This is a genomic window from Nostoc sp., from assembly GCF_036917535.1.
Classification (GTDB): Bacteria; Cyanobacteriota; Cyanobacteriia; order Cyanobacteriales; family Nostocaceae; genus Nostoc.
The window spans coordinates 1-50,023 of sequence record NZ_JBALDA010000106.1 but is presented as its reverse complement, the minus strand read 5'-3'; the positions used below and the strand labels follow the sequence as shown (position 1 = coordinate 50,023).

The window sequence follows — 50,023 nt, the reverse complement described above, 5'->3', positions numbered from 1 at the left end:
AAATATCAATAAACCATTTCCCTAAATCTGGGAAGGATTCATAGTTGGAATCAGTCAAACGCTTGATTTGCTTCTCAAGAGTTAACATAGCTTCTTTAGTCAGCCTAACTCCTAGCTCATAAGTTATAGTTACACGGTTCCATCCTAACTCTTGCTCTGCTAACGACCGTCCTCCGTGTCCTAATGCCACAACTGTTTGTGCTATAAATTTACGTTTGTTAGCTCCTTTTAATTGCTCGGCAGTTCCCTTCAACAACTTTTTTAATGAATCCGTTAGTTGTATTGACACCTATGCACACCCAAAAATCGAATCATCATCGAATTTACTACAATTTGGGGAGGGAGAGGCTGCCGTTGGCAGCCTCTCCCTCCCATCGTAATGATTATCATTCTTATTAGATGTATATTTTATTTTTTGGAAGTCCCTAACCCTCTTCTGTCACTTTCCCGGAGGGCGATCTCTAGAAGCCTGATGAGGCAATCAATACAAGCTATACTATTAGAAAAAAATTGGTCTGGGATTTGTTATTAGAAAAGAATCGCGCGATCGCTTGCTATACAAAAGCTCTAGAATTCAGAAATGGCAAATGTTTTCGGAGACTGACAGAAGAGGGCTAACTTGAATTTTAACTTTCCATCCCTCCAGTTTTGGTTTTGAATCCAAAAACTAATCCCAAAATCCCTTGCCATTTCTTTTGTGACAGTTCCGGGTGCGGAATCTGGGTTAAAAGGGTCGAACAAAACGCCATTCTGAAAAGTCAGTTAGAGACAGCAACACCAAAGCAGCGCGTTGCCCTTTATGCCACTAATGGTATTTGGTACGATTCTCTGACTGCTTCCACCGAACTTCGCCGCTTAGATCCAAAACATACTGATTGGGCTGCCATGTTACAAGCTGTTGGTTTAAATAACATTGCTTCAGAACCGATAGTAGACTGCTGCCAATAGCTATTATTACTGTCCAAAGTCCAATCAATGAACCGGACAAGGGACTTAAACTTTTTGTACTCCATAAACTTAGAACTAGGCCTTTCAAGGTGGGTAAAATTTTGCTCAATAAACTCTCTTTAACCTCTTAACTCTGTGTTCTCTGTGCCTCTGTGGTTAAATAAAAGACTTTTAAACCGCAGAGACGCGGAGGGCGCAGAGAGAAAAAAAGAGATTATACCAATTACATTGAAAGGGCTTGTCCTAAAACTAAAATCCTAATTTTTTCAACACTGGCTTTGTGGAAACAACGTGGCGTTCTAAACCCAGTTCTTTTGGACTAACCCCAAGTGCCAAAGCAATCAATTGAGGTAAATGTAACACTGGTAAACCTAGCTTCTGTTCAATCACCTTTTCTACCTCTGGCTGACGCGAATCTAAATTTAAGTGGCACAGAGGACAAGGCGTAACTATACAGTCAGCACCAGATGCTATGGCATCCTGAATATGCATCCCCGCCATCTTGAAAGATTGGGTAGTAGCATAACTAGCAAGGGGCCAACCACAACATTGTGTCCGCCCTCGGTAATAAATTGGTGTTGCACCCACCGCCCGAAACATATTTTCCATCGCTTCCGGTTGGAAGGGGTCGTCATCAGGCATAGATTTTTGAGCGCGGAGGAGATAACAGCCATAAAAAGCCGCACATTTTAATCCAGTTAACTTCCGGGTGACACGTTTAGTAATTTCCTCTAAACCGTAATCTGTTACTAAGGCGTAAAGAAGATGTTTTACATCACTACTGCCGCGATAAGGCGAACAGCCTTCTTTATTTAGCAAGCCATTAACCTGTTCAATGTAGGCAGGGTTAGAAGTCTTACATTCTTTCAGGTGTTCGTTGACATGACCGATAACACCTTGACAAGTGCTGCAATGGGTAAGTAAGGGTAGATTTAATTCTTCTGCTAAAGAAATATTTCTGGCGTTAACTGTATCTTCTAGCAGTTGCGAATCTTCTTTAAATGTGCCTGAGCCACAACAAGCAGCTTTTTTAAGTTCAACTAGTTCAATGCCCAGTACTTGGGTAAGCGCTTGAGTTGATTGGTAAAGTTCCCGACAGGCCCCTTGAGCAACACAACCAGGGAAGTAAGCGTATTTGAGTGTCTGAGGTAGCATAGAAGTATGTTTGGGTTAGAGCGATCGCTCTAAACAATAACTGTTTTATCATTCCTTGTTAGCACCATTTTGATGTTTGACGTTTAGCGACCCTTTAACCTAGAAACTTAAAGGTCGCAGCATCGACACATTCTTATTGCTAGCAAGGCTGTAAATACCGATCGAGACATTGTAAAAAGTTTTAGCAATAATTGGAAAACCAAAGCATTTACACGGGATCGGCGATGGCGTAGTACGCTCACTGCTCAAGTGTTAAGAGAAAACTTACCCGATTTATTTAAAAAATGGCAGAGGTTTTCTAGCAGAAAAACCCTTGGAAGTATGCGGGCGATCGCGCTTGACGATAAGATGTATATGCTCAAAACAATGTTTCCCGTAAAGAGCAGAACCTAGCAACTGGTTAAGGACTTTTTTATTTATGAGCCAAACGGAACTTTTTGATAAGGTCAAAAAAATCGTCGCCGAACAATTGAGTGTCGAAGATGCTACCAAAATCACACCCCAGTCCAAGTTTATGGACGATTTAGGAGCAGATTCCTTGGATACCGTTGAACTGGTGATGGCCTTGGAAGAAGAATTTGATATCGAAATTCCCGACGAAGCTGCCGAGCAGATTTTAACGGTTCAAGATGCAGTAGATTACATCGATAACAAAGTTACCGCCTCAGCTTAACTGAGTATTGGGATTGGAGAGATTTTTCTCTAATATCTAGCTACTCTTCGCCTGACGCTGCTAATGTCACCAATGCTGACGTTAACGACAATCACTTAAAGTCAGCAAATCCGATGCCAGTCGCTCGTAAAGGAAACCTTTAAGATCGCGCTGGCTCACCAGTACCTAGCCGCTAACCTCAAATTTTTTGCCTGCTAGCTTCTTGAAAAGTTCAGATCGCCGGAAGCCGGCGCTCCTACGCCAGTTGCTTCAAGTCGGGAAACCCGCCCAACGCACTGGCTCGACTTTTCGTTTTTTCGCCATTTTTAACTGAATCATGACAGATTATACACGTAAACGCGTTGTTGTAACTGGTGTTGGCGCGATTACACCTATAGGTAACACAGCAACAGAATATTGGAATGGATTATTGAGTGGACGCAATGGCATTGACTACATCACATTATTTGATGCGTCTCGCCATGATTGCCGGATTGCTGGTGAGGTGAAAAACTTCGATCCGCATGATTACTTGGAGCGTAAAGAGGCCAAGCGTATGGATCGATTTTCCCAATTTGGGATTGCGGCAGCAAAACAGGCTCTAGCTAACGCAAAGTTAGAGATCAATGACCTGAATGCAGAACAGGTAGGTGTGATGATCGGTTCTGGCGTTGGTGGGATTAAGGTATTAGAAGACCAGCAAACTATCTACCTCAACCGTGGCCCCGATCGCTGTAGTCCCTTCATGATTCCGATGATGATCGCCAATATGGCCGCAGGATTAACGGCAATTCACACAGGTGCTAAAGGGCCAAACTCCTGTCCTGTAACAGCCTGTGCCGCTGGCTCTAACGCCATTGGAGATGCTTTTCGCTTAATTCAAGGAGGATATGCCCAGGCGATGATTTGCGGGGGAACGGAGTCAGCTGTCACACCATTGTCGGTAGCTGGGTTTGCCGCCTGCAAAGCACTCTCTTTTAGCAATGATGACCCAACTCATGCTTGCCGTCCTTTTGACCGCGATCGCAACGGATTTGTTTTGGGTGAAGGTTCAGGAATTTTAATTTTAGAAGAACTGCAACACGCCATCAGTCGCGGCGCTCACATTTATGCGGAAATGATCGGTTATGGCATGACCTGTGATGCTTACCATATCACCTCCCCCGTACCTGGTGGACTCGGAGCCGCTAGAGCAATTGAACTGGCTCTCAAAGATGCCAGTATAACTCCCGAACAAATTAGCTATATTAACGCCCACGGCACTAGTACCCCAGCTAATGATTCAACTGAAACCTCAGCAATCAAAAAAGCCTTGGGAGAATATGCCTATAAGATAGCAATTAGCTCCACCAAATCGATGACAGGTCATTTATTGGGCGGTTCTGGAGGTATTGAAGCAGTGGCAACAGTACTAGTGATCGCTAATGACCAAATCCCACCGACAATCAATCTGAAAAATCCCGATCCAGAGTGTGACTTAGATTACGTACCTAACTCTAGCCGCGCTCAAAAAGTCGAGGTGGCAATATCCAATTCCTTTGGGTTTGGCGGTCATAATGTCACACTGGCCTTTAAGAAATACGTTTAAAAGAAGTCAGGAGGCAGGAGGCAGAGTTCTTTAATTTTGAATTTTGAATTTTGAATTTTGAATTTTGAATTGATTTCTCCCCCTTGCCCCATGCTCAAAGTATCAGAAATATCATTCCGATATAAAGTAAGCGTTCAGCATGACCCAATTATCAGCTTGATTTATCACCAGAAACTCAGGAGATCCCGCTTGTCCATCGACAAGTGGGAGTGGGATGATGAGGATACTGTGGGGAATCTAAAATAACCCCAGCAAGAGAAGCTACCAAGAGTGCTAACCCGTCGTTAAAAACAAGAGATTATGACTGTTGCAACCCAATCCGCCAAAGAACTTTCCCTCGAAGAACTTTGTATTAACTCGATCCGCTTCTTGGCCGTTGATGCCGTAGAAAAGGCAAAATCGGGACACCCAGGACTGCCGATGGGCGCGGCTCCGATGGCTTTTGTACTCTGGGATCGCTATATGAAGTTTAATCCCAAGAATCCCAAATGGTTTAATCGCGATCGCTTTGTCTTATCTGCTGGTCATGGCTCGATGTTGCAGTACGCCCTGCTTTACTTGACAGGCTACGACAGTGTAAGCATTGAAGATATCAAGCAATTCCGGCAATGGGAATCCAAAACCCCTGGACACCCCGAAAACTTCATGACCCCAGGTGTGGAAGTCACCACTGGCCCCTTGGGTCAAGGAATTGCCAATGGAGTCGGTTTAGCGATCGCCGAAGCGCACCTTGCTGCTAAATTTAACAAACCCGATAGCAAGATTGTTGACCATTACACCTACGTAATTTTAGGTGACGGTTGCAACATGGAAGGAATTTCCGGTGAAGCTTGTTCTTATGCAGGACACTTGGGATTAAGCAAACTCATCGCTCTGTACGACGACAACCACATTTCCATCGACGGTTCCACAGATATAGCATTCACCGAAGATGTTTCCAAGCGCTTTGAAGCTTACGGTTGGCACGTCCAACACGTTGAGGACGGCAACACTGATTTAGAAGGAATTGCTCAAGCAATTGAAGCAGCCAAAGCTGTCACCGATAAGCCTTCTTTCATTAAAGTTACAACCACCATTGGTTATGGTTCTCCTAACAAGGCAAATACAGCTGGTGTTCACGGTGCAGCTTTGGGTGGAGATGAAGTGGCATTGACTCGGAAAAATTTGGGTTGGGAATACGAGCCTTTCGTAGTTCCAGAAGAGGCCCTCAACCATACACGCAAAGCAGTTGAGCGCGGCGCAGGTTACGAAGATGACTGGAACAAAACCTTTGCCGACTACAAAGCTAAGTATGCTCAAGAAGCGGCTGAATTTGAACGTTACCTAAGCGGCAAATTACCGGATGGTTGGGACAAGGTACTACCCACCTACACCCCCGAAGACAAAGGACAGCCTACCCGCAAACACTCAGAAACTTGCCTCAACAAACTGGCGACAGTTTTACCTGAATTGATTGGTGGTTCGGCTGACTTAACTCACTCCAACTTGACTGAAATCAAAGGCAAGGAGGACTTCCAAAAAGGGCACTACGAAAATCCCAACATCCACTTTGGGGTACGGGAACATGGTATGGGCGCAATCTGTAATGGGATAGCGCTACACAGTTCGGGATTAATTCCCTACGGTGCTACCTTCTTAATCTTCACAGACTATATGCGTGCTGCCATCCGCTTATCCGCCCTTTCCCAAGCTGGCGTGATTTGGGTAATGACCCACGATTCCATTGGACAAGGTGAAGATGGTCCCACGCACCAACCCATTGAAACTCTGGCTTCCTTGCGAGCTATTCCTAATTTAACCGTGTTTCGTCCCGCAGACGGTAACGAAACCTCTGGTGCTTATAAAATAGCGATCGAGAAAGCGAAGCAAAATGCTCCGTCTCTGTTGGCATTCACCCGTCAAAACGTCCCCAACTTGGCAGGTACATCGGTTGAAGGCGTGGCGAAGGGTGGATACACTGTGGTAGATAGCGAAGGTACACCTGATATCATCCTGATTGGAACTGGTTCAGAACTGAGTCTCGCCGTCGGCGCAGCCGAAAAACTTAAGGCTGAAGGCAAGAAAGTTCGTGTTGTCTCTCTACCTTCATGGGAACTGTTTGAAGCACAGGATGCGGCTTATAAAGAGTCCGTTCTGCCGAAAGCTGTCACCAAGCGTTTGTCTGTAGAAGCAGGTGGCAGTTTCGGTTGGCATAAGTATATAGGTACTGAAGGCGATGCTGTTAGTATTGATCGCTTTGGTGCTTCGGCTCCAGGCGGTGTTTGTTTAGAGAAGTTTGGCTTTAGCGTTGATAATGTGTTAGCTAAGGCTAAACAATTGTTGGGTTAATAGCAACAGAATATTCTCAAAATTGTGTGGGGTGGGCTGAAAAGCCCGCCTTTTTTTATGTAAAGGGGGCTGAGTGACATTGTTTATAATTCAATACGCTTGGTTAAGCATTTTTTCTTCTCTTTGCGTCCTTTGCGGTAGCCTGCGGTAAGCCGCTTTGCGTCTACGTCAAAAAAATTGATTTTGGTAAAGAGTTTTAACTTTAAGTGAAAGGTTGTTTGAAAAGGGTTGGCTTGAGCCTCAAGTATGACTCAGGTCGCAATCTCAAATCCCAAAATTCCGATTCTCTCATAGCAGTTTCTTGGTAGCCAGGGTAGTGATATCGTGTCCGGTGAAAGACTTATCATTAAGACTGCAAGGGAGCAGGGGAGAAAGAGTTTTCAGGTATTTTGCACAGATGCGGGAATTATAACTAATTAGGCGGACATGATATGAAACACACGCTTGAGGACTTTTCAAACATCCTCTGAACTGTATTGATTTATTATAATTGAAGATAATTAGTTAAATATTGGAAGCAAGTTATGCAAGAAGTTTCTAGCTATCATCAAGAACTTATCAATCGAATATTGCCAATTGTGGAAAATTTATTTAAAGGTAATAGTTTATATGAAATAAAGTTAAATCAACTGGAAATGAGCCAAATGTTAGTTGAACTATTTGGGCAATTTTCACGAGAAGAAATGAGGAAAATTAAAGATGATGATTTGATAGATAGAATAGATAGTATTTTAATTTTCGAGGCAGTTTCAGGTACGTTAAATGATTTAACACTGGAGCAAATCAAAATGTACGATGAAACAGTAAAGCGAAAATAGACTAAGTGACTTATTTATTAGATACAAATATTCTTAGTTATATTTTGAAGAGAAATGCAATTGTAGATCAGAAGTTTCGGGAAGTCCGGCGTCTGAAATAAGATGTGTTTATTAGTTGCATAACTTACTATGAAGTCAAACGAGGTCTTTTAGCTATCAATGCAACTAGACAGTTAGTTGAGTTTAATAAATTTTGTCAAGTATATAAAATTATATTAGTAGATGATTTAGAGATTATTGAACTAGCATGTGAAATATATGTGGACTTACAACGCAGAGGGTTTACTATCCAAGAGCAAGATATATTGATAGCGGCTACAGTGATCGCACGCAGATTAACTCTGGTTTCTAATGACTCTGACTTGCTGCGAGTTGAAGGACTAAGCTTGGATAATTGGCTATCAACAGATTCTTAGAAATAAGAGCTTTGGCAAATAGATTTTAAGCTAACTATTAATGATTATTTACTGAACTATATGACTTATTTTGATACTGCATACACTCTAGAAGAACTTGAAAAATTTATTACTTATCAACCTAATAAAATAAAACTTCAGATTTACGATTGCTACGATGTGGAATATTTACCTGATAGTATTGGCAATTTCACAAGTTTAGAGGAACTAGATATTTGTGATTGTTATTGGCTCAAAAAAATACCTAACACCATAGGAAATCTGACAAATCTTAAGAACCTAAAAATACGAGGTTGTATAAGAGGTCTTTCTATAAATAAACTTCCTGATAGTATTGGACAGCTTAAAGCTTTGACACATTTTACAATTAAAGAAACAGCAATTCAATCATTACCTGATACAATTGGTAATCTTGATAAGCTGGAATATTTAGAAATTTGCATGAATAGTCAATTACATCAATTGCCTGATGCAATCGGGAATTTTAAAAACTTAAAATATCTTTCTCTTGAATATGGTGACTTTACGTCTTTGCCAGAATGTATTGGTGAATTAAAAAGTCTTGAATTCTTAAATATTAGAGGAAATATTTTAAGAGATTTACCAGAAAGCATTGGCAATTTACAAAATCTTCGATATATAGATGCTCGTGACAATATGTTAGAGTCTTTACCAGATAGCATTTGCGATTTGAAATTACTGGAGGATATCAACATAGAGAATAATCCCAAGTGGAATTGGAATTATATCCCAAAACATATCCTAAAACTATTGGAATAGAATCGCCGATACATTGTATAGCTCGTAGTAAGCGATTTATCGCTTATTCTATGTACTAAACTATCCACTACGTGTAAGCCGATTATTAAAATATCTTTATTATGGATAATTCCTATGACCTTTGTATTCATCTCGTTAAAAGTAAAGGTTCCTACAGGGGTAACATTATTTACTAACTTTTTTGGTTAAACTTAAATTCTCTGTGATATACTTATGTAATCAACAATACCCGTAACCTAAAGAATATTGTAGTAAATATCAAAACTTAGTATTATGTCTAGTCAAGAACAAAATTCCAACAAAGGATTGAAGCAAACGCAGGCTAGCCTAACAAACAAGAAGAAAGTACAACCTCCCCCAGACCTCAAAAAACCAAAGAAAACCGAATAAAAAGCATTAAAGTTACTTGTAGAGACTTAAATTCAATTAAGTCTCTGCAATTTTCATCAAAAATAAATCAGCTTATTTATTTTTTGCTTGAGTCTTTGCCTGTTCTAAAGCTATTTCTTTGATTGCCTGATATGAATTAACATTTGAAGTACCTTCAATAGCTTTCACTGCCAAATCTTGAACTTGTTTGAGAGCGGATTCAAGTTGTTTAGAAAGATTTTGAATTCGTGTCTCTTGGTTAGTAATAGTTTGTTCTAAAGATTGCAGTCTTTGTTCATAGAAACGCTTTTGCCCTTCCACTTCCTTAGAATATAAATCTGATTTTACTTTAGCTTGGTAGTGGGCGATACCTTTGCCTTCTTCTGTAGCTTTTTTGATAGCTGCTTCTTTATCTTTCGAAAAAGCCTCTACCTTGGCTTTTAACTCTTCAAATTGTTTCTCTCTCTCAGAAATTGCTTTCTCCCGTTCAGCCCACTGTTTTTCTGTTTCTTGGAGTAATTCTTCCAGTTGCTTATATAGCGCTTTCTGCTCTTGTTCGTATTCATCATTTTGCAGTTGCCGCTGGAGTTCTAAATTATACTTATACTCTGTTGCATCGCGTTGCCGAGTTTTATTCAAGTTTTCATTCCGTTCTTTTATCGTTCGTTGTTGTTCCTCTTGTTCTTTTCCCCAAGTATTTCTTTGCTCTAGTATTTCTTGGAATAACACTTCAGAACGTCGGCTATATTCTTCCTGATAAGCTTTAGTATTATCTTCATAGGTTTGGATAAGAGTATCCAAAATATCATCAGAAATTTCTAAATTATGCAACTGTGTTAATTGTTGGATTTCTTCTTCTAAAATTTGCCTAATTTCTTCCAAATTAGAGGCTTTTGTGGTTAGCTGTTCCGATAAATCATTAGCAGCACTGCCAAAACCTAATTGAATCTTTGCCAAGCTTTCAATTGTATTGCTCATCTTTTGTTGGACACTAGAAAGCTGATTCATAGCTATTTTTTGTTCTAATTTAGGCTGTTCTTTAGTTCCAGACTGGTTTTCTTTGGCAACTTTATCGAGTTCTGATTTCAGTGCTGCTTTTTCTTTTGCCAACTCCTCATACGCCTGAAGAATTTCTACTTTAGTATTCTTATCAGTCGGTTTTTTACCCACCACAACAAACCTCTTTTTCAAGAATTCAAAATGATTAAGATGCTACGAATTCACAATTATTTAGGGTTAGAACTACCAAAAGCCCTCATAGCTAAGTCTTGTGCTTGTTTTAACGCAGTTTGCAATTGAGCAGAAATGCCTTCTATTTGCTCAGACTGTTTCTTAATTGTTTCTTCCAGAGATTGAATTTTTTGTTCATAACTCTGTTTATTCGATTCCCATTCTCTTTCAAATAAATCAGCCTCAACTTTAGCTTTTTGGCTTGTTTCTTTAATTGCTTCTTCTCTAGCCTTCTTAACAGCTTCTTCAAGTTCGCTAGGAAATGTAGTTACTTTTTGTTCATAATCTGCAAAGAGTGGTTGGCGTTCAGCGAATATCTTTTCTCGTTCTACCCAATCTTTCTCTTTCTTTTGAGAATTTTCTTGTATTTCCCTTTGTTGTTGGCGCTTTACCCCTTCGTAGCTGTCTGTATTGAGTTTACGAGTAGTTTCTAACTTATACTGAAATTCTTCTTGTTCTTGCTGGCGATCTTTGGCTAATAAATCATTGTATACTTTGAGTTTTTCTTCATACTCTGCTTGCTCTTTTTGCCATTCTTTCCGCCTAATTGTAATTTCTTTCTCTAGTGCTTCCCTTTTGCTAATAGTATCTTGCTCAAGAATTTTTAATTTTTCTTGATGTTCTTGACTTAAAATGTCTAGAGTATCCGCTACAACTCTAATTTGTTGCAGTTCTTGTAGACGTTGAGTTTCAATTTCTATAGCTCGGTTCAATTCATCTAACTTAGAATTTTCCTGAGCTAGTTTTTCAGATAATCCGTTGATAATACTGCCAAACTCCAATTGTAAATCAGCTAAACCTTTGACAATACTATTAACTGTATATGCAGAAGCTGCTTGCAGAATTTCTTGACTTTTTGCCTTTTCTGCTTCCTCTTGTTTGGTTGCTATTTTAGATTCAAGTTTTTTTCTTTGGATAATAATTTGTTGAAATGCTTGCATTAGTTGTTGTTTGCTGTCTTTGACTCCAACTGTAGTCATCTTTCAACTCCCTTCAATAAGCAATGAATTATTGGGTAGCAAGCCATACCAATGACTACCCTATGCAGACATCAGAGTAGCCTTTAAATCAACATTTTTAACGCAGTGGAAATACCGAAATGATCCACATCTAACACTTAGTGGGTAGGAATTTTCCACATATATGTCCTTCTGTTTTTTAGGTATAGTTTTCCCTTTGAGTTTTAATGGTACTTTTGTACTATGATAAATATACCTAAACTAATCTTCTTTGTCAAGATAATCCTTTATGCAATAATGTCTTTGGATCTTGTAGAGACAGAATCAGAAATTCAAAGTCTTTAATAAAAAACTATTAGAAGCTTGCAGCCACAGTGATTTATGATTTAGGAGACTGCTGTGGTATATGTTACTTTTTGTAAATAAAATCTAAAAGAATTAACCCTAGTAGAAGCGCAGTTACAGTAAGGCGAGATAATAGACTTAATCATCCTAATTGATACAAGCACAGTCCTAGACTTTTGTGATATCAATGTATACCAGTGAATCAACCAAATACTCTGCCAGAACGGACATTGGACAAACCAGCCGTATTCTAGTAGTAGAAGATGAAGAATTAATCCAGGAAATGCTAGCTGTAGCTCTGGAAGAAGAAGGTTATGGGGTGATAACAGCTCGCGATGGGCGGTCTGCTATGGAGTATCTCAAAAGTTTTGAAACCAATTCAGGGGAACTTCCTTTTGATCTGGTCATTCTTGATTTGATGCTGCCGCAAATCAATGGGCTAGATATTTGCCGTTTGCTGCGTCATCAAGGCAACCCAGTACCTATTTTAATGCTCAGTGCTAAGGGTAGTGAAACTGACCGTGTTTTGGGGCTAGAGGTGGGTGCAGATGACTACCTGACCAAACCCTTTAGTATGCGCGAGTTAGTTGCTCGTTGTCGCGCTTTACTCCGCCGCCAACGTCTAAGTAATTTACCACAAATACCTGTATTAAAATTTAAGGATGTCTCCTTGAATCCTCAAGAATGTCGTGTGCTGGTTCGCGGTCAAGAAGTCAGTCTTTCCCCCAAAGAGTTCCGTTTGCTGGAACTGTTTATGAGTTACGCTCGCCGGGTATGGTCACGGGAACAATTGCTCGATCAGGTTTGGGGGCCGGATTTTGTCGGCGATAGTAAAACTGTAGACGTTCACATTCGGTGGTTGCGCGAAAAATTAGAGCAAGACCCCAGTCATCCCGAATATATTGTGACTGTACGAGGTTTTGGCTATAGGTTTGGATAATTAGTTGGGATAGTTGTTAGTTTTTAGTAGTCACCAAGAAACTAACAACTCAAATGCTTTTATTGGGATTTTTTCTGGGTTTAGCGGTAGGCATTGGGTTTTGGGTTTGGCAACAGGTTCAGCTTAACCGCTACCTGGGGCGCTTACTCCGACCGTTAACCTCGCATTCTTACAAGATGGGACTGCTGCTGATTCCTGGGTTGCGGCAGGAAATAGCAATGGTGAAACAGCAGCAACAAGATTTGCAGCAGTCATTGCAAACTTACCAAGACCTGCTAGATTTTGCACCAGTGGGATATTTACAGGTGGATGAGGAAAATCAACTGCTGTGGTGTAATCGACAGGCACAGGAAATTTTGTATCTGCAAAGGTGGCAACCAGAACAGGTACGCTTGTTATTGGAGTTAGTCAGGTCTTATGAACTCGACCATTTAATTGAGCAAACTCGTGATTTGCAAAAACCACAAACGGGAGAATGGATATTTCATCCATCTTGTGATAATGCAGCAGAGATGGCAACAATCAAGTCTCTAGCTTTGCGGGCTTCTAGCTTGCCTTTAGCTAATGGACAAGTGGGAGTCTTTTTAGAAAATCGTCAACCCCTATTAGATATAAATCAAGCACGCGATCGCTCTTTTTCCGATCTAGCACACGAACTCAGAACGCCGCTAACTTCGATTCGCTTAGTTGTAGAAACTTTACAAAACCGCTTAGAACCGCCTTTAAATCGCTGGGTTAACCGCCTCATGCAAGAAGTTGACCGGCTGATTAACTTGGTGCAAAGCTGGTTAGAACTTACCCAAATGGAAGCAAACCCAAATATGCAATTGCAAGCCAAAGCTGTAGAATTGCGATCGCTGATTATATCTGTTTGGGAAACACTAGAACCCTTAGCACAGCGTCAACATCTGTCTTTTTCTTATTCTGGCCCAGAAAATCTTTGGATTAAGGCAGATAAAGCCCGGATTTACCAGGTTTTTCTGAATTTGCTAGACAATAGCATTAAGTACAGTCCTCCTGGTACAAGCATTTACGTTGAAGCGAAAATCTTATCAACAAAGGATAATGATCCTGCTTCCCCAATCTTGGAACTAAGTCTTATTGATTCTGGAGTTGGCTTTTCTGAGGCAGATTTACCCCACGTTTTTGAGCGATTTTATCGAGGAGATAAAGCGCGAACTCATTCCCCCCAAGATAGTAACTCTATAGGAGCGATCGTTGGTAATGGATTAGGATTAGCGATCGTTGAGCAAATTCTAATCGCCCACGGTGGTTCAATCAAAGCGATGAACCATCCAGAAACTGGCGGTGCATGGATGCAACTCCAATTTCCGGAAATTATGGCAAACTCCGTAAGCCAAGACTATAGTTAGTAATATCTTCACCTTTGAGACAACAAGTGTGAAAGCTGCCGATTATACTCCTAATCCGCAAAGACCACAACTCGCGCGCGCCATTAGGCGCTTAGAACGGGATGTATTACGCATGGGTGCTTTGGTAGAACAATCATTTCGCCTCAGCCACCAAGCGTTATTTGCTCGTAACTTAACAGCCGCTGAGGAACTCCCCCGATTAGATAAAAAGATTGATCGCTTTTATAGACAAATTGAATCAGACTGTACGGCGATTATGACGCTACAAGCGCCTACGGCTCCAGATTTGCGCTGCTTGAGTGCCTTTATGCAGCTGGTGCGAGACTTAGAGCGCATTGGCGATTATGCTGAGGATTTAGCTGAGATTGCGATTAAAATTTTTCCTTACGCGCCTCATACGTCTTTGCCAGACATTGAAGCTATGTCCCTTCACGCGCAGGCGATGTTAGCAACTAGCTTAAAGGCTTTGGGAGATTTTGATGAAGCTGGTGGACGCCGTTTAAAGCATCTGGATGATACTGTAGACGATGCCTACGATCGCGTTTATCAGACTTTAGCCCAACAACAGGATGTGCCTGGTGTCGTCGAGCCAATTATACTACTGGCACTGGCAATTCGTTGTCTAGAACGCATGGCAGATCATGCTACGAATATCGGTCAAAGGGTAGCATATATTGTCACTGGTCAACGCTCCTAATTAACATCCGCCCAGTTCCCCGACTTCTACGCTCCGGGTGTCTGCAAGAAGTCGGGGATCTAAATGTAGCGATTTCGTAAGCGCCATTCTACCCTACTATCTTCATAGATTATTTGCGCCTACATACTTTTAGTCTTCAAAAAATACTAAATAATTAAAAATAAGTTAACTAAATATTTTACTAAAAGCTTACCTATTCTTAAACTTACACAATTAAAGTAACGGATAAACAAATAAAAAGTTTGGATATATCTCACTAATAGATACTATAAGCAAAAATTATTGTTATCAGAATATTTTGAGTTAGTCTCTAGCTGCGATTGAAAAGAATAGACTTTCAAACAAACAGGTAGTTTTTAATACAAATTATTAGAGTTTCTTAATCATTTAAATAGCGAGATTCACTGATAATTATGTAGTTACGATTAATGATGTATTCCCCAAGTTCTGCTTCAAATTCTTCTGTTGTGTCAAATAGCTCTGCTTTCAGCAGACAATTACCCCAGCAGATATTTACCCGTCGAGAAGTAATTCCACCTCAAAATGACGTGCTTTGGCGTATTGAATACGGTGCAGTTCGTACCCTGACGTGGAGTGAAAATGGAACATTCATCACTCTCGGTTATTGGGGACTAGGGGATCTGATTGGCTATCCTTTATCCAGAGTCAAGCCCTACCAGATTGAATGTCTCACGGGTGTAGAAGTAAGCATTGTGCCACCTCATTTGTGGCATCAGGATATTAATGCTTTGTTGTCTCATATTCAACAAGCAGAGGATCTACTAAGCATTGTGCATCGAAAACCAATTTCGCTACGCTTATGGCAGTTTTTAGTATGGTTAAGTGAAAAATTTGGACGTGACGTAGATAAGGGCAAGTTAATTGATTTAAATGTTACCCATCAAGATATTGCTGAAGTGTTAAATACTACGCGAGTGACAGTTACTCGACTCTTACAGCAGTTAGAAGAAGAAGGAACAGTTTTACGTCACAAACGCCGCATTATTTTGCGCTTACCAAATAAATTAATTAAAAACTATAGTCAGCAGTATGTTAACTAATTACTTGTAATAATCACAGGATAAAGGTATAATCGTTGCTGTGATTATGTGTGAAATCCACAAAACAGAAGTGCTTAAAGCATTTTCTCATGGCTGGATTATTGTAGGTGTGAGTGAAATTAAAAACATGAAAAAACGATTCTGGAATCTTTTTAAGGTTAGTCCAATTGTATTAGCAGCTACATTTTTCGTTGCTAATAGTGCCTTAGCTGCTGAAGTCAACGAACAGATAACAAATGTTGACCAGTTATCTGAAACTCAAGAGTCTAACGAAATGAGTCAGGTAACATCAGTTTCTCAGTTTTCAGATGTGCAGCCTACAGATTGGGCATTCCAAGCTTTACAATCTCTAGTTGAGCGCTACGGTTGTATTGCAGGTTATCCTAACAGTACTTATCGTGGGAATCGTGCTTTAACCCGTTATGAATTTGCCGCAGGTTTGAATGCCTGTTTAGACCGGGTTAACGAACTGATTGCTACAGCTACTGCCGATTTGGTCAGCAAACAAGATTTAGCTACTTTACAGCGCTTACAAGAAGAATATGCTGCTGAATTAGCAACTCTGCGCGGTCGTGTTGATGGACTAGAAGCCCGCACTTCTGAGTTGGAAGCTAACCAGTTCTCCACTACCACCAAGTTGGTTGGAGAAGCAATTTTCGCCGTATCTGATGTTTTTGGTGACACTAGAGCAGTTCCTGGTGGTGCTCCTACTCAAGACTTGAATTATAACACCACTTTTAGCGATCGCGTTCGTTTGAACTTGTTGAGCAGTTTTACTGGTAAAGACCAGTTGCAAATTCGTTTGAATGCTAACAATACCATTTCTAATGTTGGTAGTGCTGCAACCGGTAGTGGTACTGGTACTAACATGACCCGCTTGGCTTTTGATGGAGATAACGGCAACTCGATTGTAGTTGATAAAATCAACTATGCTTTCAACTTTACTGACGCGGTGCGTGTCAAAGTTGATGCTAGTGGTGGTGAATTATACGAAAACGTAAACACCTTCAACCCTGACTTTACAAGCTCTGCTAGAGGTGCGCTCTCTCGCTATGGACGTTTTAGCCCGATTTACCGTCAAGGTCAAAATTCTGCTGCTTTGACTGTTACTTTAAATCCTAACAAAGCTATCAGTTTGACTGGTGCTTATTTAGCACCTTCAAGTGGTGCTGGTAATATCTTTGGTGCTAATAATCCCGGTCTTAATAATGGGTTGTTCGATGGTGATAACACCATCTTTGGTCAATTAACTTTCAAACCCAGCAAAGCCTTCAATATTGGTCTCACCTACGCCCGTAGTTACTTCGCTGGCAATGCAGCTAACACTCTCTTCCAAGGAACAGGTAGCGCTTTTGCCAATAATCCCTTTGGGGCTGGTACTCGCACTGAATCCAATAACTACGGTATAGAAGCTACCCTACAACTAGGCTCTACCTTGGCTCTTAGTGGTTGGGGAGGTTATACAACTGCTGATGCTCTGACTGGTGCTAATGCCGGTACAGACGCAGATGTTTGGTACTGGGCTGGATCGCTTGCTTTGAAAGACTTTGGTGGCGAAGGCAACGTTTTAGGTGTGATCTTTGGTCAACCACCCAGAGTTACTGGTGGTAGTATCAAAAATGTTGCTGGCAATACTACCTTCGACGACAGTACTTCTTATCACTTAGAGGGTCTTTACAAGTACAAGGTTTCCGATAATATTCAGGTAACACCTGGCTTGTTGGTAATTTTCAATCCAGAGCACAACGACGCTAACGACACTGAATACGTAGGTACTTTACGTACTACCTTCACCTTCTAAAATTGGTGATGAAATATAAAGCTCAGAATTAGATAAACAAAACCCCACTTCAAGGTGGGGTTTTGTTTAGAAAGAAAATTAGCTATGTAGGATTGTAATCCGGCTGATTGGATATATCTTTTGGCGGGCGATCGCTACTCCAAGCCCACCACACAGAACCACAGTGACAGTAGTAGAATTCTTGCCATTTGCGACGACGGTCTTCTGTAAGTACAGGCGATCGCCGATTTAGCCAAACTTTTTCAGCTTCTAGGCTACTTGAGTGGCAGTTAGGACAGCAAAAATTATATGCATGTATTGCCTTATTCGTCCATTCAGGTGGGAGGGGAGCAAAAGCGTCCATGTAGTTACAAATATAGTCTTAATGGCAAGCCAAAACTTTGAGGTTTTGAATTTGGCGGCAAATGAATACTATAAAACTCCGCCACACTATCAAACTGCTCGATCAATATTTTTATGGCTCGATCTGAATTTATTCAAGACTGCCAGAGCATCTCATAAATCAAAGGTTAACATGAAAACTTTATTTTTTACACACTTAGTACGCTACGGCGTAAATAGCGCAAAGTCTGAGCGGCGGTTCCCGCCGATCAGAACTTTGCAAGACGAGCAACAATTTAAAATCCCTACAGAGCTTATTCCATAATACTTTTGACTTTTGACTTCCACCTTGCGGTACTAGTTACCATGCACATTATGGCTAATAATTAAATTTATGGAGCCAAATGTTGAAATTCGCCGTCTGTTAGATGTGATGCCTGCTTCGGGTCGGATGACAACAAAAATCGTCAGTAAGCCAGAGCAAGCAAAAGTGATTGATGCTTCCTTTCCCCAACCCTGGAACCAAGCGCGACCTATATATATTAATTTTGATTTGTGGCGTCGCTTGCCAAAGCCGCAACGAGACTTGCTGCTGTTGCAAATGGTTAGCTGGTTGACGGGGGTGAAGTGGTTTAAACCCGCCACTGATCAAGGCGTGGTGTTAGCTGGGCTGTTAGGCGGATTTTTTGAAGCAGCACAGTCAGATGTAGTCGGCGTTGCTGTAGCTGGGGGATTAAGTGGGATCGCTGCTTGGAGGATCTGGCGAACTAATAAATCTCAAGAGTCAGAGTTAAATGCCGATGCAGCTGCAATTAAGATAGCACAACGGCGCGGTTATTCAGAAGTTGAAGCAGCACAGCACCTATTATCTGCAATTGAAGCGGTAGTTAAAATTGAAGGGCGTTCCAGTTTGAATTTTACTGAGTTGATTCGTTGCCAAAACTTACGAGCGATCGCAGGTTTATCACCAGTAGGTATGCCAGAAAGTTATGATAAGTAGAATAAATGTCTCTGCTGCCCATTTGTAGCAATATTTAAAGTCAAAGGTCTTTATATGAGTTTTTGGGAGCGATCAATCACAAACCTCTAAATTTTTAGATGAAGTTTTGGTCTTGTCTAAGCTTAATTTCTCACTTTTTATAACTCCAGCAAGTTTTCAGTAACAACTGTGCCTTTGTGCATTTAGACTAAGACTTCTAGTGTTTAAGCAAGAAAATGCAATCCATGAGGCTCAAACTGGCTGCAATCCATGAGACTACTCTACACTGGAATAAGAAATGTGTGTTTAACTTACTTAAGATATCAAAAACTGGGGAGTTTTGTCATATCTTCCCGGTGTTGCTGATGAGGTGATTACCTCGTGTGGTAAAACTTAACTTAAATTCTGTCTAGTTACTAACGGAGTTGATAGGAATGGGTACTTTAATTTTTATTGGCTTGATAGTGGTTTACGGAGGCGGGGCTTGGAAGTTTTGGAATGGGTTTGGACGGACTAATTTTAATCCAACTTTCACCAATCGGATTGGTTTATCTTTGCTATGGCCAGCTTTGTTTATTACAAATCAATCTTATCGTCGAAACTTTAGAAAGGCGTTGAAGGGCTAGGGATTACTATTAAACCTAACGTCATCCGATTTAACGGTGGCATATATCTCAAATAAATATAAGTCAACAACCTCCCTTCCATAATAAGGAAAGGAGGTTGCTGCTTTTAGGAAGAAGACAAATTAGGCAGGGATAAGTGCGTCAACTGCTGTAAAGTATTTCAGTTGATGAATTTTAGGAATTATTTGTGATTGGTTAATAGATGGATTGCTCCACCTACAGCAGCACCATCAATAGCATTGCCAAGGGTATGCCTGCCATCACCAGTAACTGCGCCAGTTACTGTGCTAGCCCCCGCACCGACTCCGATATCTTGACCAAGGTTCCGGTTACGACGGTTATGGGTGCTTCTCAAACCATTTGCACCATTGACAGCGGCACCAGTAACACCACCTTTTGCAGCATTGCCTAATACACTACCATGTCCCCTAATAGCTCCTGTTACCACATTAGTAACAGCCCCAATACCTGCATCTCTTAGTACTTGGTCATCAGCAGCAGCGGGTTTTGCAGGAACTAAGGTAACACCAGCTAAACTGGCAGCTATTAGGCTGGGTAGAAGTGTGCGCTTTAGGATATTATTCATTATTTTACCTTCTCAAAACATCAAACAATTAGCTAAAAACCAAAGTTACTGAAGTCGTATAAAATCTAATTTTTTATCTAAACAACAGCAACTATTTATTGTTTGAGAACATATACATAATCGCATTTGTAAAGTCATAACTGCATCTACTGAAAGCATGAATATAAATTCAGTCCATAGAGGGCCTTACTGATTTATTAAGCTATACAAGGAATTGCACCTTGACAAAATGAATTCAATATGCTTCAAAGATTTTTCCCAACTAGCAAGGGATTTATAATGAGAAATCACGTAGTGTTTACCCTATCTATCCAAAGATAGTTGCTAAATAATTAAACTAACTCGTCGAGGTTAATATTTAATTCTCTCAGTTTAGTAGCCAAGCGTTGCGAGCGCTCCCATCCTGTTTGTAGCAAATTACCCTGATTATCCCACCAGCGCAACCAGGGTAATTCTAAATTTTGATAGCGACTTTGCCAAATCCCCAACTCTACAGCCATCGGTTCAATCGGATAATATCCGCGTAGACGCTCCGCGAACAGTGAGCTTCGCTAATGCAGAATTACAAGAATTTATAGATAGTCGCCCAGATGCCGTGAACTAAGAAAAGCTTTGGCCGTGAAACTGGTTTATCAAACAGAATAAAGGCGTCAGTCGCCAGGAGTCAGAATGATAAATACTGGTTTAAAACCTCGTCCCTTGTGGATGAGACAGGGGTTGAAACTTTTCCTAAAACACCATCCCTTTATGGGTGGTGTATTCTGGCTCCTGAATTCTGTCTCCTGACTCCTGTTTATTAGACCAATCTCCCAACCAGCGATTACTTCTTCTTTAGGATGGTGCTTCTTATCATCGTTCACATTTGGTTTAGAACTTTTTAGGTGAGATAAATCAAGGTTTACCTCAAGAGCAATGGAAAATTCATTGCATTCGCTTTGCGCCTAATTGTCCATCACAAAATCCTATAGAAAATATTTGGTTACAAGGGAAAACCTGGGTGAGACGTTTTTGTGCTTTAATTCCAACATTTCTCCATTTAAAATGGATGTTTGAATGGTTTCTCCGAAATACTATGTTTGATTTTCTGTCTCTTCAGATGTACGGAGCTTTTTCAGAAATCAAATACTAGTCCTATATAAGCATTACTGTTAAAGGCGTTAGACAAACACCCACAGTAAAAAGACAGCCCAAAAAGCTCTCCCCTTTGCACCTCTGCGGTCTTAATGATAAGTCTTTAACCGGACATGATATTAGGGACTTTTGCAAGAGGTCTAATGAGAAATTACGAGACGCTCCCCTCTCACAATTTTGGGAGAAGGAGTTGCGGGCAAATTTTGCATTTGTGCAAGAAATCTAATCAAGTTGAGTATTTACCATTAATTTCTATATAACCCTCTGAAAGATCGCAACCCCATACAGTTGCAGAGGCATCGCCAATATTAAGGCTAACATGAATATCGACTTTATCTTTAGACATAATTTGCCGTAACTGTTCTAGATTTTCCTCAGTTAAGCTACTAGGATAAACTTTCACATTATCAAAACTAATAACAACTCTTTCTGGATTTATCTGCTGTTCGTTTTCACATTTGCCTATAGCCATAGCAACTCTTCCCCAATTCGGGTCTGCTCCGTAAACAGCAGTTTTTACTAATGGTGAATTTACAATTGCTTTCGCTACTGTTTTCGCTTGTGCATAGTTAATCGCTGAATCTACAGTCACCTCAATTATCTTAGTAGCACCTTCTGCATCTCGTGCAATTTTTAGCACTAATTCCTGTGCAACTTCTTGCAATGCAATAGCAAAATCTAGTTCAGAAACTTCACCTGCTAAACCATTAGCAAGAATCACGGCGGAGTCACTAGTAGAAGTATCAGTGTCTACACTCAGGCAATTAAAAGTTTTATCTATAGTAGAGCGAAAAATAGAACGAAGGTTATTTGCAGAAATTGCAGCGTCAGTAAAAAAGAAAGTTAGGAGGGTAGCCATATTAGGCTCAATCATGCCAACACCTTTGGCAATTCCTACTAGCTTGGCATTTCCTATTTGCCGTGTAGCTAGTTTTGCTACTGTATCAGTGGTCATAATACCACGGGCTGCGGCATGAAAATCAGCATCAGTCAATTTTTTGCCCAATCCTAATAAACCAGCCCGGATTTTTTCAATAGGGTAACGTCTGCCAATTACACCTGTAGAAGCTATCACAATATTATGTGCAGCAATTCCAGTTTCAGTTGCCACTAATTGCAGAACCTCTTGGGCGTCAGCAATGCCAACAGAACCATTAGCTACATTTGCATTTTTAGATATAACGACAATTCCTTGTGCTTGTGAATCTTTTAAGTTATCACGGCTAATAGTAACACTTGGCCCAGCAAAAAGACTTTTAGTGAAGACTCCATCTGCAACACAAGGAACTGATGATTTAATAAATACAAAATCATCAGTTGTATCTCGTATTCCCAAATTAGTGATGAATGTACTAAAACCTTGAGGTGTGGAAGATATAGTCAATGGCATTTTTTTATATTTAATAATTTGCTTTAATTATCTCATATCAAGTCTGGTTAATTACCTATCATAAAATCTATTAATGCAGGTTGGGGAGCCACTGCGTTGGACGGGTTCCCCGGCTTGAAGCAAGTGGCGTTTGGATGACAGTGAAACCCAGCATCAAGAACGCTCAAATTTATGAAATTTTAACATCAAAAACCTATTAGTCTTTAAAGTAAACTTTGCTAATTCTCCAAATGTTTGACAGCACGAAAAAGTTTTTTTACTTCCCACCCTCACTTGGCAGTTTTTGAGTTATCGAGTACTATAAATCAGTTAATGTAAGAGTGAATGTAGTCCATCCATTGCCACTTTCTACTTGAATATTTCCTTGCAGTTGTTCGACTAATTTCTGTACTATAGATAAACCTAATCCCGAACCACCTTGATTCCAGATATCTGCATTGGGAAGACGATAAAATTTCTCAAATATTCGTGGTAAGTCTGTTACCGGAATTTCTGCTGAATTACTGACAGTAATAATAGTTTTTGCAGGTGCTTCCGAGGAATTGTGACTTAGACTTAAGACAATTTCACCACCCGCAGATGTGTATTTACAGGCATTATTGAGCAATTCTACTATGATGCGTTCCAAGTTAATGCCATCTGAGAATAGCGGCGGGAGATTTGCAGGGAAATTCAGCTGTAGAGTTTGCTGATATTCTTGAACACGGATTTGAAACGGCTCGATAACCCAAAGTAACCACTGTTGTAAGAGCAATGCATCAGGTCTAATAACTGGATAGGATGAGCTTTCTAGCTGTTGTAAGTTTAGTAGATCGTTAATTAATTCTAGTTCGCGATCGCACTCGCTTTCCATTAATCTTAGATAGCGTTGATCTGACTCAGTATTATTCGATAGTTGTATCATTTGAATCATCATTTTGATATTACTCAGAGGCGATCGCAGTTCGTGAGAAACTAAATTCAAAAAGTCATTTTTGAGTTGATTTATCTCTTCCCATTGCACCACAAGTTGTTCTTGTTCAATTTGCTTTTGACGGGCCTCAATCGCTCGTTTGCGTTCAGTAATATCTCGAAACACTAATACAGCGCCTGTAATATTATCTTTGTCATCTTTAATCGGTGCAGCGCTGTCATCAATTGGTATTTCTGCGCCATTTTTAGTAATTAAAACTGTTTCTGCAGGAAGATTAACGGTAATACCATCTTGAAGAACTTTTATAATCGGACTTTCAATAGAGTTATGATTTTCGCCATTAGCAATATTAAATACTTCTGATGAATTTTTACCACAAGCTTCTTCCTGTTTCCATCCAGTCAACTTTTCAGCAACCGGATTCATAAAAGTGATTACATCTTGTAAATCACTAGCAATCACACCATCGCTGATACTTTTTAAAAGTGCATCCAGCCATTTCCTATTAACTTTTAATTGCTTTTCTAAACTATGTTTAGTCAAAGTTATTTCAATATTTGTTTGTAGTTCTCTTTCTTTAAAAGGTTTTAGTAGATACCCAAACGGCTCAGTTATTTTAGCTCGTTCCAATGTGTTTTCATCTGCATAAGCAGTCAAATAGATTACTGGAATATCCAAACGCTTATAGATTTCTTCAGCAGCTTCTATCCCGTCCATTGAGCCTTTCAGCTTGATATCCATCAGGACTAAATCTGGAGATATTTCTCTTGCTATATTAATCGCTTCTTCTCCTGAAGAAGCAATAGCAGGAACTGTATAACCAAATTTATTAAGCCGATATTGTAAGTCTTTAGCAACAATAGCTTCATCTTCGACAACTAAAATTTTTGCCTTTGTCATTTTTTACTAATTGTGTATTTATGGTAAAGGAAATGTCACCTGAAACTCTACTCCAGTAGAGCCTGTAATATTGATATTTCCTGCTAACTGATCAGTTAAGGCATCCACCAACTCCCATCCTAATGATGCAAGTTTTTTAAAATCAAAGTTTAGTGGTAAGCCAATACCGTTATCACTAACTATCAGCGTTAAATTGTTATTAATTGTTTTCTTAATTTCAATATTGATTGCACCATTACTGCCTTTAATAAATGCATATTTTAAAGAATTAGATACAAGTTCATGGATAATTAAGCTACAAGGAATTGCTGTATCTAAACCGATAAAAATACAATCTTTGGTATTTATTGTCAAAGTTATCGCATCTTCATTGACTTCATAAGCAGTAAATAAACTGGCTACCAAATCTCGAATATATTCACCCAAATTAATTTTTGCTAAGTCTTGAGATTGATACAACTTTTCATGCACGAGAGCCATTGATGCAATCCGCTGCTGGCTTTGTTGAAATATTACCAAATCTTCTTTGTCTTTGATATAGGCAGATTGCAGGTTGAGCAGACTAGAAATAACCTGTAAATTATTTTTTACTCGATGATAAATTTCTTTTACTAACACTTCTTTTTCTAATAGTGATGCTTTAATTTGCTCCTCCCACTGCTTACGTTCGCGCTGCGCGGCTTTCTGTTCGCTAATGTCTTCGACCACAGAAATAAAATATTTTGGCTCTCCACTAGATTCGCGCATTAAAGACACAGTGAGATTAACCCAAACTATGGAATTATCTTTGCGGAAATAGCGCTTTTCCATCGAGTAAGTTTGAATATTACCTGCTAAAATCTGCTCAACATATTTCAGGTCAGTATTAAGATCGTTTGGGTAAGTAATATCTTGGAAAGTTAACAACTGTAGTTCTTCGAGTGTGTAACCGAGAAGATCGCAAAGCTTCTGATTAACTAACAACCAGCTACCATCGATTGCAACATGGGCAATGCCAACAGCAGCTTGATGGAATGCAGCACGAAATCGCTGTTCGCTCTCTCGCAATGCTTCTTCTATTCGCTGGCGTTCAGTAATTTCTGTCTGTAGTGATTCGTTGATTTTTGTTAACTCTGCTGTCCTTTCTTCAACCATGCTTTCTAGTTGGTTAAGTAAGCTATTTAATGTCTCCTCTGCTTGCTTGCGATCGGTAATGTCAGTATGTGAGCCTGCCATTCGTACTACATTACCATCTTCATCCCACAGTGCTTGCCCTCGATCTGAAATCCATTTATAGGTGCCATCTTTACATAAAGCTCGATACTCGGTAATGTAAAACGGTGTTTTTTGAGCAAAGTGATCTAAAACTGCTTGTTTCACCCAGTCAAAATCGTTCGGATGCACTCGTGTCACGCATTCATCTAAATGGTTAGAAATTTCATGGTCTTCATAACCGAGCATTTCTTTCCAGCGAGCCGAGAAGAAAACTTCATTGGTTTTAACATTCCAATCCCAAATTCCATCATTATTGCCGCGCAAAGCTAATTGCCAGCGTTGTTCGCTTTCTCTCAACTCCTCCTCAGTCCGTATACGTTCAGCAATTTCCTTTGCTAATTGGTAGTTTGCAGCTTCTAGTTGAGCAGGACTCGGTAGAGCCAGCACCTGCGGCATTAATGACACAAGTTCTATAGTCGTTAATACGGAGACAAAAGCGGTAAGAGCTTTGAGTAACCCTGATAGCCAATAGGTAGGATACCAAAGCGTCCATACATCCATTAAATGGGTTGTGCCACAAGCAACGATGAATGTGCTAAACATTAAGAATATCGAGCCGAAAGGCATATCTCGCCGCTTGCGGACAAAATAAACTAACATCACTGGAATTGAATAATAAGCAACTCCAGTTAACACATCTGCAATCAGATGCAACCACACCAATCCTGGTTTCCAGAGGTAGCAATGTCCGTGGGGAATAAACTGGCTAGTAGAGAAAAAATTATTTAAAAATTCCATTATAAAAACCTACACATTGCACAAGTCTTCACCAAAGCCTGAAGTGCGAAAGAAGAGGTTTTTAACCTCAGACCTCTGTAGACGCGCATACGCCTAGAGAGTAGCTCTCACATTCTAAAAGAGAACTACGTTTGGCATTTGTCAGAGTTTTACCGTACTAGTTTTAGACTAGATCGAGTAGTAGCTTGAGCTTCTATATTCTGTGTTTGTCATCTTTTCTGAGTTTTTTAATCTGACTATTATAAGATTTATTAAAATTAAAGTACCGCGATCGCTTTGGTTATTGTTACCGTATATTCTCTGAAATCAACCATTTACATATATAAAAACCTTCAAAAATCACAGTAATATTTCGGTTATATAATAATCTAATTTTAATCTAGCTATATACGTGTATTTTCGGGCTACCTCACCTTAGTTTGGGTAGGTCAGCACTATTAATCTGTCAGCAGTGCAGAAGCTCACGCTCAAGGTTTGGAGACAGAGCAACTGGCATTAGATAAGGCTGAGGCAGCAAATAGCAGACTTCGTACGCAGGCAAAACTATCAGTAACCCGATAGTTCTGCAACGACCGTTACAAGAAGATGATGGCAGAAGGCAAGTTCCAAAATTCACATTGAGTCAAGCTGCTAAATTGAAAAAACCCCGTTACTGACATTCCAGTAACGGGTTCTATGTTAACTAACTTGATTAATACGCCGTTTTAACTCAGCCTCTAATTGTTCTGGAGTGCTGACCACTACCCCCGGTTTCGCTCTCATGATGCTGAGGTAATGCTGAAATGCCTCCTCATCCTGGGGGTTTAATATCACATATTGTCTTAATTCTTGCTCATTAAGAGTTAAATAGTCTCTCATCGGATAATGTTCTCCCCATTACTAAGGATTTCTATTTGGATGGTTTCGCCTATCAAAATAACGATTCGGCTTGTCCTCCGATCAAATCTAACCAATGCTATATCTCTAAGCAAATTACTAGCCCGAACGCAAAAGTCAAAGAATGCTTTAAGTTGTTCGATGGTCGGTTCCATAACTCTTACCATTGAATAAAATTAAATCGGTTCATTCGTGACAAGTTAGGATAACATTGCTTTTGTCAATTATAAATTCTGCTGAAAAGTGAAGAGAGAATAAAGTATCAAATTAAGCTTAGTACTTAGCTTAAGCAGAAAAGTGAATGATGAGTGCAAAGATTAAGCGATCACGCTCTCTAAAAACGATATTTTTTCCACTATTGGGTGTTCATTCTTTCCTGAAATATCTAAATGAAGGTGATGGATAAAGGATGCTTTCCCCGATTGCTCCCTAAAACAAGAACGCGATCGCTAATTCAACTTATGTCTAACCGCGATCTCACCCCCTTGACTAAAAGAGCGATGCCTCCCCACACTAGGAAAGCGATCGCTCTCTCAAGTGGATCAATATTCATTTTGAGGTGCTTTTCTCGCTAATTCCATATCTTTTGCTCCATGCCCAATTAATCCAACGGCTCCATAATAACTCTTAAACCTTTACTAGAGAGTGTTTTGAGCATTTCTTTAGCGTTATATTCACTACTGAATACTCCTGCTTGCATAACTCTTTGACCTTGCCAAACTGTGGGAAACGCACCAGGAGCAAGGAATCTTACTAAATCTCGATCCTTATCAGTTGCAAGTGGCACTACTACGCGATAACGTATACCAAATTGTCTTGTAGAGCGAGTACCACTATCGGGAATACTTGCAGAACTTGTTTGCAGATTGCGAGTATTAACAATGGGGATATTGCGATCAGGAAGTGGTAAAAGTTCTGAAGCACCTGGGGCAGCAGTTTCTAGTATTGGTAATGGCTGCTGTGTTTGCTCCCTCATACTTGGAACTGGTGGCTGTGCAACTGAATTGGATGGGGACTCAGGGGCAGTAAACTCAATGGTATTAGGATCGATCCGCACATAATTTAACTGTGGTGTCTCAGGCGGCTGTACTGGAGTGGAAGTTGTAACTCTTGAAGTGTTAGTTGATACTTGTCTACCTGACAAGCTGCTAGGAGTAGGAAATCCGACGACTTTAGAAGTGGGTGGTTGTTGATTGGATATAGGCAGAGAAAGCGGTACATTATTGGCTGGCACTAATGGCAGCAGTTGACTGTTTAATTGCCCAGAAACAGGATTATTTGCTGAAATGCTGTTGCTGGTTTGCCCACTATTAGTTTCAGAGATTTCGGGAGCCGAGAAGGTGATTTCTCCACTTGGTGGTATTTGTCGTAATACGCTATTGGCAGCGGGTTGAGAATTTTCAGTTACTAGTGCTGTTGTACCGTTAATATCTACTTTGCCAGTGATGCGATCGCTCACAAGGTTGTTACCAGCAGCAGAAATCATTTGTTTAGCAGCGCTGGCGTTAATGTCGTAGCGGGCATTATTTTGAAATTGATTACCCCCAGGTTCGGATGTACTACCCAAATCTGGCATTGCTTGAGCGATCGCAACTAAACCATCTTCTTTATTATCTTGAATAGAATTATTCCGCAAAATCGGGCGGGCATTTGCTTGTACGACAATTCCCGATCTATTGCTCTGAATTTGATTACCTATAAGTATAGGAGCGGCGTTTTGGGCAATATTAATCCCAAAACCCGTTTGGTAAAAGACATTTTCCTTCACTTGGGGACTAGAGTTACCAGCAATTGTGATGCCATTGGCTCCGTTGCGATCAAAGTAATTCTTGCTAATGGTGGGTGCAGCATTACCATTGACAGAAATGCCATCTTGGGTGCTGCCAGTAAATGTATTTTCTGCGACTACCGGATTGCTAGATTCAATCCATAAACCGTAACCACGACGATTAGAGTTTGTCACCGTTACCCCAGTCAGCAAGACTTGGTTGGCTCCAACAATTGTGACATTTTGACCGCCAAAGCTCCGACTCAAGTAATCACCGCCTCCCTGAATGATAATGTCTTTACCTTGATTACTGGGGTTGCCTTGAATTGAAATACCTGGTTTCAGTATTAAGGGAAATTCCTCTCCTGTCTCGGCGCTATAAGTGCCAGTGGAAAGCATAATTACAGTATTGGCCTTAGTTAATCGCAACGCTTGGGTAATCGTCTTTACAGGAGCAGATTCGCTGCCATTGCCTGCCTTGTCATCTCCAACACCAGGATTGACAAATAGCACATTAGTCTGAGAAGGTGCTGAATTTGGTGTCGATGGAATCTGAGCGATGCCTTCTCCTGTCGGAGACGCTCCGCGAACGGCGAGCTTCGCTGACGCACTATCCAGGCTTATACCCAGGAACGCTATACTTGCCGCCCCCATACCTATAGTAAAAGATAATACTGAAAAACTAAAAAATAAAAGCCTTGCTGATTTCAGAAACTTCAGCTTTGCAAATAGAACATCTACTCTACTGTACTCAGGAAACACACAAGGGAGAATCATATTTAACACGACTCCTTATAAGTAATCATAAATTCTTATACTCTTAAAGAGTATTATGTCGATAATATTACTCATATATTGACCGATTGGCGATATTTAATACATAGTAATAAATGATATTAGACATCTCCAGAAATTAATTGTGCGTTGCTCAAAATCCTTGGTAGGGATAATTCATGAATTGTGCCTACATCAATTTCACTCCCATATCTAAATAGATATAAAAGCTAAATTAAATATGCGTTATCCAAAACCCTTGTAGAGACGTAACACTGCTAGTCTCTACATACTTAGGACTTACGCAAAATTATGAAAAAACGAACCGCAAAGGACACAAAGGACACGTTCGCGTAGCGTCTCGCAGAGAAGTAAAGAGGGTTTCACAGAGTTCTTGCGTAAGTCCTGATACTTTTTCACTAATATATCTATTGTAGATTTTCTGGTGTATTCCCTTTTGCCAATCCTTGTCAGCTTGTCGTCTACCATAAAATACTTGACTAAGCTTAGTGCGAAACTGTAGCCTCAAACTACCCTTATCACTGTCTATAGGAACATGGGATAATTTAGCGTAACCCTCGCTACTGCGTTATTTTACGTAAATTCCGCAAAAATTAGTAAAAAAAAGCAAATTAATTAACTTATGGTTACTAAGACTTATGATAATTCACACTTCGATGAAAGCACTAATGGGGTTGTTGTGATGGTCGAGCCATACAGCCAAAAAGAGCAAATACAGCAAGTTGTTTACCGCATTTTAGATGCCAATTTAGACCGCGCTCGTGAGGGCTTGCGAATTATTGAGGAATGGTGTCGGTTTGGGTTGAATAATGCCCAGTTGGCTCTTGAATGCAAGCGGCTACGACAAGAGGTAGCCAAGTGGCATACCCCAGAATTACGGGCGGCGCGAGACACACCAGGCGATCTTGGGACTGAGTTAACTCATCCTCAAGAAGAACAACGAGCTAGTATAAAATCAGTTTTGCAAGCTAATTTTTGCCGGATAGAAGAAGCATTACGGGTGTTGGAAGAATACAGCAAGCTAACCCTGCCAAATATGGCTAAAGCTTGTAAGCAGATGCGTTATCAGGTTTATACCCTAGAAAGTAGTTTAATGGGTCATCAGCGCCATCAATTGTTGTGGCGATCGCATTTGTACCTTGTTACTTCCCCTAGTGAAAATTTGTTGAACGCTGTCGAAGCTGCACTCAAAGGAGGATTAACGCTATTACAATACCGCGACAAAACCGCCGATGATTCTTTGCGTCTGGAACAAGCTAGAAAACTCCGCCAATTATGCCACATCTACGGTGCTTTGTTTATTGTTAATGATCGCGTGGATGTAGCTTTAGCTGTCGATGCTGATGGGGTGCATCTGGGACAACAAGATATGCCCATTGCTGTTGCTCGGCAATTACTGGGTTCGCAACGTCTGATAGGACTTTCTACCACAAATAAAGAAGAAATGCAAGCGGCAATTGCTGAAGGTGTAGATTACATTGGCGTCGGGCCAGTTTATGAAACTCCCACGAAACTAGGTAAGGTAGCAACAGGTTTAGAATATGTCAGCTATGTTGCCAAAAACTGCTCAATTCCCTGGTTTGCCATTGGAGGAATAGATGCAAATAATATTAATGATGTGATCGATGCGGGAGCCAAACGTGTAGCAGTGGTGCGATCGCTTATGCAAGCCGAACAGCCTACGCTAGTAACACAATATTTGCTCTCCCAACTCAATCGCATTAAACCAGAACTTTAAAAGAGTCATTTGTCATTTGTCCAAAGTGAGTAACCAATACCCAATTTCCCATTCCCAATTTTCCACATTTATGTCTAGCGAGATTACGATTCAGGTAAATGGGGAAACCCATAGCTGTTCGTTTCAAATTTCTTTACCCGACTTACTCCAACAGTTAGGTTTTAACCCCCGCTTGGTAGCTGTAGAATATAATGGCGAAATTTTACACCGCCAGTTTTGGACAGAAACAAAAGTGCAACCAGGCGATCGCTTAGAAGTGGTAACTATTGTTGGTGGTGGTTAGTTGATTTGAGCCAGCAAGCCCAAATCCTTGAGGCTACGTCGTGTAATCTCAATGCGGGCGGGTGCATCTTCCGATTTTTGCATATCAAGGGTTGTCGCGAAAAAGTAGACGTTTTTGTTTTGCTCTAAATAACCCACAAACCAACCAACGTTTGGTTTGGTACTCGTTAACCATCCCGTCTTTCCTCGGAGTGTGTAGTCTGGAGTTTGTTCGCGTACCATAATGTCTTTGACAAGATTTATTGTCCGTTGCGAGAAAGGCAAATCGCCTTGATATAACCGTTGCAAAAACTTAATTTGCTCTTTGGGTGTAATTTGCAAAGGCTGTTGTAACCAAAAACGATCAATGTCTGTGACAGTACCAATTTGACGGTTCCCGTAGCCTACTTTATTAATAAATTGCTGCATCCGTTCATATCCAGCCCTACGTGCCAATACTTGATAGAACCAAACAGTTGAATCCTTAAAGGCTTGACGCAAATTTGTATCATGATTCCAGGCATCAATCTCTCGGTGAATTCCATCCCAAGTGAAAACTGCCACATCATCAAGAACTACACCTATTTCTAATGCCACTAGCGCGTTAAAAATTTTGAATGTTGAAGCTGGAGCAATTGCAGTTGCATTACGTTGAGGATTGTGTTCATAGATGCGGTTGTTTTTTGAGTCGTAAATCAAGATAGAGCCTTCACGCCCAAATTCTTGAAAGTGTCGCCCCAAATTTGGCGCTTTAACAGCGGGACGTTCAGATGAAGTTGAAGCAGGTTGAGCCACAACATACATTGCCCCAAAAGTAATCACACTAACTACAGCAAGACATCCAATGACTGTAAACACAAAAGATTGCATTCGGCGCTTTGCGTAATGCCAAAGGAATTGCTTTATATTAAACCCGATATTTTTCATTGCACACTTAATCACATCACAAGCGTGATTTTACACTGCAATGTTGCTCATTTGTGAAGCAATTGGTTAGAGGTTATGTATCACGAATTATTTAGGATTGCTGTAGATTACTGGAATTAGATTCTGGTGATTTCTCAATGTGCATTCATTTCACAAAATTGCGTTTTCCCCCTCTGATTTATAAAGTGATCGATGAAGAGTTCTACGCTTAGCTAATTCTTTACCTTTACGACCGAGTTGCTCGCGTAATTGCTGGTCTTTACATAACCGATTGAAAGCTTGAAACACTTCATAACCAGAATTGGGATTAACTAGTATTCCATTTTCTTCATGCTGAACTGTGTCTAGGACACCGCCTAAACGAGGAGCAATTATGGGCTTACCGAAGTAACTTGCTTCTAAATAAGCCATACCAAAACCTTCCATATTATTAGGTTTAGTATCCGATAAAGTCAGCATGGCAAATATGTCACAAGCTGCATAATAACCTGCTAATTCGCGCTCTGGTACATATCCGGCAAAGTGGACGCGCTTATCTACTCGCAAACGATGCGCCAGAGATTTCAGTTCAGATTCACTTGGACCTTGACCGCAGAGTATATAGTGGACATCAACTCCAAAAGTTAGCAGTATTGGGATATTATCAATAACTCGGTCGAAACATTTATGTTTTACTAGCCTGTCGATGGAGAGAATAACTATTGCTGTTTTGGGAATGTTGTACGTTTGACGCACGCGAACCCGTAAATCATCAAGGCTACTGGGACTGGCTACATTATTACCAAATTTTTCTGGTCTGATTACTGGGTTAATGACGTGGGTAGGAGTATTTAATCGGAAAGCAGTTCTGAGATGGTCTCTTGTATAAGAACTGTTACAAACAATACCTTCGGCGCGTTTTAGTGTTAATTTAAATAGCGATCGCAGCACGGGATTGTGTAAAGTACAGAGAAGATCGTTGCCGTGCAGATAGATAAAAAAGCGAATAGGTAACAAATAGCTCAATAGCAACAGTGAAGGAAAATCATAGCCGTGGCCCCACTCTATGTAACGATAGTGATAGCGAAAATAGAGTTTAATCGCTAGGACAAATGAGCAGACAATATTGACCAAAGGCTTCAGAATATTTCCCACATAGCCACTACGCCAATATTTAGGATAATACCAGCGATACACAGGAAACTGTTGACTCTGATCAAATACTCGATCTTCTGAGGAGCTAGCTGCCAGCACAATTATTCGTTCTGGATCTTGCAGACAACGATTGTAGATATATTCCCCAATTACAGCTTCTTTCGGCAGAAAGATCCGGGATATGACTAGGATATCTGGGTATACAGCTTTGTCTCTGATTTCGGCTGTTAGTTGAGAAATATGTTCCATAATAAAGTTGATGACTATATTTCAGATAGTTTTTAATATTTACAATTAGGATTACTTTCAATACCATCATTATTATTTTATTTCTTTTAAAACGAATTTGGTAGACAAATTTGAAGCCGATTTTACAAAATTAGTCAGGAAGATTGTTTTTTTATTATGTTGATTTTATTTCTATTGCAAATTTCTCATTACTCAATAATTTATGTGCATAATGAACAATAAATAAAAGCTAGCGCTTGTAACGAAATTGCCCAGTGAACAACTGTTGCGAAAATTATTAAATTTAGCTACGTTCAATAGAATATCCTAAACACCTGAACTTTTGTGCCAAAATGCTTAAAATTTTTATAATTTTTTAGCAGCAATATAGTGTCTGTATGGTATGACTGACAAGCACAGACACCTTTTTATGATTTTACATATGCGTAATTTAAAGCTTACGAACTGCTTCTAGTGTCGTAAGTACTCAGTACTTAAGTTTATTGGTGAAGACTGGGTTTGTCCAACTTGCTACAAGTGCATCAACCATAATTAAATTAAAGTTTCAGTTACCCTGAATTTTAAGTTAGTGAAGTACACAACGATTCGTCTCAAGTCCAGGTAATGCAGCCTGTTTTACTCCTGAATTCTGCTGTAATCTCCTTTACTTAACATGAGAGCGATCGCAATGGTAGGGATAAAGCCATTCACACTTGAAGAGTCCACGGGTATGTTTTTCAAAAAATGTTCCTGCATGGCGTCCAGGTGATATGTCGATCCCAGCTTTCGTTTTAATCTCATATAGCCAGGGAAAGGCTACTACTAAAATAGCTATAACAGTGAAGAAGTAAAAAAGCCTAGTTCTAATATTGAGAAATATTAGGAAATTGCTATTTTTATTTTGAGGCATAGAAATGAGAGAAAAACTAATAGCTCATCCCATCGTAACCTAAAGCTGAAAATATCGCCAAAAACGCGGATCGATATTATCTGTTTTCTGCTGATTACAGGTAAAACAGAGAGTTTGGAGATTGCTAATATCATTTTGACCGCCATGAGCCAAGGGAATGATATGATCGATGCTGAGGTTAGTTTCTACACTAGTTTTACCGCAGCTTCGGCATTGATATTGGTCGCGTTGAAAAACATATTTTTTGACCGAAAACGCTTTTGTATACAAACCCCTGAATTTATTTATGGGGATCATTAATTTTGAATTTTGAATTTTGAATTCGGAGCATTCGCGTAGTGTCTCGTAGAGAAGCGATGTGACTTTTGGCGGGATACGAATGCGGGGAGTTTTGCTCACTTATTTTCTAATTACTAAGAAATTCTTCCAAACTGGGTACGTCTACCCAACTTGCTTTTTGATACGATTCATGAGATAAATCCATCAACAGCTGAGAATAAATTCCTTCGCGTAGTGATGGTGTAATTTCTTGATTGCGGTCAATTCCTTGCACCCATTGTTCTACTACACGGATAAATGCCGAAATGCGACCATCAGCATAATTTTGGGGAAAAATTAATCGATTTGGTATTTCTATTTCTGTTAGAGATTTACCTGGCAGGGAACCCCAAACACGAAAACCATGTATATAATCTTTTTGATTTTCACTACCCACTATTAATGTACCGCGATCGCCATATACTTCTACCCAATGGGTTCTTGCTGCATGAACAACCGCACTGATAGAAAGTTGGCAAGGTATACCATTGGCTAATTCCAGGGCTAATATACAGTTGTCATCTGTATTCACTGCTTTAGATTCCCCACTAATAGGGTCAACTCGTGTAGGAATAGCAGTACTCAGATAGGCGTTTAATCTACGCACTGGCCCGAATAACCAGTGAATATAATCAAAGGCGTGAGAACCCAAAGATCCCAATGCACCGCCTCCTTTCTCTTTATCAGAATACCAATTCCAAGGGCGTGAAACATCAGCACGAGAAGAACCTAACCAATCAATTTTAATTAGGCGTAACTTACCTACATAGTTTTCTGACAATAACTCTGCAAACAATTGCCATGCTGGTACAAAGCGAAATTCAAAGTCTACAGTTGCAATAACGCTTTTTGCTTTAGCTAACTGATAAAGTTCTTTCGCTTCAATTGCATTTAAAGTTGTCGGTTTTTCTAGTAATAAATGTTTTCCAGCTTGCAATACGGTTTTTGCCATTTCATAGTGCAAAAAGGGCGGTGTCGAAATGCTGACGGCTTGCACTTCTGGTAATGCCACAATATCTGCAAGTGAGTCGTAAGCGTGACGAATATTATGGGATTCTGCTATGGCTTTGGCTTTATTTATATCTCGGTGATAAACAGCAACTACCTCAGTGCGAGGATGTGCTTGGAATCCGGGTATGTGGACTTTTTGACCAAATCCAGTGCCTGCAATCGCAACTCCAATCATCTAATTCTTATCTCCATATTTATGCGACTTCTTCTTTGTTTAATATTCTTTGATAAATCATATCTAATATGTAGTTATATCAAACTTGTTAGACAAATATTTTTCTTCCTGCTTGGCGGTTGCTATTGACTTTATAACATCTAGCGATCGCTCTTTGGAATCTAGTATACTATCAGATAGTATTATCGTAAAACTCTAATTGTAAAGGGGTAACGATAATGCTCACCATTGTAAGCTTTCATAGCGGCAAAAGTCACTACAAAAGATTGTAGTATCAGTTTGAATACAATTAATGATATAAGTATAATTAATAAGTTGTCTAAAGTATTTTTTATTTCATTAATTGAACCATTAGTAGTGACTGCCAAACTAAAGCTAGTTAATACTAAAATTAAGGATATTGTTATAACAATAAAAGTGTAAAAAGTTAAAGTCATTTGAAAATTTAATGATTCCTTACCTTGGAAATCAATCCAGGGATATTGAGATTTTTTAAAGCGCCAAATTACAAGTGGAGGTAAAATATTTAAAGGTAAGTATAAAGGAATGCCAATAAATACCAAAAAACACAATAATATCCATCCTACCAAAGCTGATAAATGACACAACATCGCCCATATACGCATTTGTTGTTTAGGTTTTTCTTTCATGGCTTTTTAATGTGTAGGTGTATTTACGAGATAATTCTCCATTGTAATTATCTATAAAAAAGCCAAACAAGAGTTTAAAATCCGAGTATTTTTCGGTCAGAATTTACGAGAAGAGGTTCTATTTCCCAGACTATGACTTCTTCTAGCAGTAGCACAACTTCTACGTCAAGTTGTTTGACGGCAGTTATAGTTATATCATGTCCGCTTGATTACTTATTAAACCCGAAGAACCCACCTCGCCAAAGCTACGCTTTGTTTCCCTTCCCCGATACTTTGGGAGGGTTGGGAGGGGTGTAGTGACTGTTGTAATTACCGATGCCTTTAGCTTGCCTTAGTTATTATTCGCATCAACATTGCAATATTCTTCATCAACATTGTAATATTTCTCATCAAGATTACAATCTTCTTCATTAAGATTGCAATATTATTCATCAAGATTGCAATATTCCTTATTAAGATTGTAACGTTATTCATAAATATTGAAATGTTCTTCATCAATATTGAAATGTTCCTCATCAATATTGCAATATTCCTCATCAACATTAGAGCAATTGCAAAGAAAAATAGGTAAAAACTGAAAATTAAGAGAAATTACTCAGATTGGTTTGGATTTTTTAAAAAATATAATTATTCCCTAATTTCACTGAACCAAAAAATAGCTTTAGTAAGGCAAAGTAGTTTTAGAAATCTCTCTAATGAATATATTGATGTCTCGTAAAAAACGTACATCCCGTGTTCTTGAAAAAGCTGAGTTAAGATCCGCTGGACTAAAAGCAATTGATTCAAATATGAGTTTTGGTGATGATTGCGATTTGCAAAACTTGAGTCAAGCAATTGAGCAGTTAAGAACTATGCTTGATGGTTATAACACTGCTTTAACTGTAATTGATGCTTCCAAAACTAAAATTGATGCGATGGAAAAAACCCTAAGTAATCTTACAGACAAGATGGTAAGAGGGGTTGCTTTTAAATATGGCAAAGATAGCAGCGAATATGAAATGGCGGGTGGGGTTCGCGATAGCGAACGAATTCGCAAAAGCAGATTAAGCCGCCTGAAAGCTTCTGCTGGAGAAGCATCAGATCAAAATCCTAAAACTACCTAATACAGCCCGGATAAAAGCATAAGACAGAGCCAAAGCAATCTTCTTGCAAGGGATGTAGGGAACGAGCAAAGGCTATTTTGCTAATTAAAATTATTTTCTCAACTACTGCAATTGTTTATGGTAAAGCATAATATATTGCAATTTTTTATATTTACTAATGCTTTGTGATAAATAACAATTATATACAGCTATTATCATGCATCGTCATGCACATTAGATCATGCATTTTGTAGTCCTGCCTAATATTTTGCAATGCTGAGAGTCTTACAGGATAGTATTTTCAAGCATTTTGCTTGTCTAAATACTAATTAGAGTTTATAGTGATACGGTGTTTTCCGTTTCTTGTCTCGGCAGATTCATAACATGATTTATTCTGGCAAATTACAAAAGTATTTTGCGGGCATTTCTTTGTCTGTAATTTTAGTAGGTGACTTAGTTGTCACACAAAAAACTGCTCCAGTTTTAGCCGAAACCATAAATACATCGATCGGTGATGCTGTGACATTCAGTTGCAATGATACTGAAGCGGTGATCGCAGCTAAAAATGGCCCCAAAGTAATTAATGGAACAGCAAGAATTTACATTGGTTATCAGCAACTCTCAAATAACAAAAACCCTGTAACTATCCGCTTCAATAATGGGATAAAAGCATGGTGTCGTAATGATTATGAGACAACAAATGACGATGGTACAGGTTACGGATTGTATTGGAATGGAAGTGATGTTTTATATGGTATTTACTCTTCCACAGGCAGTCAGACAGGTAATGATTTTCGCCGCTTTGCCAGTGGTCGGTGGTTGCCTAGCTATGGTAGTGGAGGCGGGCCAAAAGCCGCAGTTATAGCCCGGATTAATCCAGCTAATGGGCAGGTTGATTATGCCACATTTTTATCTTCTAAAAAGCCAGATAATGGACAAAGTAACTCTTTACTTGTCCAGTCTCTATCATGGAATGGCGCAAATTTGACTGTGAAAGCAATGTCATGGTGGAATCCCCGTAATACCTATACAAATTCCATGAATTGCTCTGGTTCATCACCTTATCAATACACAGCTGCATTTACAGGTGATTTAAGAACTATGACCTCAGTTTCAGCCAGTACTTGTAGGTAAAAAAGAAAAATTCAGCTATTAAATTGAGGAAACATATTGTTTCCAGTTGTTTAAGAATTAACAACAACCTTAGCAAATCGAATTCACAACCTTAAATCCCCAACTTATTGGGGAAGTTGGTTTTCTTGTTGTTCGCAAATGATTTAAAATTGGCTTTGTAGAGACAGTGATTCATCGCGTCTGTTGCCTTAACCGAACAGTATTGGGATTGCTATAGCTAAAATATCATCTCTTTAGCAGCTAATTACCCAGAAATGATATGAGCTAATAGAAAATAAAGCTTTTTTAAACCCGCCCGCGCGGGTTTTGTCTGTGTAGACGCAGTTTTTAACAGTCGATTTGACTTCCGATTCCTAACTCTGGAATTTTACTGTATCTGCCCCTAATTGTTTCCATTTGGACGCTGAATAATTGTCTCCAACACTCGCCGCTTGGCTTTAGGATCGATACCTACTAAGCGCACATACTCACCGCTATATTCTGTTAAAGTTGCCTCCAAATTTGAGATGGCATCAGTCTCAGCATCAATGTGGCTGTTAACACAACTTTGCCAATAACCTGTGCGAAAACGGCGCTCATCTACGTGTTCAACACTAATTTTGTAACCTTGAGACAATAATTGCCGAATCTGTTCTTGTGTCTCTAAAGTTAAATGTGCACTTGATGCTTGCTGTTTCTGGAATTGATTAGTTTTTACTTCTTGGGTTGCGCCATTTGACGGCTGACTAATTGGTGTTACAACAGCAGGTGGTGCAGATTGAGAATTTCTACCTCGATTTAGTCGATTGTAATCATCAACCAAATGGGAATTTTCCACCCGTTTTTGTTCGCCAACCAGGAAATTACCAGACTCGATTAAGTGAGACAGCCTGAAATCTGGCTTTTGAAATTCTGGCGGCCCTTTAACGCTGTTAACCACACTCAAGGATATCTGCTCAAAACCTACTTTATGAATGTAGTTGCGGATTTGTTCGTCATAAATGTGCGATCGCAAAGCGCTAAAAAAGTCAATAGACTGATTGACAAAAGTATCAACTAGCTGTTCAACTTCCTTCTGTGACAGTCCATCCTCTTCAAAAATCCCCTTGACAATTCCCACTTTGTCATCTCTATCTGGTTGCCAGTAGAATTTCTCCATCCGTCCATCTCGAATTAACGGTGCATAGAGGGTGGAAAAATCATTACCTGTGACAATAATCGGCACACGATGTAAAGGTGTGGAATCATAGCTTCCCGGCAATTGCACATCTGTGGGATTATCAGCAATATTCATCAGTGTGGCATTCACCAACTGCGTGTTTACAGTATATTGAGTCCCTTCATCAAAGCGTCCAGCACCGGCATCTAAATCGTTAATCATCAGTACACACATTTTGCCGCGTACTTTGATCAGTTCTGCTGTTTCCCGATAGCGCAACCGAATTAACCGCGCTGGATCTCCGGCATCAGGACTTTCCAATTCGCCACCAGATATGTGAGTGACTTCAATACCCATTTTCTCGAAGACTAATTGACATTGAAATGTTTTGCCTTCTCCTTTGCGTCCATGAATACCCAATATCACGGGAACTCGCACGCCAGGAAGCTTCAGGAAATTTTTGGTGATGTGGACAGCAAGTTTGTCCAAAAAGCGGGGAGCGATATAGTAACCCATGAGTTTATGTGATGAAAAATTAACACTTCTAAGGTTAATGTTAAGTTTTTTTGGGGATAGTGATCGCTTTTCTTTCAGACAAGCTTGTGCTTGTTCATTTGTTGGGTTGATTAGTCTGTTGCCAAAGTTGAACACGCTCCCAAGCATGAACTCGTGAAAACTGCTTTTATTTAATAGTGCCAAAGATTTGATTACAATATCAAATAACTTTGATAAGCCATTAGAATAATTCCAAGATTACTGAGATTAGCCTATTTTTAAAATACAGCGTGTTTGAAAACACGTCTTAGAGGATGTTTGAAAAGTCATGATTGATATATAAGATATTTTTTTCCCCCTCCCTAACCCTCTCCTTTACAAGGGGAAGGAACCGAATTTTTCTTGTTTCCCCCCCTTTACAAGGGGGGACTAAGGAAGGTAATCACAGCCAATCACTTTTCAAACAACCTCTTAGTATTGCATATCGCTACATTTAATAGAAATCGTTTATATCTCCTACGTCTAATTACCCGAAACTTCTTTTAAAGCAGACAACGCCTCTTCTGTTAATGTATTTGGGTTGTTAGGATCGTTAGTCAATATAATACCGCGCTTTTCAAGAGCAGCAATAATCTCAGGGCTTAGTCGTGAAACAGGAGGCGTTGCGCCACCCCATACACTTTTCAATACCTCATCATCTGTTACTTCCTCAATAAACATAACTAGAGCTTGATTGAAATCGACATTATTTTTAATTTTGTTTTTAGTCATAAATTACGTTTCAATTAACCTATTGTTAACTAATCATTGAATACATACTTAATGTATCACCTGGAAAAATGAGAAATCAAGGTTTTATACAAAATATCCTAGTTTGATGACTAATTTTCCTACTTTTTTAATTAATACAACTAGGCAAAGGCTAAGGACGCGATCGCACTTCTTGGCAGTGTGCCAGTTGGAAAATGTTAAGCCCACCGTTGATGGTGGCTTTTCGCGTGACAGCAAAATTGATTATAAAAAACCTTGAGAGTATAGTCTCAAGGTTACAATTGGCTCAATACTTTATTTCACTTATTGTGGTTTAACATGACTTTTTATTTAATTTTACTTCTGTAACGCTGATGGATACTTATAAAATGGAAATTAAAAATTTAACTATGGAAATACAACCGATACAAGTAATTGGAGGTGGACTAGCTGGCACAGAAGCAGCTTGGCAAATAGCGCAAGCTGGAGTGCCGGTAATTCTGCATGAAATGCGTCCAAAGCGATTTAGTCCTGCTCATCATACAGAACATTTAGCAGAATTAGTGTGTAGTAATTCCTTTGGGGCAATGGCAAGCGATCGCGCGGCGGGATTATTGCACGAAGAGTTACGCCAACTCGGTTCTATCGTCATCTCAAAAGCTGATGAACACGCCGTTCCGGCTGGTGGGGCGCTAGCCGTAGACAGAGGACAATTTGGCCAAGATTTAACCGAAACTTTAGCGAGTCATCCTTTAGTTGAATTCCGCCGGGGTGAAGTGTCTGCAATTCCCGAAGGGATTGTGGTTTTGGCAACTGGGCCTTTAACCAGTCCCGATTTAGCAGAAGATTTGCGCCGCTTTACGGGGATGGAATACCTCAGCTTTTTTGATGCAGCTAGTCCAATAATCGTGGGAGAATCGATTAATCGTGATATTGCTTTTATGGCATCACGTTATGACAAAGGTGAAGCCGCTTATCTCAACTGCCCAATGAATAAAGAGCAGTACTTGCACTTTCAAAAAGAACTTTGTAAAGCTGAACAAACAGAACTCAAAGGTTTTGAACGGGAAACGGCAAAATTTTTTGAAGCCTGTTTACCCATAGAAGAACTAGCACAGCGCGGGGAAGATACCATGCGCTACGGCCCCCTAAAGCCAGTGGGACTGTCAGATACTCGCACAGGGGAACGCCCTTATGCTGTGGTGCAGTTACGACAAGAAGATAAAGCTGGTCAATTGTGGAACATGGTAGGATTTCAAACTAATCTGCGTTGGGGCGAGCAAAAGCGAATCTTTCAGTTAATTCCCAGTTTGGAAAAGGCGGAGTTTGTCAGGCTGGGAGTAATGCACCGCAACACTTTTATTAATGCTCCCCAGTTAATGCATCCTACCTTGCAATTTAAAGAGCGTCCGACATTGTTAGCCGCTGGACAATTGATTGGTACTGAAGGTTATACCGCAGCAGCTGCGGGTGGTTGCTTGGCGGGAATTAATGCAGCGCGATTAGCCTTGGGTAAAGAAGCTTTGGTTTTACCACCAACAACAATGATCGGTGCGTTATTAGAATTTATTAGTTCCGCTTCGCCGAAGCATTTCCAACCAATGCCGCCTAACTTTGGGATTTTTCCCGATTTAGGAATGAAAATCAAAAGTAAACCAGAGCGTTATGGACGTTACCGCGATCGCTCTTTAGCTGATTTGGCAAATTGGAAAGCTAATCAATAATTAATGGGCATGGAGCATTGGGCATGGGGCATTGAAAAAGAAGAGGCAGGAGGCAGGAGGCAGAAGTTCTTTAATTTTGAATTTTGAATTTTGAATTGATTTGTTCCCCCTGCCTTAAAAGCCTCCCCTGCTTTTTAATAATGTCTTGGTGTGGGTGAATTAGATTTTGGGAATAATCCTCATAGTGTTTGAAAGTATTATTTTGGTTAGGTTCGCACTATGAGAGGGCGATTTCTAGAAAAAAAGCAGATTTGTTGCTGTTTATCTATTGCATTTTGCTGCATTTTGTGGATTTGTTTGGCATTAATTCCAGCCCACGCAACGTCCACAGAGTCTATTGATACTTTGCGACAACAGCAGCAACAAATGAACCAGCAGCGTCAGAATGTGGTTAATGATCATGATCGCTTAACTAATCTTCAACAAGAGGCTCAAAAACACCTCACTGGTTTAAAGCAAAATCTGCAAACTACAGATAGTTATCTTCTAGAGAGCGAATCACGATTAAAACTCGCTACTCAACGCCTCCAGCAGTTAGAAGCTGATTTAGATGTGGCAGAACGTTCATATCAGGAGCGGCAAATCGCAACAGTAGCACGATTGCGTTACCTCCAGCGATCGCCTGCTTTTGCTGGATGGGCGGTTTTGCTCGAAAGTGAAAATATCAGCGACTTTTTCAGCCGTCGTCATCAGTTGAAGTTAGTGTTTCAGGCAGACCAGAAAATTTTGGTAAAACTCAATACCCAAGCAAACTCAATCGATAAACAAAAAACGGAAGTAGAACAGCAAAAAAACGAAATTGGCTTAATTCGTGAGCAACTGTTGGCACAAAAAGCTGATTATCAAATTCAGGCGCAATCACAATCAGAATTGATTCAACGCCTGAATAGCGATCGCCTAGCCTTAGAAGCAGCGCAAAATCAGCTAGAAAGAGAATCGAAAAATCTGGAAGTCTTGATTCAACAGAAGGTAGCAGAAGCCCAAGCAAAAACCAACAGCCGAACAAGTATCATCATTCGGGGAACTGGTATAATGGCATATCCTAGCGATGCTCCTACTAGCAGTCCCTTCGGCTGGCGGATACACCCTATTCTTGGCTATCGTCGCTTTCACGCCGGGTTAGATTTTGCCGCCAGCTATGGTAGTAAAATTCGGGCAGCCGATTCCGGAACAGTAATTTTTGCGGGGTGGTATGGTGGTTATGGCAGAGCGGTAATTATCGATCACGGTAATGGCATGACTACACTCTACGGGCATACCAGCGAGTTGTATGTTTCTGAGGGACAAGCAGTTGAACGCGGACAAGTGATCGCTGCTGTCGGTTCCACAGGTTTCTCAACTGGCCCCCATCTCCACTTTGAAGTTCGTCGGAATGGTACACCTGTAGACCCAGCTAATTATCTTTAAAGCTGCGAATTTGATCACAGACGTGCTATAATATCAAAGAATGAGGGCGCGTGGCTCAGTGGATAGAGCAACAGATTCCGGTTCTGTGGGTCGGGGGTTCAAATCCCTCCGCGCTCGTTTTGTACATTAACTTATTATTTGTGACCATTAACAGTATTGATGTCACATCTATATACTGCCATAGCTTTATTGGCGTTGCAAAATAGAAATATGAATTAGAGCGAACGCTATCTGAATCTTTTGATTTTTTAGTTTTTTTAGCAGACTATCACAAGCGATCGCTCGAACTTGTAGAGTTTGAATTAGAACAAGCGATGCCTACAAGCCGCTTTGCGTCTACGCCCAAATCAAAGCAGGTCAATCTGTAATTCCAGTATGGTTGGATACCATACACGAGCGTATAGCCAGCAAGTAGAAAGATTAGACTTCAGCAATTTGGAAGTCTGTTGGAGTGTATCTCAACAAGAGATATACTGGCAAAGCATTAGTGTCGCAATCTCAGCATCTACTATGGGCAAACTCACGCTGCCGCAACTAGAACGTCATCTTTTTTCTGCTGCGGATATTCTGCGGGGGAAGATGGACGCTTCGGAGTTCAAAGAATACATCTTCGGGATGCTTTTTTTAAAACGCGCCTCGGATGTATTTGAGCAACAGTATGAGCAGATTTTGCAACAGAATTTGCAAAGGGGACGTACACCAGAAGAAGCAAAAATGAGGGCGGAAAGCCCCATTAGTTACAAAGAAACTTTTTTTGTACCTGAAAAAGCGCGGTGGGCATATATTCGTGATCAGCTACATAAAAACGTAGCTGATGGATTAAATAAAGCATTGGCAGCACTTGAAGAGAGTAACCAAGCATTGGCGGGTGTGCTAGGACATATTGACTTCAACCGTCAAGTTGGTAGAAGTCGAATTCCTGATGTCAAGTTGCGCGAACTGATTAAACACTTCAATAAATATCGTTTGCGAAATGAAGACTTTGTATTTCCTGATTTGCTGGGTGCTGCTTACGAGTACCTGATTAAAGAGTTTGCAGATTCAGCTGGAAAAAAAGGGGGCGAGTTTTATACCCCGCGTGAAGTAGTGCAATTGATGGTGCGTCTGTTAAAACCCCAACCTGGAATGTCAGTTTACGATCCCTGTTGTGGTTCTGGGGGAATGTTAATTCAGTCGAAGCAATATGTAGAAGAATGCGGTCGTGATGCCAGAAATTTAGCATTATACGGTCAGGATAATAACGGCGGCGTATGGGCAATTTGCAAAATTAATATGCTGCTGCACGGCATTCGAGATGCAGATATACATAATGACGATACCCTATTTAATCCCTTGCATATTGCTGACGGTGAACTAATCCGCTTTGACAGAGTAATCAGTAATCCGCCTTTTTCTCAAAACTATAGCCGCGAGGGAATGCAATTTTCTGGACGCTTTACGCATGGTTATTGTCCTGAGACGGGTAAAAAAGCAGATTTGATGTTTGCCCAGCACATGTTAGCTGTTCTCAAAACTGATGGGATGATGGCGACGGTAATGCCGCATGGGGTACTGTTTCGCGGCGGAGAAGAAAAGAAAATCCGGGAGAGTTTTATTAAATACGATCAATTAGAGGCGGTGATTGGCTTACCACCCAATTTGTTTTATGGCACAGGTATCCCCGCCTGTATTTTGGTGATGTGTCCACAAGGGGCGAAACCTGTTGAACGCCAGGGAAAAGTTTTGTTTATTAATGCCGATGCTGAATATTATGCAGGTCGCGCTCAAAATTATTTGCGTCTTGAACATATTGAAAAGATTTCCTGGGTGTTTGAGAATTTTCTGTCTTTATCTGGATATTCAGCAGTAGTAACTAAAGAAGAATTAAAAGATAACGATTATAACTGCAATATCCGCCGCTATGCTGACAACGCGCCACCGCCAGAACCGCACGATGTACGGGCGCATTTGTTGGGGGGAATTCCTAAAGTAGAGGTAGAGGCTAAATCTTCTCTATTAGCAGCGCATGGATTTGATGCAACTAGGATTTTTGTGGAGCGCAATTAATTATGACTGCTTTAACCTTACAATTACCTCCTAATCTGCAATTTAGTGATGAGGAATTTGCACAAGTTGTAGCTGTGAATAAAGAATTACGACTAGAGCTAAGTGCTGAAGGGGAATTAATTATCATGTCACCCACTGGGGGAGAAACAGGAAACCGTAATTTTGATTTATTAGGTCAGATATGGTTTTGGAGCAATCAAAATAATTTGGGAAAAGCTTTTGATTCTTCCACTGGGTTTAAACTGCCAAATGGTGCAACTCGTTCACCTGATGCTTCTTGGGTAAGGATAGAAAGATGGGATGCTCTTACCCCAGAACAAAGAAAGAAATTTCTCCCTTTGTGTCCTGATTTTGCAGTGGAATTAGTTTCTGAAACTGATGATGTGGAAGATACTAAAGCTAAGATGCAGGAATACTTAGCAAATGGCTTACAACTAGGTTGGTTAATTAATCCTAAAGCTAAACAAGTAATCATTTATCGCTCCAATCAAGCACCGGAAGTTTTACAATCTCCCACAAGTTTATCGGGTGAAGATGTTCTCCCTGGTTTTGTTTTAAATTTACAGCAGATTTTTGCATAGATGACTGATTATCTTGATTTTATTTCTACAATCACAGAACGTTCTCAAATTAAAAGTTTTATAGAATCTGATGCTGGTGTGCAGCAGCAAGAAGGCAAACTTTATAGTGTATTTGCTGCTTGGTGGCAAATACACTCTACGAGTTTGGGTGACTTGCCGAAAACTAAAAAGGTGATGGAACTCCGCGCTGAGTTTTTTAGTTCTTTTGTGGATAGTTTGCAACCTGTGGGATTACTTGACCGTTTTAAAGTGGCGGGTGTGGTTGCTAGTTAGTGGAATGAACAGAGGTATGAACTGAGAACTTTATCAGAGTCAGATTTTGGTGGTTTAGTTGATAGTTGGGTAGATACAATTAAAGATGCTTTAGAACAAGATGATGACGAGAAGAAAAAGCAGGCAAAATTTGACCCTCTAAATCATAAATTGGTTGGGCGGTTGATGCCGGATTATTTACAAGACATTGCTGAGGCTGAGGCGAAGATTGCGGAATTAGAACAGCAAAAGTCAGCTTTTGAGCAGGGAGAAGAAGCTGAGGCAAATATTGAAGAAGCTGAAGAATCAGAAGCGGTTAATATTGTCAAGGATTTAGAGACAAAGCTGAAGTATTTAAAAAATTTGATTAAAGAGCCGAAGAAGGAATTCAAGATTTTAAAGAAGACACCTTTATTTAATAAGGATAAAATTGCTGAACTTGAGGCTTTTATTGAAGAGAATGAAGCAGAAATTGCCAAAATAGAAGCCCAACTAGAACCCTACAAGGAAATTGTTAAACAGTTGAAGGAAGGAAAGGCAGAATTAAAGACATTAAAGAATGAATTGGTGAAGCGTTTGTCATCTGCGCGGGCTGCGTTGACTGATGAAGATTGTCAGGAGTTAGTCTTAGCGATTTTCAAAGATGGGTTAATTGCTGAATTAGAGCGATATGTTACCGCGCATCGTCAGCAGGTGATTGCGGCGGTAGAGAATTGGTGGGATAAATATCGGGTGACGTTGCAGGATATTGAGACGGAACGGGATGCGGCGGCGAAGAAGTTGAATGAGTTTTTGCAGGGTTTAGGGTATGTTTAAGTCGTGTCACTATAAAGGTAGGCTTGAAAATTGGGCAAATTATTTTGTATGGAAAACTTAGTTATTCTTGACGATGTAGCAATACCATCTGAACTATTAGCAGCGACTGATAAAGCTATCCAACAAGGGAAAGCTAAAAGTCGTAATGATTTTATTGCTAAGGCTTTGCGTCGGGAACTAAAAGCGCTCAAGCGGGCAGAAATTGATGCACAATTAGCAGAAATGGTAAATGATGCGGATTACCAAAAGGACGTGTTGCAAATGGAAGTTGAATTTGCAACTGCTGAGTGGGAAGCTTTTGAGTTAGCGGAATCTCAAGAATGAAACGGGGCGAAGTATATGATGCACGTTTAGAACCAACTGAAGGTTTTGAACAGGGGGGAATTCGTCCGGTAATTATTGTTAGTCGTAATGTAATTAATGCTAGCAGTCCCGTAGTTTTAGCAGTACCCTGTACGACATATCGCACGACAAAGCGAGTTTTTCCAACGCAGGTGTTAATTCAAGCACCAGATGGAGGTTTAGAGAGAAATTCTATTGCTATGGCGGATCAAGTGCGGGTATTATCGAAATCTCGTTTGTTGCGTCTGCGGGGAACTATTTCAGATGCAGTAATTGCACAACTCAATGAGGCTTTGTTGATTGCGTTGGATTTACCGGGACAATTTGATGATGAGGATACTCAAGAACTGGATGGATAAATATTAGATGATGTTGCATAATATTGAGAGTCGCTTTAAAGAACAGTTAACAATTAATGCGCCGATGATGATTATTGTTGAGGCGAAAAATGAAAATATTAAAGGTGGTTTAGGGCAATGTGCGGCTGTTATGTTGGCAGCACAGTTGTTTAATCAGCAGCAAGGAAATGAGATTAAAACTATTTACGGGGCGGTGACTACTGGGGAGATTTGAAAGTTTTGAAGTTGGAAGGGACGGATGTGTTTATTGATTTGAATAATTATTACATTAAGGAGATAAATAAGATTTTGGGCATTTTGTCTCAGGGTGTGCAGGGTTATGCGTGAGGTTTTGGTTAAGAATGAAAAGTTTAAGGATTCGCCTGTTGGGAAGATTCCGCAGGATTGGGAAGTAGTAGAGTTAAAAACTTTATGTAATAGACTTGTCGCTAAATAAGAGCAAAAAATGATGAAATAGAATTCTCACTTTCACTCATCAATTTATGCAGCTATCAAGTAGAAATTCCACAGGTCAGCAGCAGTCAGCATAAAGCGATCATCCAAATTATGAATGCGATTTCTATCTATTGCCGTAGAAGCTTTGTATCTCTTAATACCTGAGATTGTGTGTTCAAATTTAACGCGAACGCTACTTTTTTCTCGATTGGATTGTTTTTGTTCTTGAGTTAGTTGTTTGCCTCTGGGCTTTTTGTCTGGAATGCGGATATTGACAAATTAGACTTGTCGCTAAATAAGAGCAAAAAATGATGAAATAGAATTCTCACTTTCACTCATCAATTTATGCAGCTATCAAGTAGAAATTCCACAG

46 protein-coding genes, 1 tRNA gene and 4 pseudogenes are annotated in these 50,023 nt (G+C 40.0%); 29 read left to right on the top strand and 22 right to left on the bottom strand.

Annotated features, from left to right (window positions below; translation table 11 throughout):
* A partial coding sequence (locus V7K56_RS34920) for a hypothetical protein (RefSeq protein WP_442940373.1) occupies positions 1–283 on the bottom strand: 283 nt, incomplete at its 3' end.
* Positions 284–654: 371 nt separating this feature from the next.
* Between V7K56_RS34920 and V7K56_RS34915 the strand changes: the two genes are divergently transcribed.
* Positions 655–948 carry a DUF928 domain-containing protein gene (locus V7K56_RS34915; RefSeq protein ID WP_334918394.1) on the top strand — a complete coding sequence of 98 codons (294 nt, stop codon included), beginning with the start codon at positions 655–657 and terminating at the stop codon, positions 946–948.
* 249 nt (positions 949–1,197) lie between these two features.
* Here the strand turns inward: V7K56_RS34915 and V7K56_RS34910 are convergent, their stop codons facing one another.
* Positions 1,198–2,103, bottom strand: coding sequence for a CoB--CoM heterodisulfide reductase iron-sulfur subunit B family protein (locus tag V7K56_RS34910; protein WP_334918391.1), 906 nt, complete (start codon positions 2,101–2,103; stop codon positions 1,198–1,200).
* Positions 2,104–2,521: 418 nt separating this feature from the next.
* Here V7K56_RS34910 and acpP point away from each other — a divergent pair, with 418 nt between their 5' ends.
* The 6 genes and pseudogenes from acpP to V7K56_RS34880 all read left to right on the top strand — a co-directional run bounded on the left by acpP (position 2,522) and on the right by V7K56_RS34880 (position 8,685).
* A complete protein-coding gene (gene acpP, locus V7K56_RS34905) occupies positions 2,522–2,776 on the top strand; it encodes an acyl carrier protein (protein WP_334918389.1) in 255 nt (84 codons plus the stop codon).
* A 316-nt stretch (positions 2,777–3,092) separates the two neighbouring features.
* Positions 3,093–4,343 carry a beta-ketoacyl-ACP synthase II gene (gene fabF / locus V7K56_RS34900; protein ID WP_334918387.1) on the top strand — a complete coding sequence of 417 codons (1,251 nt, stop codon included), beginning with the start codon at positions 3,093–3,095 and terminating at the stop codon, positions 4,341–4,343.
* 300 nt (positions 4,344–4,643) lie between these two features.
* Positions 4,644–6,671 (top strand): transketolase, encoded by a 2,028-nt coding sequence (gene tkt, locus V7K56_RS34895; protein ID WP_334918385.1) that lies wholly within the window; start codon positions 4,644–4,646, stop codon positions 6,669–6,671.
* A 524-nt stretch (positions 6,672–7,195) separates the two neighbouring features.
* Positions 7,196–7,489, top strand: a complete 294-nt coding sequence (locus V7K56_RS34890) for a hypothetical protein (RefSeq protein WP_334918383.1) — start codon at positions 7,196–7,198, stop codon at positions 7,487–7,489.
* A 5-nt stretch (positions 7,490–7,494) separates the two neighbouring features.
* Positions 7,495–7,905 (top strand): annotated as a pseudogene (locus V7K56_RS34885) (type II toxin-antitoxin system VapC family toxin).
* A 60-nt stretch (positions 7,906–7,965) separates the two neighbouring features.
* Positions 7,966–8,685, top strand: coding sequence for a leucine-rich repeat domain-containing protein (locus V7K56_RS34880; protein WP_334918381.1), 720 nt, complete (start codon positions 7,966–7,968; stop codon positions 8,683–8,685).
* A 462-nt stretch (positions 8,686–9,147) separates the two neighbouring features.
* Here V7K56_RS34880 and V7K56_RS34875 read toward each other — a convergent pair whose 3' ends face one another.
* Both V7K56_RS34875 and V7K56_RS34870 read right to left on the bottom strand, forming a co-directional pair.
* Positions 9,148–10,227, bottom strand: a complete 1,080-nt coding sequence (locus V7K56_RS34875) for a hypothetical protein (RefSeq protein WP_334918379.1) — start codon at positions 10,225–10,227, stop codon at positions 9,148–9,150.
* Positions 10,228–10,280: 53 nt separating this feature from the next.
* Complete coding sequence (locus V7K56_RS34870; RefSeq protein WP_334918377.1) at positions 10,281–11,264, bottom strand: hypothetical protein; 984 nt, start codon at positions 11,262–11,264, stop codon at positions 10,281–10,283.
* A gap of 511 nt (positions 11,265–11,775) precedes the next feature.
* Here V7K56_RS34870 and V7K56_RS34865 point away from each other — a divergent pair.
* From V7K56_RS34865 to V7K56_RS34845, 5 genes are all read left to right on the top strand, one after another.
* Positions 11,776–12,528 (top strand): response regulator transcription factor, encoded by a 753-nt coding sequence (locus V7K56_RS34865; RefSeq protein WP_334918375.1) that lies wholly within the window; start codon positions 11,776–11,778, stop codon positions 12,526–12,528.
* A gap of 53 nt (positions 12,529–12,581) precedes the next feature.
* Positions 12,582–13,901 carry a sensor histidine kinase gene (locus V7K56_RS34860; protein ID WP_334918373.1) on the top strand — a complete coding sequence of 440 codons (1,320 nt, stop codon included), beginning with the start codon at positions 12,582–12,584 and terminating at the stop codon, positions 13,899–13,901.
* A gap of 28 nt (positions 13,902–13,929) precedes the next feature.
* Entirely contained in the window at positions 13,930–14,598 is a 669-nt protein-coding gene (gene phoU, locus V7K56_RS34855; RefSeq protein ID WP_334918371.1) for a phosphate signaling complex protein PhoU, read from the top strand.
* Positions 14,599–15,026: 428 nt separating this feature from the next.
* The gene (locus V7K56_RS34850) at positions 15,027–15,659 is read left to right on the top strand and encodes a Crp/Fnr family transcriptional regulator (protein WP_334918369.1); all 633 of its coding nucleotides are present in this window, start codon (positions 15,027–15,029) and stop codon (positions 15,657–15,659) included.
* Between the two features lie 127 nt (positions 15,660–15,786).
* Complete coding sequence (locus V7K56_RS34845; RefSeq protein WP_334918404.1) at positions 15,787–17,460, top strand: iron uptake porin; 1,674 nt, start codon at positions 15,787–15,789, stop codon at positions 17,458–17,460.
* Positions 17,461–17,542: 82 nt separating this feature from the next.
* Here V7K56_RS34845 and V7K56_RS34840 read toward each other — a convergent pair whose 3' ends face one another.
* On the bottom strand, positions 17,543–17,803 hold the full coding sequence (locus V7K56_RS34840) for a hypothetical protein (RefSeq protein ID WP_334918367.1): 261 nt from the start codon (positions 17,801–17,803) through the stop codon (positions 17,543–17,545).
* Between the two features lie 372 nt (positions 17,804–18,175).
* On the opposite strand from V7K56_RS34840, the gene V7K56_RS34835 reads away from it, so the two are divergent.
* Positions 18,176–18,781: a DUF3318 domain-containing protein gene (locus V7K56_RS34835; protein ID WP_334918365.1), complete on the top strand. Its 606-nt coding sequence runs from the start codon at positions 18,176–18,178 to the stop codon at positions 18,779–18,781.
* Positions 18,782–19,194: 413 nt separating this feature from the next.
* Entirely contained in the window at positions 19,195–19,386 is a 192-nt protein-coding gene (locus V7K56_RS34830; RefSeq protein WP_292872983.1) for a hypothetical protein, read from the top strand.
* A gap of 181 nt (positions 19,387–19,567) precedes the next feature.
* Here the strand turns inward: V7K56_RS34830 and V7K56_RS34825 are convergent, their stop codons facing one another.
* Positions 19,568–19,972, bottom strand: coding sequence for a hypothetical protein (locus tag V7K56_RS34825; protein ID WP_334918363.1), 405 nt, complete (start codon positions 19,970–19,972; stop codon positions 19,568–19,570).
* Between the two features lie 332 nt (positions 19,973–20,304).
* Positions 20,305–20,496, bottom strand: a pseudogene (locus V7K56_RS34820) (Uma2 family endonuclease); the annotation flags it as partial.
* Between the two features lie 269 nt (positions 20,497–20,765).
* Here V7K56_RS34820 and V7K56_RS34815 point away from each other — a divergent pair.
* A pseudogene (locus V7K56_RS34815) lies at positions 20,766–21,101 on the top strand (IS630 family transposase); the annotation flags it as partial.
* Between the two features lie 228 nt (positions 21,102–21,329).
* Here V7K56_RS34815 and argJ read toward each other — a convergent pair.
* The 6 genes from argJ to V7K56_RS34785 all read right to left on the bottom strand — a co-directional run bounded on the left by argJ (position 21,330) and on the right by V7K56_RS34785 (position 29,719).
* Complete coding sequence (gene argJ / locus V7K56_RS34810) at positions 21,330–22,493, bottom strand: bifunctional glutamate N-acetyltransferase/amino-acid acetyltransferase ArgJ (protein WP_334918361.1); 1,164 nt, start codon at positions 22,491–22,493, stop codon at positions 21,330–21,332.
* 298 nt (positions 22,494–22,791) lie between these two features.
* Positions 22,792–24,306: a hybrid sensor histidine kinase/response regulator gene (locus V7K56_RS34805; RefSeq protein ID WP_334918359.1), complete on the bottom strand. Its 1,515-nt coding sequence runs from the start codon at positions 24,304–24,306 to the stop codon at positions 22,792–22,794.
* An 18-nt stretch (positions 24,307–24,324) separates the two neighbouring features.
* Entirely contained in the window at positions 24,325–26,298 is a 1,974-nt protein-coding gene (locus V7K56_RS37400) for a PAS domain-containing sensor histidine kinase (RefSeq protein ID WP_442940371.1), read from the bottom strand.
* A gap of 678 nt (positions 26,299–26,976) precedes the next feature.
* Positions 26,977–27,156: a DUF6887 family protein gene (locus V7K56_RS34790; protein WP_334918357.1), complete on the bottom strand. Its 180-nt coding sequence runs from the start codon at positions 27,154–27,156 to the stop codon at positions 26,977–26,979.
* Positions 27,153–27,329 carry a DUF6888 family protein gene (locus V7K56_RS37395; protein WP_442940370.1) on the bottom strand — a complete coding sequence of 59 codons (177 nt, stop codon included), beginning with the start codon at positions 27,327–27,329 and terminating at the stop codon, positions 27,153–27,155. The genes V7K56_RS34790 and V7K56_RS37395 overlap by 4 nt, the downstream gene beginning before the upstream one ends.
* 446 nt (positions 27,330–27,775) lie before the next feature.
* Positions 27,776–29,719 carry a DUF1565 domain-containing protein gene (locus tag V7K56_RS34785; RefSeq protein ID WP_334918355.1) on the bottom strand — a complete coding sequence of 648 codons (1,944 nt, stop codon included), beginning with the start codon at positions 29,717–29,719 and terminating at the stop codon, positions 27,776–27,778.
* Positions 29,720–30,359: 640 nt separating this feature from the next.
* On the opposite strand from V7K56_RS34785, the gene V7K56_RS34780 reads away from it, so the two are divergent.
* Both V7K56_RS34780 and thiS read left to right on the top strand, forming a co-directional pair.
* Positions 30,360–31,475, top strand: coding sequence for a thiamine phosphate synthase (locus V7K56_RS34780; RefSeq protein WP_334918353.1), 1,116 nt, complete (start codon positions 30,360–30,362; stop codon positions 31,473–31,475).
* Positions 31,476–31,545: 70 nt separating this feature from the next.
* The gene (gene thiS / locus V7K56_RS34775) at positions 31,546–31,758 is read left to right on the top strand and encodes a sulfur carrier protein ThiS (RefSeq protein WP_334918351.1); all 213 of its coding nucleotides are present in this window, start codon (positions 31,546–31,548) and stop codon (positions 31,756–31,758) included.
* Here thiS and blaOXA read toward each other — a convergent pair.
* The 6 genes from blaOXA to V7K56_RS34745 all read right to left on the bottom strand — a co-directional run bounded on the left by blaOXA (position 31,755) and on the right by V7K56_RS34745 (position 37,089).
* Positions 31,755–32,606, bottom strand: coding sequence for a class D beta-lactamase (gene blaOXA, locus V7K56_RS34770; RefSeq protein ID WP_334918349.1), 852 nt, complete (start codon positions 32,604–32,606; stop codon positions 31,755–31,757). The two genes, thiS and blaOXA, sit on opposite strands and share 4 nt — an antisense overlap.
* 207 nt (positions 32,607–32,813) lie before the next feature.
* A complete protein-coding gene (locus V7K56_RS34765; RefSeq protein WP_334918347.1) occupies positions 32,814–34,046 on the bottom strand; it encodes a glycosyltransferase family 4 protein in 1,233 nt (410 codons plus the stop codon).
* A 643-nt stretch (positions 34,047–34,689) separates the two neighbouring features.
* Positions 34,690–34,935: a hypothetical protein gene (locus tag V7K56_RS34760; protein WP_334918345.1), complete on the bottom strand. Its 246-nt coding sequence runs from the start codon at positions 34,933–34,935 to the stop codon at positions 34,690–34,692.
* Between the two features lie 39 nt (positions 34,936–34,974).
* A complete protein-coding gene (locus V7K56_RS34755) occupies positions 34,975–35,232 on the bottom strand; it encodes an HNH endonuclease (RefSeq protein ID WP_334918400.1) in 258 nt (85 codons plus the stop codon).
* A gap of 109 nt (positions 35,233–35,341) precedes the next feature.
* Positions 35,342–36,439 carry a Gfo/Idh/MocA family protein gene (locus V7K56_RS34750; RefSeq protein WP_334918342.1) on the bottom strand — a complete coding sequence of 366 codons (1,098 nt, stop codon included), beginning with the start codon at positions 36,437–36,439 and terminating at the stop codon, positions 35,342–35,344.
* A 182-nt stretch (positions 36,440–36,621) separates the two neighbouring features.
* Positions 36,622–37,089, bottom strand: a complete 468-nt coding sequence (locus V7K56_RS34745) for a DUF4870 domain-containing protein (protein ID WP_334918340.1) — start codon at positions 37,087–37,089, stop codon at positions 36,622–36,624.
* A 707-nt stretch (positions 37,090–37,796) separates the two neighbouring features.
* Between V7K56_RS34745 and V7K56_RS34740 the strand changes: the two genes are divergently transcribed.
* Positions 37,797–38,192, top strand: a complete 396-nt coding sequence (locus tag V7K56_RS34740; RefSeq protein WP_334918338.1) for a hypothetical protein — start codon at positions 37,797–37,799, stop codon at positions 38,190–38,192.
* Between the two features lie 363 nt (positions 38,193–38,555).
* On the top strand, positions 38,556–39,305 hold the full coding sequence (locus tag V7K56_RS34735; RefSeq protein ID WP_334918336.1) for a hypothetical protein: 750 nt from the start codon (positions 38,556–38,558) through the stop codon (positions 39,303–39,305).
* 382 nt (positions 39,306–39,687) lie between these two features.
* Here V7K56_RS34735 and V7K56_RS34730 read toward each other — a convergent pair whose 3' ends face one another.
* Complete coding sequence (locus V7K56_RS34730; protein WP_334918398.1) at positions 39,688–40,959, bottom strand: ribulose bisphosphate carboxylase small subunit; 1,272 nt, start codon at positions 40,957–40,959, stop codon at positions 39,688–39,690.
* A 501-nt stretch (positions 40,960–41,460) separates the two neighbouring features.
* Complete coding sequence (locus V7K56_RS34725; RefSeq protein WP_334918334.1) at positions 41,461–41,709, bottom strand: hypothetical protein; 249 nt, start codon at positions 41,707–41,709, stop codon at positions 41,461–41,463.
* A gap of 389 nt (positions 41,710–42,098) precedes the next feature.
* Between V7K56_RS34725 and trmFO the strand changes: the two genes are divergently transcribed.
* From trmFO to V7K56_RS34675, 10 genes and pseudogenes are all read left to right on the top strand, one after another.
* On the top strand, positions 42,099–43,412 hold the full coding sequence (gene trmFO / locus V7K56_RS34720; protein WP_334918396.1) for an FADH(2)-oxidizing methylenetetrahydrofolate--tRNA-(uracil(54)-C(5))-methyltransferase TrmFO: 1,314 nt from the start codon (positions 42,099–42,101) through the stop codon (positions 43,410–43,412).
* Between the two features lie 219 nt (positions 43,413–43,631).
* A complete protein-coding gene (locus tag V7K56_RS34715) occupies positions 43,632–44,819 on the top strand; it encodes a murein hydrolase activator EnvC family protein (protein WP_334918332.1) in 1,188 nt (395 codons plus the stop codon).
* 44 nt (positions 44,820–44,863) lie between these two features.
* Positions 44,864–44,936, top strand: a tRNA-Arg gene (locus tag V7K56_RS34710).
* A 258-nt stretch (positions 44,937–45,194) separates the two neighbouring features.
* The gene (locus V7K56_RS34705) at positions 45,195–46,865 is read left to right on the top strand and encodes a type I restriction-modification system subunit M (protein ID WP_334918330.1); all 1,671 of its coding nucleotides are present in this window, start codon (positions 45,195–45,197) and stop codon (positions 46,863–46,865) included.
* Positions 46,866–46,867: 2 nt separating this feature from the next.
* On the top strand, positions 46,868–47,446 hold the full coding sequence (locus tag V7K56_RS34700; protein WP_334918328.1) for a Uma2 family endonuclease: 579 nt from the start codon (positions 46,868–46,870) through the stop codon (positions 47,444–47,446).
* On the top strand, positions 47,447–47,719 hold the full coding sequence (locus tag V7K56_RS34695) for a hypothetical protein (RefSeq protein ID WP_334918326.1): 273 nt from the start codon (positions 47,447–47,449) through the stop codon (positions 47,717–47,719).
* 165 nt (positions 47,720–47,884) lie between these two features.
* Positions 47,885–48,514, top strand: a complete 630-nt coding sequence (locus tag V7K56_RS34690) for a hypothetical protein (RefSeq protein ID WP_334918324.1) — start codon at positions 47,885–47,887, stop codon at positions 48,512–48,514.
* Between the two features lie 48 nt (positions 48,515–48,562).
* On the top strand, positions 48,563–48,838 hold the full coding sequence (locus tag V7K56_RS34685; protein ID WP_334918322.1) for a ribbon-helix-helix domain-containing protein: 276 nt from the start codon (positions 48,563–48,565) through the stop codon (positions 48,836–48,838).
* Positions 48,835–49,215, top strand: coding sequence for a type II toxin-antitoxin system PemK/MazF family toxin (locus V7K56_RS34680; protein ID WP_334918320.1), 381 nt, complete (start codon positions 48,835–48,837; stop codon positions 49,213–49,215). The genes V7K56_RS34685 and V7K56_RS34680 overlap by 4 nt, the downstream gene beginning before the upstream one ends.
* A 28-nt stretch (positions 49,216–49,243) precedes the next feature.
* Positions 49,244–49,542 (top strand): annotated as a pseudogene (locus V7K56_RS34675) (hypothetical protein); the annotation flags it as partial.
* A gap of 153 nt (positions 49,543–49,695) precedes the next feature.
* On the opposite strand, the gene V7K56_RS37390 reads toward V7K56_RS34675, so the two are convergent.
* Positions 49,696–49,914, bottom strand: a complete 219-nt coding sequence (locus tag V7K56_RS37390) for a transposase family protein (RefSeq protein WP_442940372.1) — start codon at positions 49,912–49,914, stop codon at positions 49,696–49,698.
* Positions 49,915–50,023: the final 109 nt, after the last annotated feature.

Excerpts from the sequence above, each read along its gene's own strand:
- V7K56_RS34910 (WP_334918391.1), bottom strand. The coding sequence starts at position 2,103 with ATGCTACCTCAGACACTCAAATACGCTTACTTCCCTGGTTGTGTTGCT.
- acpP (WP_334918389.1), top strand. The coding sequence starts at position 2,522 with ATGAGCCAAACGGAACTTTTTGATAAGGTCAAAAAAATCGTCGCCGAA.
- fabF (WP_334918387.1), top strand. The coding sequence starts at position 3,093 with ATGACAGATTATACACGTAAACGCGTTGTTGTAACTGGTGTTGGCGCG.
- tkt (WP_334918385.1), top strand. The coding sequence starts at position 4,644 with ATGACTGTTGCAACCCAATCCGCCAAAGAACTTTCCCTCGAAGAACTT.
- V7K56_RS34890 (WP_334918383.1), top strand. The coding sequence starts at position 7,196 with ATGCAAGAAGTTTCTAGCTATCATCAAGAACTTATCAATCGAATATTG.
- V7K56_RS34880 (WP_334918381.1), top strand. The coding sequence starts at position 7,966 with ATGACTTATTTTGATACTGCATACACTCTAGAAGAACTTGAAAAATTT.
- V7K56_RS34870 (WP_334918377.1), bottom strand. The coding sequence starts at position 11,264 with ATGACTACAGTTGGAGTCAAAGACAGCAAACAACAACTAATGCAAGCA.
- V7K56_RS34865 (WP_334918375.1), top strand. The coding sequence starts at position 11,776 with ATGTATACCAGTGAATCAACCAAATACTCTGCCAGAACGGACATTGGA.
- V7K56_RS34860 (WP_334918373.1), top strand. The coding sequence starts at position 12,582 with ATGCTTTTATTGGGATTTTTTCTGGGTTTAGCGGTAGGCATTGGGTTT.
- V7K56_RS34850 (WP_334918369.1), top strand. The coding sequence starts at position 15,027 with ATGATGTATTCCCCAAGTTCTGCTTCAAATTCTTCTGTTGTGTCAAAT.
- V7K56_RS34845 (WP_334918404.1), top strand. The coding sequence starts at position 15,787 with ATGAAAAAACGATTCTGGAATCTTTTTAAGGTTAGTCCAATTGTATTA.
- V7K56_RS34840 (WP_334918367.1), bottom strand. The coding sequence starts at position 17,803 with ATGGACGCTTTTGCTCCCCTCCCACCTGAATGGACGAATAAGGCAATA.
- V7K56_RS34835 (WP_334918365.1), top strand. The coding sequence starts at position 18,176 with ATGGAGCCAAATGTTGAAATTCGCCGTCTGTTAGATGTGATGCCTGCT.
- V7K56_RS34830 (WP_292872983.1), top strand. The coding sequence starts at position 19,195 with ATGGGTACTTTAATTTTTATTGGCTTGATAGTGGTTTACGGAGGCGGG.
- V7K56_RS34825 (WP_334918363.1), bottom strand. The coding sequence starts at position 19,972 with ATGAATAATATCCTAAAGCGCACACTTCTACCCAGCCTAATAGCTGCC.
- argJ (WP_334918361.1), bottom strand. The coding sequence starts at position 22,493 with ATGCCATTGACTATATCTTCCACACCTCAAGGTTTTAGTACATTCATC.
- V7K56_RS34805 (WP_334918359.1), bottom strand. The coding sequence starts at position 24,306 with ATGACAAAGGCAAAAATTTTAGTTGTCGAAGATGAAGCTATTGTTGCT.
- V7K56_RS37400 (WP_442940371.1), bottom strand. The coding sequence starts at position 26,298 with ATGGAATTTTTAAATAATTTTTTCTCTACTAGCCAGTTTATTCCCCAC.
- V7K56_RS34790 (WP_334918357.1), bottom strand. The coding sequence starts at position 27,156 with ATGAGAGACTATTTAACTCTTAATGAGCAAGAATTAAGACAATATGTG.
- V7K56_RS37395 (WP_442940370.1), bottom strand. The coding sequence starts at position 27,329 with ATGGAACCGACCATCGAACAACTTAAAGCATTCTTTGACTTTTGCGTT.
- V7K56_RS34785 (WP_334918355.1), bottom strand. The coding sequence starts at position 29,719 with ATGATTCTCCCTTGTGTGTTTCCTGAGTACAGTAGAGTAGATGTTCTA.
- V7K56_RS34780 (WP_334918353.1), top strand. The coding sequence starts at position 30,360 with ATGGTTACTAAGACTTATGATAATTCACACTTCGATGAAAGCACTAAT.
- thiS (WP_334918351.1), top strand. The coding sequence starts at position 31,546 with ATGTCTAGCGAGATTACGATTCAGGTAAATGGGGAAACCCATAGCTGT.
- blaOXA (WP_334918349.1), bottom strand. The coding sequence starts at position 32,606 with ATGCAATCTTTTGTGTTTACAGTCATTGGATGTCTTGCTGTAGTTAGT.
- V7K56_RS34765 (WP_334918347.1), bottom strand. The coding sequence starts at position 34,046 with ATGGAACATATTTCTCAACTAACAGCCGAAATCAGAGACAAAGCTGTA.
- V7K56_RS34760 (WP_334918345.1), bottom strand. The coding sequence starts at position 34,935 with ATGCCTCAAAATAAAAATAGCAATTTCCTAATATTTCTCAATATTAGA.
- V7K56_RS34755 (WP_334918400.1), bottom strand. The coding sequence starts at position 35,232 with ATGATCCCCATAAATAAATTCAGGGGTTTGTATACAAAAGCGTTTTCG.
- V7K56_RS34750 (WP_334918342.1), bottom strand. The coding sequence starts at position 36,439 with ATGATTGGAGTTGCGATTGCAGGCACTGGATTTGGTCAAAAAGTCCAC.
- V7K56_RS34745 (WP_334918340.1), bottom strand. The coding sequence starts at position 37,089 with ATGAAAGAAAAACCTAAACAACAAATGCGTATATGGGCGATGTTGTGT.
- V7K56_RS34740 (WP_334918338.1), top strand. The coding sequence starts at position 37,797 with ATGTCTCGTAAAAAACGTACATCCCGTGTTCTTGAAAAAGCTGAGTTA.
- V7K56_RS34735 (WP_334918336.1), top strand. The coding sequence starts at position 38,556 with ATGATTTATTCTGGCAAATTACAAAAGTATTTTGCGGGCATTTCTTTG.
- V7K56_RS34730 (WP_334918398.1), bottom strand. The coding sequence starts at position 40,959 with ATGGGTTACTATATCGCTCCCCGCTTTTTGGACAAACTTGCTGTCCAC.
- V7K56_RS34725 (WP_334918334.1), bottom strand. The coding sequence starts at position 41,709 with ATGACTAAAAACAAAATTAAAAATAATGTCGATTTCAATCAAGCTCTA.
- trmFO (WP_334918396.1), top strand. The coding sequence starts at position 42,099 with ATGGAAATACAACCGATACAAGTAATTGGAGGTGGACTAGCTGGCACA.
- V7K56_RS34715 (WP_334918332.1), top strand. The coding sequence starts at position 43,632 with ATGAGAGGGCGATTTCTAGAAAAAAAGCAGATTTGTTGCTGTTTATCT.
- V7K56_RS34705 (WP_334918330.1), top strand. The coding sequence starts at position 45,195 with ATGGTTGGATACCATACACGAGCGTATAGCCAGCAAGTAGAAAGATTA.
- V7K56_RS34700 (WP_334918328.1), top strand. The coding sequence starts at position 46,868 with ATGACTGCTTTAACCTTACAATTACCTCCTAATCTGCAATTTAGTGAT.
- V7K56_RS34695 (WP_334918326.1), top strand. The coding sequence starts at position 47,447 with ATGACTGATTATCTTGATTTTATTTCTACAATCACAGAACGTTCTCAA.
- V7K56_RS34690 (WP_334918324.1), top strand. The coding sequence starts at position 47,885 with ATGCCGGATTATTTACAAGACATTGCTGAGGCTGAGGCGAAGATTGCG.
- V7K56_RS34685 (WP_334918322.1), top strand. The coding sequence starts at position 48,563 with ATGGAAAACTTAGTTATTCTTGACGATGTAGCAATACCATCTGAACTA.
- V7K56_RS34680 (WP_334918320.1), top strand. The coding sequence starts at position 48,835 with ATGAAACGGGGCGAAGTATATGATGCACGTTTAGAACCAACTGAAGGT.